This is a genomic window from Pseudocitrobacter sp. RIT415 (assembly GCF_003057695.2).
Lineage (GTDB): Bacteria > Pseudomonadota > Gammaproteobacteria > Enterobacterales > Enterobacteriaceae > Pseudocitrobacter > Pseudocitrobacter faecalis.
Window position 1 is genome coordinate 173,015 of record NZ_QBJC02000001.1, and the last position, 57,671, is coordinate 230,685.

Annotated in this window: 46 protein-coding genes and 1 pseudogene (2 of these 47 running past the window's edge); 15 read left to right on the forward strand and 32 right to left on the reverse strand. The window is 55.4% G+C overall.

Annotated elements, in window-relative coordinates:
- Nucleotides 1–1,836, forward strand: the 3' portion of a protein-coding gene (gene benC / locus DBY68_RS23240; RefSeq protein ID WP_108473630.1) for a benzoate 1,2-dioxygenase electron transfer component BenC. It extends 915 nt beyond the left edge of the window; only the last 1,836 of its 2,751 coding nucleotides appear in the window; its start codon lies off the left edge, out of view; its stop codon occupies nucleotides 1,834–1,836.
- Here the strand turns inward: benC and DBY68_RS00775 are convergent.
- The gene (locus tag DBY68_RS00775; RefSeq protein ID WP_108473629.1) at nucleotides 1,833–2,783 is read right to left on the reverse strand and encodes a helix-turn-helix domain-containing protein; all 951 of its coding nucleotides are present in this window, start codon (nucleotides 2,781–2,783) and stop codon (nucleotides 1,833–1,835) included. The genes benC and DBY68_RS00775 overlap by 4 nt on opposite strands.
- Nucleotides 2,784–2,866: 83 nt before the next feature.
- Entirely contained in the window at nucleotides 2,867–3,466 is a 600-nt protein-coding gene (locus tag DBY68_RS00780) for an NUDIX domain-containing protein (protein WP_108473628.1), read from the reverse strand.
- Nucleotides 3,467–3,549: 83 nt separating this feature from the next.
- On the opposite strand from DBY68_RS00780, the gene DBY68_RS00785 reads away from it, so the two are divergent.
- The 3 genes and pseudogenes from DBY68_RS00785 to DBY68_RS23195 form a co-directional block, all read left to right on the forward strand.
- Nucleotides 3,550–4,299: a DeoR/GlpR family DNA-binding transcription regulator gene (locus tag DBY68_RS00785; RefSeq protein WP_108473627.1), complete on the forward strand. Its 750-nt coding sequence runs from the start codon at nucleotides 3,550–3,552 to the stop codon at nucleotides 4,297–4,299.
- Nucleotides 4,300–4,440: 141 nt separating this feature from the next.
- Nucleotides 4,441–4,926: a serine protease inhibitor ecotin gene (eco, locus tag DBY68_RS00790; protein ID WP_015963697.1), complete on the forward strand. Its 486-nt coding sequence runs from the start codon at nucleotides 4,441–4,443 to the stop codon at nucleotides 4,924–4,926.
- A gap of 18 nt (nucleotides 4,927–4,944) precedes the next feature.
- Nucleotides 4,945–5,040 (forward strand): annotated as a pseudogene (locus tag DBY68_RS23195) (hypothetical protein); the annotation flags it as partial.
- A 47-nt stretch (nucleotides 5,041–5,087) separates the two neighbouring features.
- On the opposite strand, the gene mqo reads toward DBY68_RS23195, so the two are convergent.
- The gene (mqo, locus tag DBY68_RS00795) at nucleotides 5,088–6,740 is read right to left on the reverse strand and encodes a malate dehydrogenase (quinone) (RefSeq protein ID WP_108473626.1); all 1,653 of its coding nucleotides are present in this window, start codon (nucleotides 6,738–6,740) and stop codon (nucleotides 5,088–5,090) included.
- A gap of 274 nt (nucleotides 6,741–7,014) precedes the next feature.
- Between mqo and DBY68_RS00800 the strand changes: the two genes are divergently transcribed.
- Complete coding sequence (locus DBY68_RS00800) at nucleotides 7,015–8,253, forward strand: SulP family inorganic anion transporter (protein ID WP_108473625.1); 1,239 nt, start codon at nucleotides 7,015–7,017, stop codon at nucleotides 8,251–8,253.
- On the opposite strand, the gene mgtE is transcribed toward DBY68_RS00800, so the two are convergent.
- From mgtE to DBY68_RS00830, 6 genes are all read right to left on the reverse strand, one after another.
- A complete protein-coding gene (gene mgtE / locus DBY68_RS00805; RefSeq protein WP_108473624.1) occupies nucleotides 8,216–9,652 on the reverse strand; it encodes a magnesium transporter in 1,437 nt (478 codons plus the stop codon). The genes DBY68_RS00800 and mgtE overlap by 38 nt on opposite strands.
- A 139-nt stretch (nucleotides 9,653–9,791) precedes the next feature.
- Nucleotides 9,792–11,435: a multidrug ABC transporter permease/ATP-binding protein gene (locus DBY68_RS00810; protein WP_108473623.1), complete on the reverse strand. Its 1,644-nt coding sequence runs from the start codon at nucleotides 11,433–11,435 to the stop codon at nucleotides 9,792–9,794.
- A gap of 76 nt (nucleotides 11,436–11,511) precedes the next feature.
- Nucleotides 11,512–12,162 carry a DNA oxidative demethylase AlkB gene (gene alkB, locus DBY68_RS00815; RefSeq protein ID WP_108473622.1) on the reverse strand — a complete coding sequence of 217 codons (651 nt, stop codon included), beginning with the start codon at nucleotides 12,160–12,162 and terminating at the stop codon, nucleotides 11,512–11,514.
- Entirely contained in the window at nucleotides 12,162–13,226 is a 1,065-nt protein-coding gene (ada, locus tag DBY68_RS00820; RefSeq protein WP_108473621.1) for a bifunctional DNA-binding transcriptional regulator/O6-methylguanine-DNA methyltransferase Ada, read from the reverse strand. Before ada ends, alkB begins: the two co-directional genes overlap by 1 nt.
- Nucleotides 13,227–13,298: 72 nt before the next feature.
- Nucleotides 13,299–14,351: an FAD:protein FMN transferase ApbE gene (apbE, locus tag DBY68_RS00825; protein ID WP_108473620.1), complete on the reverse strand. Its 1,053-nt coding sequence runs from the start codon at nucleotides 14,349–14,351 to the stop codon at nucleotides 13,299–13,301.
- Nucleotides 14,352–14,455: 104 nt separating this feature from the next.
- Nucleotides 14,456–15,574 (reverse strand): porin OmpC, encoded by a 1,119-nt coding sequence (locus tag DBY68_RS00830; protein ID WP_108473619.1) that lies wholly within the window; start codon nucleotides 15,572–15,574, stop codon nucleotides 14,456–14,458.
- An 802-nt stretch (nucleotides 15,575–16,376) separates the two neighbouring features.
- Here DBY68_RS00830 and rcsD point away from each other — a divergent pair.
- Nucleotides 16,377–19,052: a phosphotransferase RcsD gene (rcsD, locus tag DBY68_RS00840; RefSeq protein WP_108473618.1), complete on the forward strand. Its 2,676-nt coding sequence runs from the start codon at nucleotides 16,377–16,379 to the stop codon at nucleotides 19,050–19,052.
- A 16-nt stretch (nucleotides 19,053–19,068) separates the two neighbouring features.
- Complete coding sequence (gene rcsB, locus DBY68_RS00845) at nucleotides 19,069–19,719, forward strand: response regulator transcription factor RcsB (RefSeq protein ID WP_015963687.1); 651 nt, start codon at nucleotides 19,069–19,071, stop codon at nucleotides 19,717–19,719.
- 41 nt (nucleotides 19,720–19,760) lie between these two features.
- On the opposite strand, the gene rcsC is transcribed toward rcsB, so the two are convergent.
- Both rcsC and gyrA read right to left on the reverse strand, forming a co-directional pair.
- A complete protein-coding gene (gene rcsC, locus DBY68_RS00850; protein ID WP_108473617.1) occupies nucleotides 19,761–22,610 on the reverse strand; it encodes a two-component system sensor histidine kinase RcsC in 2,850 nt (949 codons plus the stop codon).
- Nucleotides 22,611–22,731: 121 nt separating this feature from the next.
- Nucleotides 22,732–25,368 (reverse strand): DNA topoisomerase (ATP-hydrolyzing) subunit A, encoded by a 2,637-nt coding sequence (gene gyrA / locus DBY68_RS00855; RefSeq protein ID WP_108473616.1) that lies wholly within the window; start codon nucleotides 25,366–25,368, stop codon nucleotides 22,732–22,734.
- A gap of 158 nt (nucleotides 25,369–25,526) precedes the next feature.
- Between gyrA and ubiG the strand changes: the two genes are divergently transcribed.
- The 4 genes from ubiG (at nucleotide 25,527) to yfaE (ending at nucleotide 30,396) form a co-directional block, all read left to right on the forward strand.
- Nucleotides 25,527–26,255, forward strand: a complete 729-nt coding sequence (gene ubiG / locus DBY68_RS00860; RefSeq protein ID WP_108473615.1) for a bifunctional 2-polyprenyl-6-hydroxyphenol methylase/3-demethylubiquinol 3-O-methyltransferase UbiG — start codon at nucleotides 25,527–25,529, stop codon at nucleotides 26,253–26,255.
- A 347-nt stretch (nucleotides 26,256–26,602) separates the two neighbouring features.
- Nucleotides 26,603–28,888, forward strand: coding sequence for a class 1a ribonucleoside-diphosphate reductase subunit alpha (nrdA, locus tag DBY68_RS00865; RefSeq protein ID WP_108473614.1), 2,286 nt, complete (start codon nucleotides 26,603–26,605; stop codon nucleotides 28,886–28,888).
- A gap of 123 nt (nucleotides 28,889–29,011) precedes the next feature.
- A complete protein-coding gene (gene nrdB, locus DBY68_RS00870; protein ID WP_108473613.1) occupies nucleotides 29,012–30,142 on the forward strand; it encodes a class Ia ribonucleoside-diphosphate reductase subunit beta in 1,131 nt (376 codons plus the stop codon).
- On the forward strand, nucleotides 30,142–30,396 hold the full coding sequence (gene yfaE / locus DBY68_RS00875) for a class I ribonucleotide reductase maintenance protein YfaE (RefSeq protein ID WP_108473612.1): 255 nt from the start codon (nucleotides 30,142–30,144) through the stop codon (nucleotides 30,394–30,396). The genes nrdB and yfaE overlap by 1 nt, the downstream gene beginning before the upstream one ends.
- Nucleotides 30,397–30,455: 59 nt before the next feature.
- On the opposite strand, the gene inaA is transcribed toward yfaE, so the two are convergent.
- Nucleotides 30,456–31,106 carry a lipopolysaccharide kinase InaA gene (gene inaA, locus DBY68_RS00880; RefSeq protein WP_108473611.1) on the reverse strand — a complete coding sequence of 217 codons (651 nt, stop codon included), beginning with the start codon at nucleotides 31,104–31,106 and terminating at the stop codon, nucleotides 30,456–30,458.
- A gap of 212 nt (nucleotides 31,107–31,318) precedes the next feature.
- Here inaA and glpA point away from each other — a divergent pair, with 212 nt between their 5' ends.
- Genes glpA through glpC form a run of 3 tightly spaced genes read left to right on the forward strand, consistent with a single transcriptional unit; the run spans nucleotide 31,319 to nucleotide 35,380 of the window.
- A complete protein-coding gene (glpA, locus tag DBY68_RS00885; RefSeq protein ID WP_108473610.1) occupies nucleotides 31,319–32,941 on the forward strand; it encodes an anaerobic glycerol-3-phosphate dehydrogenase subunit A in 1,623 nt (540 codons plus the stop codon).
- Entirely contained in the window at nucleotides 32,931–34,190 is a 1,260-nt protein-coding gene (glpB, locus tag DBY68_RS00890) for a glycerol-3-phosphate dehydrogenase subunit GlpB (protein ID WP_108473609.1), read from the forward strand. Before glpA ends, glpB begins: the two co-directional genes overlap by 11 nt.
- Entirely contained in the window at nucleotides 34,187–35,380 is a 1,194-nt protein-coding gene (glpC, locus tag DBY68_RS00895; RefSeq protein WP_108473608.1) for an anaerobic glycerol-3-phosphate dehydrogenase subunit GlpC, read from the forward strand. Before glpB ends, glpC begins: the two co-directional genes overlap by 4 nt.
- A gap of 477 nt (nucleotides 35,381–35,857) precedes the next feature.
- Here the strand turns inward: glpC and DBY68_RS00900 are convergent, their stop codons facing one another.
- From DBY68_RS00900 to DBY68_RS00945, 10 genes are all read right to left on the reverse strand, one after another.
- Complete coding sequence (locus DBY68_RS00900) at nucleotides 35,858–37,054, reverse strand: nicotinamide mononucleotide deamidase-related protein YfaY (RefSeq protein WP_108473607.1); 1,197 nt, start codon at nucleotides 37,052–37,054, stop codon at nucleotides 35,858–35,860.
- Nucleotides 37,055–37,150: 96 nt separating this feature from the next.
- Entirely contained in the window at nucleotides 37,151–37,693 is a 543-nt protein-coding gene (locus tag DBY68_RS00905; RefSeq protein WP_108473606.1) for a YfaZ family outer membrane protein, read from the reverse strand.
- Nucleotides 37,694–37,903: 210 nt separating this feature from the next.
- Complete coding sequence (gene menE / locus DBY68_RS00910; protein WP_108473605.1) at nucleotides 37,904–39,277, reverse strand: o-succinylbenzoate--CoA ligase; 1,374 nt, start codon at nucleotides 39,275–39,277, stop codon at nucleotides 37,904–37,906.
- A complete protein-coding gene (menC, locus tag DBY68_RS00915) occupies nucleotides 39,274–40,239 on the reverse strand; it encodes an o-succinylbenzoate synthase (RefSeq protein ID WP_108473604.1) in 966 nt (321 codons plus the stop codon). Before menC ends, menE begins: the two co-directional genes overlap by 4 nt.
- On the reverse strand, nucleotides 40,239–41,096 hold the full coding sequence (gene menB / locus DBY68_RS00920; RefSeq protein ID WP_108473603.1) for a 1,4-dihydroxy-2-naphthoyl-CoA synthase: 858 nt from the start codon (nucleotides 41,094–41,096) through the stop codon (nucleotides 40,239–40,241). Before menB ends, menC begins: the two co-directional genes overlap by 1 nt.
- Before the next feature lie 14 nt (nucleotides 41,097–41,110).
- Nucleotides 41,111–41,872 carry a 2-succinyl-6-hydroxy-2,4-cyclohexadiene-1-carboxylate synthase gene (menH, locus tag DBY68_RS00925; protein WP_108473602.1) on the reverse strand — a complete coding sequence of 254 codons (762 nt, stop codon included), beginning with the start codon at nucleotides 41,870–41,872 and terminating at the stop codon, nucleotides 41,111–41,113.
- The gene (menD, locus tag DBY68_RS00930; protein ID WP_108473601.1) at nucleotides 41,869–43,539 is read right to left on the reverse strand and encodes a 2-succinyl-5-enolpyruvyl-6-hydroxy-3-cyclohexene-1-carboxylic-acid synthase; all 1,671 of its coding nucleotides are present in this window, start codon (nucleotides 43,537–43,539) and stop codon (nucleotides 41,869–41,871) included. Before menD ends, menH begins: the two co-directional genes overlap by 4 nt.
- Before the next feature lie 78 nt (nucleotides 43,540–43,617).
- Nucleotides 43,618–44,910 carry an isochorismate synthase MenF gene (gene menF, locus DBY68_RS00935; protein WP_108473600.1) on the reverse strand — a complete coding sequence of 431 codons (1,293 nt, stop codon included), beginning with the start codon at nucleotides 44,908–44,910 and terminating at the stop codon, nucleotides 43,618–43,620.
- A gap of 86 nt (nucleotides 44,911–44,996) precedes the next feature.
- Entirely contained in the window at nucleotides 44,997–45,293 is a 297-nt protein-coding gene (gene elaB, locus DBY68_RS00940) for a stress response protein ElaB (protein ID WP_108473599.1), read from the reverse strand.
- 55 nt (nucleotides 45,294–45,348) lie between these two features.
- A complete protein-coding gene (locus DBY68_RS00945) occupies nucleotides 45,349–45,810 on the reverse strand; it encodes a GNAT family N-acetyltransferase (RefSeq protein WP_108473598.1) in 462 nt (153 codons plus the stop codon).
- Nucleotides 45,811–45,860: 50 nt separating this feature from the next.
- On the opposite strand from DBY68_RS00945, the gene rbn reads away from it, so the two are divergent.
- Nucleotides 45,861–46,778, forward strand: coding sequence for a ribonuclease BN (gene rbn, locus DBY68_RS00950; protein ID WP_108473597.1), 918 nt, complete (start codon nucleotides 45,861–45,863; stop codon nucleotides 46,776–46,778).
- Nucleotides 46,779–47,002: 224 nt separating this feature from the next.
- On the opposite strand, the gene DBY68_RS22700 is transcribed toward rbn, so the two are convergent.
- From DBY68_RS22700 to nuoF, 10 genes are all read right to left on the reverse strand, one after another.
- Nucleotides 47,003–47,206 (reverse strand): hypothetical protein, encoded by a 204-nt coding sequence (locus DBY68_RS22700; protein WP_146745425.1) that lies wholly within the window; start codon nucleotides 47,204–47,206, stop codon nucleotides 47,003–47,005.
- Nucleotides 47,207–47,258: 52 nt separating this feature from the next.
- Nucleotides 47,259–48,716 carry an NADH-quinone oxidoreductase subunit NuoN gene (gene nuoN, locus DBY68_RS00955; protein WP_108473596.1) on the reverse strand — a complete coding sequence of 486 codons (1,458 nt, stop codon included), beginning with the start codon at nucleotides 48,714–48,716 and terminating at the stop codon, nucleotides 47,259–47,261.
- A 6-nt stretch (nucleotides 48,717–48,722) separates the two neighbouring features.
- A complete protein-coding gene (nuoM, locus tag DBY68_RS00960) occupies nucleotides 48,723–50,252 on the reverse strand; it encodes an NADH-quinone oxidoreductase subunit M (RefSeq protein WP_108473595.1) in 1,530 nt (509 codons plus the stop codon).
- Between the two features lie 130 nt (nucleotides 50,253–50,382).
- Nucleotides 50,383–52,224: an NADH-quinone oxidoreductase subunit L gene (gene nuoL / locus DBY68_RS00965; protein WP_108473594.1), complete on the reverse strand. Its 1,842-nt coding sequence runs from the start codon at nucleotides 52,222–52,224 to the stop codon at nucleotides 50,383–50,385.
- Nucleotides 52,221–52,523: an NADH-quinone oxidoreductase subunit NuoK gene (gene nuoK / locus DBY68_RS00970; RefSeq protein WP_003861496.1), complete on the reverse strand. Its 303-nt coding sequence runs from the start codon at nucleotides 52,521–52,523 to the stop codon at nucleotides 52,221–52,223. The genes nuoL and nuoK overlap by 4 nt, the downstream gene beginning before the upstream one ends.
- On the reverse strand, nucleotides 52,520–53,074 hold the full coding sequence (nuoJ, locus tag DBY68_RS00975) for an NADH-quinone oxidoreductase subunit J (RefSeq protein WP_015963659.1): 555 nt from the start codon (nucleotides 53,072–53,074) through the stop codon (nucleotides 52,520–52,522). Before nuoJ ends, nuoK begins: the two co-directional genes overlap by 4 nt.
- A gap of 11 nt (nucleotides 53,075–53,085) precedes the next feature.
- A complete protein-coding gene (gene nuoI, locus DBY68_RS00980; RefSeq protein WP_000172742.1) occupies nucleotides 53,086–53,628 on the reverse strand; it encodes an NADH-quinone oxidoreductase subunit NuoI in 543 nt (180 codons plus the stop codon).
- A gap of 14 nt (nucleotides 53,629–53,642) precedes the next feature.
- Entirely contained in the window at nucleotides 53,643–54,620 is a 978-nt protein-coding gene (gene nuoH / locus DBY68_RS00985; protein ID WP_015963658.1) for an NADH-quinone oxidoreductase subunit NuoH, read from the reverse strand.
- Complete coding sequence (nuoG, locus tag DBY68_RS00990) at nucleotides 54,617–57,343, reverse strand: NADH-quinone oxidoreductase subunit NuoG (RefSeq protein WP_146745426.1); 2,727 nt, start codon at nucleotides 57,341–57,343, stop codon at nucleotides 54,617–54,619. Before nuoG ends, nuoH begins: the two co-directional genes overlap by 4 nt.
- A 163-nt stretch (nucleotides 57,344–57,506) precedes the next feature.
- On the reverse strand, nucleotides 57,507–57,671 hold the 3' end of the coding sequence (nuoF, locus tag DBY68_RS00995; RefSeq protein ID WP_015963656.1) for an NADH-quinone oxidoreductase subunit NuoF. The gene runs 1,173 nt beyond the window's last position; the window shows 165 of its 1,338 coding nt (coding positions 1,174–1,338); its start codon lies beyond the right edge, outside the window; its stop codon occupies nucleotides 57,507–57,509.

A 57,671-nucleotide genomic window follows, 5' to 3' on the forward strand; every position in this document is an offset into this window, starting at 1 on the left:
CCGCCGCCCATGGTGGAAGCCGTGCGGGACTGGCTGGCCGCAGAAGGCGTTATGCCGCGTAACTTCTATTATGAGAAGTTTGCCGGAGCCGGGCTGGTGGTGCAGACGGGGGAAGAACACATTGCCCCGCAAGACGTCGATGACACGTTTGATCTGCGTCTGGCGCTGGAGCTGGGCGCCGTACAACTCACCATGGGGCGCCTGTCAGGCGCACAGTTACTTGAGTTCCGCAGGCTGGCTGACGCTACCGCACCGTTTGTTATCGGTAAGCGTTTTAGCGATGTCACGCGCTACGCGCAGGCAAATCATGCGTTTCATCTGTTCCTGATTGAAGCCTCAAGAAATGCACCGCTGATCGCCCTCTATAAGCAACTCGCGGTGCAGGACTATATTGGCCGGGCGCTACGGGATGACATAGAGATCGTGGGTGATATCGTTCAGCAGCATCGGGATCTGGTTAACGCATTTGAGTATGGCGACATGAACGCCGCGCGAGAAATTATTGCCCAACACGCCCTTCATTCCAAAGCGACCATGAGCCGCGCACTGGGCAAAAAATCCGCACCTGCAGCTGTGGCGGCAGCGCCAGAACCGGAGCCCACACGCTGCCCGTTCTCGGCAATGGTTGAACAGCCCCCCTACTCTCATGAGCTGAGCTGGCCGCAGGAACTGCAGCCCTTCAAAGTGGTGGACGACGGTTCGCAGGGCGATCCGTACGAACATTATCGCTGGATGCGCGAGCATGCTCCGGTATTGCGCTGCCAGTCGGCCACCTCGGATGTCTGGTTCCTGTCGCGCTACGATGATGTCTGGCAGGCCATTCGCAACCCAAAACTCTTCTCATCAGAAGTGCTCAGCCCGCCGCCGCTCACTTTTCTGACGCTGTACGATGCGCCCGATCACACGCGTCTGCGCAAAATTGCTCAGCCCTCCTTTATGCCGTTGGCCATTGAGCCGTTTGCCGCCGAGATCGCGCGCCGCGCGGAGGTGTTAATTGATGCAATGATTGCCAAAGGCGGCGGCGATGTGGTGGAAGAGTTCGCCATTCCGCTCAGCATCGCCACCATCTCAGCAATGATCGATGTGCCAAATGAAGACGAAGAAAAGATGAAGTTCTGGTCGGACGAAACCTTCAGCTACTTCGGGCGCCTGGCGCGTAACGCCCCAGGCACCGGCACCGATGAACAAAGCGCCATGGCCTTCTTTGCCTATCTGAAAGACGCCATGGAGCGACTTTACCTCACAAATAGCCAGTCGATTGGGGGACATATCGCCCGCATGTGGAAGGAGGGTCTGCTCAGTGAAAAAGAAGCCAAAGAGCTGTGCGCCTTCGTCTTTATCGCCGGACACGACACCACCACCATTCTGGTCGCCAATGCGTTTCGCATGTTCGCAGAACACCCGCATCTGGTGCAGCGTATTCGCGATAATGAAGCGGATGCGGATAAATTTGTCGAAGAGGTAGCGCGCTATCGCGGTACCGTCCAGCGCGTCAGCCGCATGACCACTGAAGCCACCACCGTGGCAGGCGTTAAGTTACCCAAAGGTGCGGTGGTGCGATTGTTGCTCTCATCCGCCAATCGCGATAGCCGTAAATTCGCGGATGGCGAGACGTTTAATATCGACCGCGATACCACCGGTCATTTGGGTTTTGGCAACGGGATGCATAAATGTCTCGGTCAGCCGCTGGCGAAGCTTGAAACGCTGATCGCCACCCGATTAGTGGCACGTAAGGTCTCCGATATTGCGCTCGATCCCGCGCGGCCTATCGAGTATGTTCGCGGCAACAACCTGACTAACTCCGGGCCGGCACATTTATTTGTGAAACTGCGTTAATCGGCCAAACCGGCTTTCTTTAAGGAAGCCGGTTTTCTCTGTGATAACCGCCCCTGCTCGCGCAGACGATACTCCGTTGGCCGCAGGCCAGTTTGCTTGCGAAAGAAGCGACCAAAATAGGCTTCATCGCGAAATCCTAATTCCGCTGAGATTTGCTTCACGCTAAAAGAGGAGTAGACCAGCAGACGCTGCGCTTCATGTACGGCACGCCGGTCGATAGCTTCAATCGCTGAAATACCAAAGGCTTCGCGACAGATTCGCGTCAGTTGCCCGGTCGAAATCCCCATTGCCGCCGCATAGTGAGCAACGGATTGTCGCTGCCGACAGCGTTCATCGAGTAAAGCACGAAAACGTTCAATTCTGGCAACCAGCGCCGCCCTTGCCGGGTTGCCCGCCAGCTCCGCTTTTTCACTCAAACGCGCGATCTGCACAAATAGCGCGACAGTGAGCGCCAGCCCGGCGGTGTATTGCCATCGCTCGCTGTTCTCCGCTTCCCGGCCAATCGCGTCAAAAAGTGTTTCAAGACGCACCCCTCGCCGGTGGGCGACGTCAACCGTCAACACCGCGGGCGTGCGCACAAAGTCCAGTAAATCCGGCGCGGCGGTCAGCGCGACCGATTCGATTGCCGATTGCGCCGTGGTAATGACATGACCATCGATATCTTCGCAAAAACGAAAACCGTGTACCGCGCGAGCGGGAATAACGACCAGAGACGGCGCGTTAAAGGCCCACACCTCGCCGTCAATGGTGGCTTCGCCGCTGCCGCGCGTAACATACAGGGTCTGAATCAGAACATCATGGAAATGGGGCTCAATAGCAAAACCAAAGCGGCTGGCGCGCGAGGGTATGCGCTCATAGTGCACCATATCCAGCGACGACTGCCCGGCATCTGCGCCATAGAGCGCGTAGTTAGGCAGCCCACGACGACGCGGCCAGTCAATTAACATCGGTCACCCGGAAATCTGAATGAAAGACTTTTTTATAGGCAGGAATTCCGTATCCCGCCTGCCAGAGTGTCTAAAACCTCGATTCAGCCCCGGATTTCGTGAAACACGCCCTTCAGTGCCAGATGCTGCAACAGCATGATGGTTTTCCCGTCGACGATTTCACCGCGCGTAATCGCCGCCAGCGCCTGTTCAAAAGGCCACTCCAGCACCTCAATGTCTTCGCCCTCTTCCGCCAGCCCACCACCGTCACCGGTACGGTCGCGCTCGCTATATTCCGCGATGAAAAAGTAGAGTTTCTCCGTGACCGAGCCAGGGCTCATGTAGGCTTCAAACACCTTTTCCAGGTGGCTCACTTTAAAGCCGGTTTCTTCTTCTGCCTCCGCCAGAATGCGCGCTTCTGGCGACGCTTTATCCAGCAGACCGGCTGCCGCCTCGATCAGCAAACCTGAATGGCCGTTCACTGAAACCGGGAAGCGAAACTGTCGGGTCATCACCACGCTTTTTTTCTCGCGGTTATAGAGCAGGATGGTCGCGCCATTGCCCCGGTCATAGACCTCACGGCTTTGTGTCTGCCAGCTGCCGTCGCGGCGCTGTACATCGAAGGTATATTTTTTTAATACGTACCAGTTATCAGACAGAAGCTGTTCCTGAACGTTGCGAAGGTGTGGTGTGTTATTGTGCATTTTTATTCCTCAGGTGAATGACAAAAACGATAATGTCATGCACAATCGTGCAACATCAAGAAAAAACGTGAAGAGAAATATTCATGCTCGCCAGCCAACGTAAAAAAGTGATCCTCGAACTGCTTGCACAACATAAGCAGGTTTTATCTCGCGAACTAAGCCAAAAGTTCATGATTTCAGAGGACTCTATCCGGCGGGATTTACGTGAACTGGCGGCTGAAGGTCTGCTGCAACGCGTTCACGGTGGCGCACTGCCCGCGTCAGCCGCAACAGCCCCAATCGAAACACGCAAAAACGTGCAAAACCGTTCAAAACAGAAAGTGGCGGAAAAAGCGGTAAAACTGATACAACCAGGTCAGGTGGTGATGATTGATGGCGGAACCACGGCACACGAACTGGTGGCGCGCATACCGCAGGATATCGCGTTTACTGTGGTCACCCACAGCCCGGGCATTGCCGTCAGCCTGGTCGATCACCCTCAGGTTGAAGTGATCGTCATTGGCGGGAGATTGTTTAAACACTCGGTTGTGACAGTGGGATCGGCAATGATCGATGCCATCAGCCATATCAATGCCGATCTGTTTTTTATGGGCGTGACAGGTATTCACGCCAGGGCCGGTTTTACCACGGGTGATTACGAAGAAGCCTGTGTGAAACGCGCACTGTCGCAATGCGCGGCAGAAACCGTGGTCATGGCCTCGGCTGAAAAGATGAGCGCCGCTTCTGCTTTTGCCATCGGCCCGCTTTCCCTTGCCAGCACAATCATCATTGATGGTGAACCCGATGCCGCTTTACGCGAAGCGTGCGCAAAACAGCAGATTGCGCTGCTTTGATAAAGGTAGTGATAAACGCCGTTTTCAGATTAATACGCAAAACAGTTCACTACTCTTAATGCAAAAATCAGTAAATGGCACTTAACATTCACGACAATGATGATAATCTTGCCAATGAACTACTGATAAAAAGGATTCACAGTGAAAAACACATTTACGCTCGCTGCTTTACTACTGACCGCTGTTTCGCTTTCTGCCACGGCGGCGGAGCAACCGCTGGAAAAAGTTGCGCCTTATCCGCAAGCGGAAAAAGGCATGAAGCGCCAGGTGATTCAGTTACCTGCGCAGCAGGATGAATCAGCGCTGAAAGTTGAGCTGATGATTGGTAAAACGCTGGAAGTTGACTGTAACCGTCACCGTCTGGGTGGCAAGCTGGAAAGCAAAACGCTGGAAGGTTGGGGATACGACTACTACGTCTTTGACAAAGTGGGCGAGCCGGTCTCCACCATGATGGCCTGCCCGGATAAAACGAAGACCAAACAGTTCGTTGCGGCGTATCTCGGTGACGACGGCATGCTGCGTTACAACAGCAAACTGCCGATCGTGGTCTACACCCCGGATAACGTGGAAGTTAAATACCGCGTCTGGAAAGCCGAAGAAGAAGTGCATAACGCGGTAGAGCGTTAATAACGTGCCCTTGTTGATGCCGGATGCGGCGTGAACGCCTTATCCGGCCTACAAAATCATACAAATTCAATATATTGCAGTTTGTATGTAGGCCTGATAAGCCTAGCGCATCAGGTATTGACTCTCTGCAAGAAGCCCCGACATTCGGGGCTTTTTATCATTTACAGCGCAATATCCGCCATCTCATTCACCACCACCGGCTGCGATTTGGTCTGCGGTTGCGGGGTAGGATCGGCATCACGAACCGGCACATAGCTCAGTTCCAGCACTTCGCTGGTGTGCGCCAGAGTCTCTTCGATGGCCTGCGGATGTTCGTTCAGGCGCGAGCCATACGTTGGCACCACCGCCTTGATTTTTGCCTGCCAGGCTGCGGTCTGCATTTTCTCGTGGAACACTTTTTCCAGTAGTTGCAGCATGATTGGCGCAGCGGTCGAAGCGCCCGGTGACGCGCCGAGCAGTGCCGCGACAGTACCGTCATCGTCGCTTACCACTTCTGTGCCCAGACGCAGAACGCCACCTTTCTGTGCATCGCGTTTGATAATCTGCACGCGCTGCCCGGCCTGCCACAAGCGCCAGTCACCTTTCTGCGCCATCGGGTAGTATTCACGTAACGCGGCGTGACGATCTTTATCTTTCTGAAGAACCTGGCTGACCAGATATTTCACCAGATCGAAATTGTCCATCCCGACGTTGATCATCGGCATGATGTTCGACTTGTTGATCGATGCCAGCAGATCCCAGAGCGAACCGTTTTTCAGGAAACGCGTTGAGAAGGTCGCAAATGGCCCGAACAGAATGACGCGTTTGCCGTCAATCACGCGGGTATCAATATGCGGCACCGACATCGGCGGCGCGCCAACATCGGCCTGGCCATACACTTTCGCCAGATGATGGTTCACCACGTCCGGGTTTTCGCACACCAGGAACTGACCGCCAACCGGGAAGCCGGCATACTCTTTCGCCTGGGGGATTTTCGTTTGTTGCAGCAGTTTCAACGCCGCGCCGCCCGCGCCGATAAAGATGAATTTGGCTTTAATTGTGCGTTTCGCGTGGCTGTTATTGGCGTCAGAAACGGTGACAGTCCAGCTCTTGTCTGCATTCTGGCGGAAACGACGCACTACCGTATTAAGCTGCAGATTGAAGTTTTTATGCATCTGCAGCGACGAAATTAGCTGGCGGGTGATTTCACCGTAGTTCACGTCTGTACCGGCTTCAGTGCGCGTCGCGGCAATTTTCTGCTGCGGATCGCGCCCTTCCATCACCAGCGGTGCCCACGCTTTAATCTGTTCATGGTCTTCGGAATAGCGCATCCCGCGGAACAGCGGGTTCTGCTGCAGCGCACGGTAGCGCGCACGCAGGAAATTGACGTTAGCATCGCCCCAGACAAAGCTCATGTGCGGGACGGTGTTGATAAAGGATTTCGGCTGCGTAAGAACGCCGCGTTTCACCTGATGCGCCCAGAACTGGCGAGAGACCTGGAACGCTTCGTTGATGTCGATAGCTTTTTCAATGCTGACGGAACCATCCGCTTTTTGCGGCGTATAATTCAGCTCCATCAGTGCGGAGTGGCCAGTGCCTGCGTTGTTCCAGCCGTTGGAACTCTCTTCCGCAACGCTTTCCATCTGCTCAACCATGGTGATCGACCAGTTCGGTTCCAGCTCTTGCAGCCAGGTACCCAGCGTAGCGCTCATAATACCACCACCGATCAACAAAACATCCGTCTCGTGTATAACGCGGGAGTTGGTTTTGGCCACAACAGAAGCAGTATCGGAACCCGCTTTCTGTGCATTGGGTACAGCTGTCTTTTTCTTCATTGTAGGGAGGCCTTACTTGAGATGCGATTTGTTACACGCAGGTAAAAACAATTCGTGGCTATACGGTATCACCAGCAACATAAAATTTAAATATTGTTTAAATTTTAAGTTGTGTTTTGAGACCTGTTATCAAAATGTTTAATAAATGTATACACGAATTAAATTTTTGTATTGGCATTCTGTGACATAGAGCGGTAAACTGCTCCGTTTTGTGATAAATAGCACGAAAGTACGGCTTATAGAAAACCGGCTATCGATAACCAGTGAAGATCCCATGTCAGACACCTCTTTTGCTTCCCAGGATGGCCGCATCCTTTCTGTTATGCGCTCGCCCAAACTACTGCTGCGTGAAACACTGGCTGGCGTGATTACCGCACTGGCGCTGATCCCCGAAGTCATCTCCTTTTCCGTCATTGCCGGTGTCGATCCTAAAGTCAGTTTGATCGCCTCGGTCGTGCTTTGTCTGGCGATGTCATTTCTGGGCGGGCGTCCGGCGATGGTCACCGCCGCGGCCGGTTCCGTGGCGTTGGTCATCGGGCCGATGGTGCATCAACACGGCGTCGGTTACATCCTCCCCGCCGTGGTGATGGCTGGCGTGATTCAAATTCTGTTTGGTCTGTGCGGTATGGCGCGATTGATGCGTTTTATTCCGCAGCCGGTAATGACCGGTTTTGTTAACGCGCTAGGAGTGCTGATCTTCTTTGCCCAGGTGCCGCACTTCTGGAGCCGTAATCCGCTGATTATTGCGCTTTTCGTCGCGACCCTGCTGATTGTGCTGTGGGCACCGCGGGTGATTAAAAGCGTGCCATCACCGCTGATTGCCATTGTGCTGTTAACGTTATTTACCGTCACCAGCGGTCAGCTACTGCCCACCGTTGGCGATGAAGGTTCGATGAGCGGCGGCCTGCCGGGTCTGACGCAATTACTGGTGCCGCTGAATCTCGACACCCTGAACATTATCTGGCCTTGTGCGCTAAGCATCGCATTCGTCGGGTTGATGGAGTCGTTACTCACGGCAAAGCTTGTCGATGATTTGACCGCAACGCCGTCAAACAAAGCGCGGGAAAGCGCCGGGCTTGGCATCGCTAACATCCTGGCAGGGTTTTACGGCGGCATTGCCGGCTGTGCGATGATTGGTCAGACGATTGTCAACATCGAGATGGGGAAAGGCCGCAGTCGCCTATCCACCATCATGGCGGGGTTGGTGCTACTGCTATTGGTGACAGCATTAAGCAACGTAATGGCTGATATTCCGATGTCGGTGCTGGCCGGAATTATGGTGATTGTGGCGTTCAAAACCTTTAGCTGGCATAGCATTCAGCCCGCTACGCTGAAACGCGCGCCGTGGCCGGAAACCGTGGTGATGGTGGTCACGGTCGCGGCAACCGTCAGCACCGGTAATCTGGCGATTGGCGTTCTGGCGGGCGTGGTTTGCATGGTGCTCATCCCTGCCCGCCTGAAAGCGAAACTGGCTGCTAAAGCAGAAAAATCGTCGCCAGCCCAAGGAAAATAAAGAAGCCGCCGGTGTCGGTGATGGCGGTGATCATCACGCTGGAGCCCACCGCCGGATCGCGGCCAAACTTCACCATGATCATCGGGATCAGTACGCCCATCAGCGCCGCCACCAGCAGGTTCAATACCATCGCCAGCGTCATCACCGCACCCAGGTGCGGGTCGCTGTAAAGCAGCCAGGTGACGCAGCCCATGATCCCGCCCCACACCAGGCCGTTAATCAACGCCACGCCCATTTCACGCAGGATCAGAAACGAAAAGTTACCCGGCTGGATCTGCTGTAGCGCCAGCGCGCGCACGATCATCGTAATCGTCTGGTTCCCGGTGTTACCACCAATTCCCGCGACAATCGGCATCAGCGATGCCAGCGCCACCAGCTGCGAAATGGTGTGCTCAAAGCCATCAATAACGCGCGACGCGATAAATGCAGTGCAGAGGTTGATCGCCAGCCACGCCCAACGGGTTTTCACCGCTTTGGTCACTGGCGCAAACACATCTTCTTCGGCACTCAGGCCGCCCATGCGACGCAGATCGCTGTCCGTCTCTTCGTACACCACGTCGACGATCTCATCGATGGTCAAACGCCCCATCAGCTTGCCCTGCTGGTCGATAACGGCGGCGCTGACCAGGTTGTCACGTTCGAAGGTACGCGCCACCTTTTCCGACTCTTCTTCCGGGTGGAAAGCCACCGGCTCGGACTCCATCACCGCCTCAACGGTGCTTTGCGCCGGGCTGAGCAAAATGGTGGTCAATTCCAGTTCGCCCACCAGCGTCATATCCCGCCGGGTGACGAACAGTTTATCGGTGTTTTCCGGCATTTTTCCCAACCGGCGCAGGTAGCGCTGCACGGTCGCCAGCGTCACTTCCGGGCGTACGGTAATGACTTCGAACTCCATGATCGAGCCGACGCGATCGTGGGCATAGTTCATCACCTGACGCACGCGAGCGCGCTCGGACGGCGGGAGCGTTGCCAGCAGGCGGCCGGTTAAATCGCGCGGCAGATGCTGAACCAGGTAAATCTGTTCATCGATGTCCAGCGTTTGCAGTGCATCGAGCAACGCCCGGTCGCTCATATCGTCAATGAGGTCGTCCCAGACGTTCTCCGATGCTTCAAGCAACACTTTGCCGCGTTTGTCATCTTCCACCACGTTCCACAACGCGTGACGTTCATCGGAGGGCAATGCCTCCAGCACGTCCGCCAGGTCCGGGCCAGGAAGATGCGCCACCAGCGCACTGACTTCCGCGAGATCGTCAATGAGCGTACTTTCATCGTACTGCTCAGCGAGGGTGAGTTTGCCCAGCAGGACAGAGGTAATCGCTTTATCGGTGGTTAAGAGCCAGATAAGACGCGCGCGCTCTTCATCGCGCAGCTTCGCGCTGTTTTTCATTATTGCGGACATTGCCGGTCATCCTTTCGGTCATCTGAATGCCCGGCAGGTCAGCCGGGAGCATTAAGCATAGCGTGGAGTAATGTAAATAATAATAAACAGCATTTTAATACCTACAAAAAAAGCGGCGAATGCCGCTTTTTTCATCAGGTTACGCCGTTCGGGCGACCGCATCGCGTGAGGCGGCGTCGCGCTCCTCGCCAGTGAGTTCGCTTAACTGGCCATTGTGCATCTCCAGCAGGCGATCGGCATGAATAAAGTAATGGTCGTCGTGGCTGATAGCAAAAATAGTTTTGCCCATCTGCTGCATCAGCGGGAGTAATATTTGATAGAACTCACGGCGGAAGTGTGGATCCTGATCGGCGGCCCACTCATCCAGCATAATGATGTCTCGCTCTTCCGCTAAGGCCAGCAGCAACGCCACGCGCTTCTTCTGCCCTTTCGAGAGTTTAAGGTCAAGGATTTTGCCGTTTTCCAGTTTAACCTTATGCCCCATTTTCAGCTGTTCCAGCCACTTATCCACCAGCGCCGGGTCGGCCTGTTTTCCTTCCGGCCCCAGCAACTGGTCAAACAGCCACACGTCCGTGAAGACCGCCGAAAATAGCTTGCGGTAATCTTCCGGTTTGTCCGCTGCCAGCGGTTTACCGTCCAGCAAAATTTGTCCTTTAACCGGTTGATAGAGCCCGGTAAGCAGCATCGCCAGTGTCGATTTACCGCTGCCGTTGCCGCCAATCAGGAACACCAGTTCGCCGCGATGGAGCGTCAGGTTAATCGGGCCGACGGCGAACGTGTTGTCTTCATAATGAAACTCCACATCGCGCAGTTCGAGCGTTTGCCAGTTCGGATACGCTTTCGGCACCGGAAACTCCGGCTGGTAAGGCGCAAGCGAGAAGGTGTTGAGCTTTTTGAACGCCACCTGCGCACTGAGCAACGTCGGCAGTGCGCCTACGGCAGAGAGCAGCGGCGTACGCAGGAACAGCAGCGTCAGCGAGTACGTCGCCGCCACGGCGGTATCCGCCCAGCCCAGACTGTTTGCCATCCAGAAGACCAGCCCGATGGCGCCCAGCATCATAATGTTCGACCAGTTCACCGCGCTCAGGTGGAAGGTGTCGGCGCGCACAATGTGGTGACGGTAGTTTTTCGCATCCGGAATATAGAGCTGATTAAAGACATACTCGGCGCGCTCCCGGTTGAGCGTGAGCTCTTTGCGCCCTTCGAGCACGGTTTGATAATCCTGATACAGCGCATCTTCCGTCTCACGCAGAATCGCCATATGTTTATAGACCCGCGCCACCAGTACAAAACCGCCCCAGATGGTCAGCGCCATCCACAGCACCGTGACCAGCAGCATTTTCGTCGACAGAAACGCCAGGTAAGCGGCGGAACCAAAGGTCAGGATAATCCCCTGCACCAGTTCCGGCAGACGTACGAAAGCGATGGTGATCGCGCGCACATCGCTGGTCAGGCCCGCCAGCAGCGCCGCGCTGCCGAGCTTTTCGATGCGTTCAACCTGCGTGTCCAGAATACGTTTAATGAACTCGCTGCGCAGACGGTAAACAAAGTGATGTCCAAGGGTCGTCAGCGCCAGTTGCGAACCGAGCGTGACCGCCATCAGCAGTAGCAGTAGCCCGAGAAACTCTGGCAGCACTGTCAGCGACATATCGACCGTCGTGATTAAACGCAGGTTAATAAAGGCAATCAGCCCAATCCCCAACGCTGCGCTCAACAAACTCAGCGCCATGACGGCAATAAATGGCCAGCGGTACTGGCGCCACACAAGCAGGAGAAGTTCCATAAAACAGCAATCCGGAAAAGAAAAACAGCGAGCAGTGTAAACTGCCTTACGAGTACATCAAGAATAATTCTTATTTTTATTCTTTATTACCCGCATGACGAAAAGAGAGGTTATAGCGCAGTGGGCCAACCTGCGGATGGTGACCCGGTTTGAGCGGCTGAATACCGTGATAAAAGAGACGCGATTCGCCGCCCCACACCACCACATCGCCGTGCTCCAGCAGCACGCGCTGGAGGGGATCGTTACGCTTCAGGCCGCCAAACTGAAACACGGCGGGCAAGCCCAGTGAAACCGACACAATCGGCGCACTCAGCGTAGCTTCGTCTTTATCCTGATGCAGCGACAGTTTCGCCCCTGGAAGATAGCGGTTAATCAGGCAGGCGTCCGGCGAAAAATCAGCATAGCCCGCAAGCGAAGCTGCCTCCCGCGCCAGATTGAGGAAAACATCCGGCATGGAGGGCCAGGCGTTGCCCGTCAGCGGATCGCGCGGCGTGTAGCAGTAGCCGTGCAGATCGGTGCTCCAGCCCAGCGGGCCGCAGTTGGTCATCGCTACCGACATGGTATAGCCGCCGGGCGTCACCATCTGGCGAAACGGCGACAGCGCGGCAACCTGGTCAATCGCCGCCAGCAGTTCGCTGGACTGGCTTAACGCCTGGCGGCGAAGAATGATCGCGCCAGCCGCCAGTGGTTCCTGCCAGGGCGCTTCATCAGCAAAGAGATCGAGCATTATTTCCCTCCGGCATTTTTCTCATCGGCCAGCAGCGCGGCTTTTCGCTCCACGCCCCAGCGGTATCCCGACAGACTACCATCTTCACGTACCACGCGATGACAGGGAATCACAATCGCCAGTTTGTTCGCCGCGCACGCGCCAGCCACCGCGCGAACGGCTTTCGGTTTGCCGATGGCGGTGGCAATTTGTTGATAGCTGCGTGTTTCGCCTGGCGGAATCGCGCGTAGCGCCTGCCAGACCTGCTGTTGAAAGGCGGTGCCGCGAATATCCAGCGGTAAATTCAGCGGCAACTGTTGATCGTCCAGGCGCATCACCACTTCATAAATTTGCTGGTGAAAAGCCGGGCTGCCCTGCTGTGATTGTGCAGAAGGGAAAAGCCGCCGCAGTTCGGTTATGAGTTCCACATCGTTATCGCCTAATAACACGGCGCAGATACCGCGCGCGCTTAGCGCCACCAGACAACGTCCGAAACGGCAATCTTCCAGCGCATAATGAATAATGGCGTCTTCACCGCCGCGCCGAAACTGTTTTGCCGTCATACCCAGAAGCTGGTCGGCATGGCGATAGTAGCTGCTGCTGTCCGGGAAACCAGCGTTGAGGACAGCATGAGTCACCGCTTCGCCTTCCGTCAGCGCTTCACGCAGGCGCCGGGCACGCCACGCCTGCTGCCACGCTTTCGGCGTAACGCCGGTGACTGATTTAAACAGACGATGAAAATGGTAGGGGCTGACAGCCACCGCCTCGGCCAGGGTGTCCAGCGTCACGGGCGCATCCTGTTCGAGCATCCGGCAGGCTATCGCCACTTTGTTCACTTTTTGCAGTTGCGGATCGAGCGTATCCGGCTGGCAACGTTTGCAGGGGCGAAAACCCGCTTTTAGCGCCGCTTCGGCATCAGGATAAAAATGTACATTCTGGCGCAACGCATGGCGCGCTTTGCAGGAGGGGCGACAAAAAATACCGGTGGTACGAACCGCAAACACAAACTGCCCGTCGGCTCCGGCATCGCGCGCAAGCACCGCCTGCCAGCGGCGCTCATCAGTATGAAAAGTGTGAGATGTCATATCAGGCTCCTCCAGTAAGTGTATGACGACTTTGCCCTGGAGGAGACAGCAAAAAACCAGCAATCTTGCTTTTTAATTTTCACCGCTCACCAGAAACGCTTTGAACTGCGGCGACATCCAAGTGGTGAAGTTATCACCCTCTTTCATGATCATGTACACCGCCAGCCCCTGCTCGCGCACCACTTCTTTGGCTCTTTCCGGGCCAAGAACCATCAGGCCGGTATCCCAGGCATCGGCTTCCAGCGCCGTCGGCGCAATCACCGTCACCGAAACCAGCTTATGGGTAATCGGCCGGCCCGTTTGCGGGTCGATGACGTGCGAAATGCGCTGGCCGTCCAGCTCATAATAATTTCGGTAGCTGCCGGATGTGCTGATCCCATGACCGTTGATATCGACAATCGCCTGGACGGCGTTCTCTTTGTCCGTCGGTTTTTGAATCGCCACGCGCCATGGGCGGCCTTCCGCATTCATGCCGCGGCTGGAGAGCGCACCACCAACAGACACCAGATAGCGTGAGATCCCCTCCTGCCCCATCAGGCGCGCAAGATGATCCGCCGCATAGCCTTCGCCAACGGTCGACAGATCGACATAGAGTTCCGGGAGATCCTTTTGCAGATACTGGCGACCTGCGGTGTTAATGACCGTCAGATGCTGCAAGCCAGTTTTGGCTTTTGCCGTATCGATTTGTTCCTGCGTCGGCGTGCTGACAGGCTGTTTATCCGGGCCGAAGCCCCACAGATTGACCAACGGGCCGACGGTCACATCCATCGCACCCTGGGTTTTTTGCCCAATGCGCAGAGATTCGGTGACGATATCCGCCATGGCTTCGGTAACTGGCCACGGCGCGGTACTGGATGAGAGATTAAAGCGCATCAGCGCGGAATCGTTTTTCCACGTTGAGAGTAGCTGGTCGTCGCCATCAAGCTGCGTCTGAATTTTTTCGCGTAGTTCATCGGCACGTTTTTTGTCGATATCCACCACGCTCACGCGCCAGAAGGTACCCATTGTTTTACCTTCGAGCACCGTTGCGGTTTGGGTTGGCGATGTGGAGGTGCTGGCATTATCGCAGCCAGCCAGAAGTAACGCGGCGCTTACCAGGGCCGCACGTAAAATATTCATTTCCATCCGTTATTATTTCTCCTGCAATGCGCGCAAGAGTACACCAATTCATCTAAACAGGGCATAAAAAAAGGAGCCTTTCGGCTCCTTTTCTGTCGGTTTGCAGTCGATTAGAACTGGTAAACCAGACCCAGTGCTACGATGTCATCGGTAGAGATGCCAGCAGCGCGGGTGAAGGTGTTGTCATCCAGCAGGTTGATTTTGTAATCAACATAGGTAGACATGTTTTTGTTGAAGTAGTAGGTCGCACCAACATCAACATATTTAACCAGATCCTGATCGCCGTAGTCACGACCACCTACAGTACCCAGGTCTTTACCTTTGGACTGCAGATAAGCAACGGACGGACGCAGACCGAAGTCGAACTGGTACTGTGCAACAACTTCGAAGTTCTGCGCTTTGTTAGCGTAACCGCCGAAGGTAGCGTCACCGAAGCGAGTTGCGTTGTAAGTCTGGGTGTACTGCGCAGCCAGGTAGATGTTGTTCGCATCATATTTCAGGCCACCGGTATAAGTGGTTGCTTTGTCGCCTTCGCCAAATGCCAGATTGTTGTTCTGAGCATCAGTACGTTTAGAGCTGGCAATCGCACCACCCACGCTGAAGCCTTCGCCGATGTCATAAGACAGGGAGCCGCCGAAGCCGTCACCGTTCTGTTTCAGTTCTTTACGACCGTTGTTGGTCTGGCCTTCGCCAGACTGGCTACCGTTTTTACCCTGATACTGCAGAGCAAAGTTCAGGCCATCAACCAGACCGAAGAAGTCAGAGTTGCGGTAGGTTGCAACGCCGTTAGCACGCTGCTGCAGGAAGTTGTCAGAACCGTAGGTGTCGCCGCCGAATTCCGGCAGAACGTCGGTCCAGGAAGTGATGTCGTAAACAACGCCGTAGTTACGACCGTAGTCGAAGGAGCCTGCATCACCGAAACGCAGACCAGCGAATGCCAGACGAGTCCACGCCTGATTGCCGGAATCTTCAGTGTTGTTCGCCTGAACGTTGTATTCCCACTGGCCGTAACCGGTCAGCTGGTCCTGGATCTGAGTTTCACCTTTAACGCCGATACGCATGTAGGTCTGGTCGCCGTCAGCGCTGTTGTCATCGGAGAAATAGTGCAGACCAGCGATTTTACCGTACAGATCTAATTTGTTGCCGTCTTTGTTATAAATTTCAGCCGCATTTGCTGCGCCCGCTACCAGCAGAGCTGGTACCAGGAGGGACAGTACTTTAACTTTCATGTTAATAACCCTCTGTTATATGCCTTTTTATATGCCACTGCTTACTGGTCAACCCTCATTAACCAGTCGGCAAACCCATTGTGCTGCAAAATGCAGAATAATCCAACACCAAAATGATACTAAAACCTTAAAGGTGTTTCATTTATCCATATAGATGTTTCAAAATGTAAATTTTGCGGAACTTTTTTTCGCACAAATCGGTAAGAAAAATAGCACGGATAAACAAAGAGCCAGAAAATAACTGCTAACAATCAATAACTTAAAATTGGTTACAGGTATAGCACTGAATGGTAAAACAAAAGTTTCACCCGCAACTAAAATAGATATCGCTATCATCATTAACTTTATTTATTACCGTCATTCAGTTCTGAATGTCTGTTTACCCCTATTTCCACCGGATGCATCGCATCCGGTTTTTTTTACCTTTCTTTACGTAACTTTAATCCTCGCATACTTACGCTTGTGAACAATAACGTTCATTAATTAATCACACATGGCATTGATAACAAATTGCTAACATAATTTTCATAAAATATTCCGTTTTAATGCCAGCCGTTTTTACCTGACTAAAACGCCTCTTTTCCTCTTCTATATTAGCCGCGCGTATTTGCCCATTTCAGAGGCTGAAAAACGCGGAAGTATGGCAATTGGCACAGTTCCCTTTATACTGCCTGCTGTACTCTCACCTGTTACACAGAATTTGACGTGGGTTCGCCGCGCAAAACAGGTTAAGACGTTTCACGCTCACCTAAGTCTGAGCATATTCTCATTCAGATGCCGTTATGATGGGTTACACACGCCAATGAGTCAGTCTGACAAGAAAACGTCCGGTAAATTTTCCCTGCTGCCGGGCAGCATCACCCGCTTCTTCCTGTTAATGATCATCGTGTTGCTGGTAACGATGGGCGTGATGATTCAGAGCGCGGTTAACGCGTGGCTGAAGGACAAAAGCTATCAGATAGTCGACATGACCCACGCTGTACATAAGCGCATTGATACCTGGCGTTATGCGACCTGGCAGATTTACGACAACATTGCCGCCGCCCCCTCAACTGCCACGTCCAGCGAAGGGTTACAGGAAACGCGTCTGAAGCAGGACGTCTACTATCTGGAAAAACCACGACGCAAAACCGAGGCGCTAATTTTCGGTTCCCACGACAGCTCGACGCTGGAAATTACCCAGCGCATGTCCACTTATCTCGATACGCTGTGGGGCGCAGAGACTATCCCGTGGTCGATGTATTACCTGAACGGCCAGGACAACAGTCTGATCCTGATTTCTACGCTGCCGCTCAAAGATCTCTCTTCCGGTTTTAAGGAGTCGACGGTCGGAAACATCGTCGATTCGCGCCGTGCCGAAATGCTCCAGCAGGCGAACACGCTGGACGAACGTGAAACCTTCTCTTCCCTGCGCCGCCTGGCGTGGCAAAACGGTCATTACTTCACCCTACGCACCACCTTTAACCAGCCGGGACATCTTGCGACGGTGGTGGCGTTTGATCTGCCGATTAACGATCTGGTGCCGCCGGCGATGTCGCTCGACAGTTTCCGACTGGAGCAGGATCCTTCGCAGAACGCCCTGCGCAGCCAGGATAAAGAACCCAGTGATAGCGTCGCGATAAACTTTAACAGTTCGCGTATTGAGATCTCTTCGTCGCTGAATTCAACCGGCATGCGTCTGGTGTGGCAGGTACCGTTTGGCACGCTGCTTCTGGATACCTTCCAGAACATCATGCTGCCGTTACTGCTCAATATCGGCCTGCTGGCGCTGGCGCTGTTCGGTTACTCCACGTTCCGTCATCAGACGGGCCGCAAAAGCGCAGCCTCCGCACCGGTATCCGGCGCGAATAACGAGCTACGTCTACTGCGCGCGATCAATGAAGAGATTGTGTCGCTGCTGCCGCTGGGGCTGCTGGTGCACGATCAAGAATCGAACCGTACGTTAATCAGTAATAAAATCGCCGATCACCTGTTGCCGCACCTTAACCTGCAAAATATCACCAGCATGGCGGATCAGCATCAGGGCGTAATTCAGGCCACCATTAATAATGAGCTGTACGAAATCCGCCAGTTCCGCAGCCAGGTCTCACCTCGGATGCAGATCTTCATTATTCGCGATCAAGACCGCGAAGTGCTGGTGAATAAAAAGCTCAAACAGGCGCAGCGTCTGTATGAGAAAAACCAGCAGGGCCGCGCGGCCTTTATGCAAAATATCAGCGACACCTTAAAGCAGCCGATCAAAACACTGGCCGCCGAAGCCGCGGCGATAGATACCAGCGAAAGCCAGAAGCTGGCGAACAACGCCGATCTGCTGGTGCGTCTGGTGGATGAAATTCAGCTCGCCAATATGCTGGAAAATGACAGCTGGAAGGGCGCGTCCACACTCTTCTCGCTACAGGATTTAATTGATGAAGTGGTGCCTGAAGTCCTGCCCGCCATCAAACGTAAAGGCCTGCAACTGCTGATCAACAATCAGCTACCGGCCAAAGAGCAGCGTCATGGCGATCGCGATGCCTTGCGCCGCATTCTGTTGCTGCTGATTCAGTACGCGGTGACCACCACGCAAATCGGCAAAATCACGCTGGAAGTGAACGCCGATGAGTCTGCGGGTGAACGGCTGACCTTCCGCATTCTGGATACCGGTAACGGCGTCTCCCATGGGGAAATCGACAATTTGCATTTCCCGTACCTGAATGACACGCAGTCTGACCGTTACGGAAAAGCGAACGCCCTCACCTTCTGGCTGTGCGATCAGTTAGCGCGCAAGCTGGGTGGACATCTGAATATTAAAGCGCGCGAATCACTGGGCACCCGTTACTCACTGCACGTAAAAATGGCCCCACGCGAAGAGGAGAGCGAACAGGAAGAGCGCCTGCTGGATGACGTGGTTGCCATGGTGGATATCACCTCTAACGAGATTCGTACTATCGTGACGCGTCAGCTGGAAAGCTGGGGGGCGACCTGCATCACGCCGGACGAAAGAGCGACGAGTCAAGAATTTGATATCTTTTTAACAGATAATCCGTCTAATCTTACTGCTTCGGGCTTGCTTTTAAGCGATGATGAAGCTGGGATACGCAAAATTGGCCCTGGCCAATTGCGGGTTAACTTTAATATCAGTAATGCTATGCAGGACGCGGTCCTTCAGCTTATTGAAGAGCAACTGGCACAGGAAGAGGTCACGGAATCACCTCTTGGCGGCGATGAAAACGCCGAACTTCAGGCCAGCGGCTATTATGCGCTGTTTGTTGATACGGTACCGGAAGATGTTAGCAGGCTGTATACTGAATGCGACGCGCGTGATTTCGCCGCGTTGGCACAGACAGCCCACCGCCTGAAGGGGGTGTTTGCTATGCTTAACCTGGTTCCTGGCAAGCAGTTGTGTGAAACGCTTGAGCATTTAATTCGCGAGAAAGATGCTCCGGCCATAGAAAAATATGTCAGCGACATTGACGCCTACGTCAAGAGCTTGCTGTAGCAAGGTAGCCTTTATTATGAACAATATGAACGTAATTATTGCCGATGATCATCCGATAGTTCTGTTTGGTATTCGTAAATCACTGGAACAAATCGAATGGGTCAACGTTGTCGGCGAATTTGAAGACTCCACCGCGCTGATTAACAATTTACCGAAACTGGATGCACATGTCCTGATCACCGACCTTTCCATGCCGGGCGATAAATATGGCGATGGGATCACGCTTATTAAATACATTAAGCGTCATTTCCCGGGCATTTCCATTATCGTTCTGACCATGAATAACAACCCGGCGATTCTGAGCGCCGTGCTGGATCTGGATATCGAAGGTATTGTCCTGAAACAGGGTGCGCCAACCGACCTGCCGAAAGCGCTGGCCGCGTTGCAGAAAGGGAAGAAATTCACCCCGGAAAGCGTCTCTCGCCTGCTGGAGAAAATCAGCGCTGGCGGCTATGGCGACAAACGTTTGTCACCAAAAGAGAGCGAAGTATTGCGCCTGTTCGCGGAAGGCTTCCTGGTAACCGAGATTGCCAAGAAACTGAACCGCAGTATCAAGACCATCAGTAGCCAGAAGAAATCAGCGATGATGAAACTGGGTGTGGAAAACGATATTGCTCTGCTGAACTATCTCTCCTCTGTCACGCTATCCCCGACAGATAAAGAGTAATGCTCTATGAATCCCCCGGCCAGCCGGGGGATTTTTTTATCTTACGACTCCCGCGTTTTTCTCACCCGCGCCGCATAGACCGCCAGCGTTTGCTTCAGCACATCCAGCGTCACCGGTTTTGACAGGCAGCTATCCATCCCTGACTCCAGGCAGCGCTGCTTCTCTTCCGCCAGGGCGTTGGCAGTCACGCCGACAACCGGCAGCGTCAGGCCAAGCTGACGAATACGCTGTGTTAAACGATAGCCGTCCATATTTGGCATGTTGACGTCGCTCAGCACGATATCAATATGATTTTTGCTCAGCACATTGAGCGCATCAACACCGTCATTCGCCGTCATGCACTGATAGCCAAGCGTACCCAACTGATCTGCCAGAAGACGACGGTTGATAGGATGATCGTCCACCACAAGGATCATCATATCGTCATTGCTGTCGGCGGTCACATCGTGCGCCGATGAAGACTCTGCGTGATCCGTGTTGCCGACTTTGATGCGGTAAATGCGCCCCAGCAGGGCCATTAACTCGTGCGGCGAAACAATACTGTGTACCCATTCGCCCGGCGCTCGTTCGAGAGGGATCCCGATATGGCGACGGCAGAAGATCACCGCCGCCTTGCCCGTCCACGGTTTTTCCAGGTCATCGTCGGTTATCAGCAGATCATCCTGCGCCGGTTCTTCACCTTCGTAGCGTTGAACGTCCACGCCGTGCCAGGTCAGCAGCGTTTCAATAAACTGATACAGAGACTCGTTGCGAATCGCCAGCCAGCAGCGTTTTTGCGCCAGCGCATCAATCACCAGCGGCGTGGCAGCCTGCGCGCCATAGAGCGGAATACGCACCGTAAACTGGCTACCCATGCCCGGTTCTGTGTCGACGGCAATATCACCGTCCATCATATTGATGAGCTTCTCACAAATCGCCAGACCCAGCCCAGTGCCCTGGAAGTTGCGCTGCACGCCGGTTCCGACCTGGAAGAACGGGTCAAACAGGCGCACCACCTCTTTCGCCGGAATGCCTACGCCGGTATCACGGATGCTGATACTCAGGTAATCACCTACGCGTTTGAGATGCAAAATGATGCAGCCAATATCGGTAAACTTGATGGCATTACTCAGAATGTTGGAGATAACCTGCTGCAAACGCATCGGGTCGCCAAGCATCTGCGGCGGCACGTTTGGCTCGATAAAGCAGTACATTCCAACCCGTTTACGCACGACCAGCGGCAGATAGTTGGCGGTAATGTGATTCATCACCTCTTTTGGTGAGAATTCGCGCGGCTCGATTTTCAGCTGCTCTGATTCAATTTTCGAGAAATCAAGAATGTCGCTGATGATTTTCAGTAGCAGGCTCGAGGAGTTGTTCATTGCCGTCACCAGACGCCCGACGCCTTTTGGTAACTCTTTGGTTTGCAACAAATCAAGGTTACCAATGATGCCGTACAGCGGCGTGCGCAGTTCATGGCTGACGGTGGCGAGGAACATCGATTTCGATTGGCTGGCCTGTTCTGCCGCCTGCGCCATCTCCTGCAACGACTCTTCCATTTTGACGCGCGAACTGACGTCAACCAGCACGCAAATCGCCACGTTTTCATTGCGATAACGCGAATGCACGAAGCTGATTTGCAGGTTAGTGTTGTTACTGGTCAACACATCGACAAAGTTAACCTGTTGACCACAGATAATCTGCGTTAAGCGCTGCCGATCTTCATGCGTCAGCATATTCAGATAGTTATGCGCGAGTTCATTACTCAGGATATTAGTACCGTCCTGGGTACGCAGAATACAGATCCCTACCGGGGCGGAGGCGACGATTTTACGATTGAACTGCTCATGCTCTTCCAGACGTTGAGCGTCAGACTCGGCAGGAATAAATATCCGTCGCTCGTACATTCTCGCCATTGTGAACAGCGCGACCCCGGTCAGGATATTAAGCAGCACGGCGTTGAGGATCAGCATGCGGATGCGCTCAAGCACTAAATCAACCGGTACCGAATACACAATGCTGAGCGACGATGGCGGCAGATTCTTTTTCAACACCAGTTCACGGAAGCCGCTGCTGTAGCCAAACCACGCGCGTTCCTGCATCCAGCGCTGGTCGATACGCAGTTTGCTATCCGGGCCCGTGAGCGAAATCAGTGAATCGCCGTTTTCATCAAGAATCGTCACGCCAATTGGCAAGCTACCCGGCGTGAAGAAGTTTTCCATGCGAATAGTTTGCTCAACGCCCAGCAGCGCCTGCAAACGGTTTGCCAGATACACCGGCGTTAAGGCATAGAAATAGCCAACGCCCGGGCGCGGGCCCTGGCTTATCCAGAACAGGTTGCTACCGCTCTCATCCTGCGGCGCACTACGGTACTTCACGATGCGATCGTGCAGGGTTTTCAGCGCCTGGTTACGTTCAATGGGCATATCCCGCAGGCCAAAATTCGCCATGCACAGGTTTTCACTGCCAATTAAAAAGACGCGGTTGAGATCGTAGGCGGCGGAGAAATTGTCGCGCCAGTAGCGCAGAAACCAGGAAAGCGACTCCAGCGAGCCGCGCCACGCATCGTCCAGCGCGGAACAATCAGAATCGGTGAACAGTGGTTCGAAGTCAGGGACTTCGGTATTCTCTTTTATCGCCGTGGGCGGCAGTACGCCATTCGTCGCCGTGAGACGATTTTCAGCAATGTACTTCAGCTCTTTGATGACATCCGACGTACGCTGAATATAGCGCTGCGCCTGATCGGAACTCAGATTAAATTCCTGCCGTATTTCTGACTCTTTCTGATGCAAGGCATTCACGATATAGAAAACCGATGCGAGGGCAATCAGCAACCAGAGTAGCAGCGCCAGCGCCCGGAACAGGTAGCGTGAGACTTTAAGCGTCGTACGAAAGGAGACAAGATATTTCAAGGGGGCGAAACTCCGCCATCAAAGGCTAACAGGATGTGGTTAAGGTAACGGGAAAACCCATTTGTCGCAACGCAGAAAAAAGGCCGGTTTATAACCGGCCTTTATTGGTACGTCTCACGATTTACTCGTCAGCGTCATCCGCTACGTCGTCATCGGTGTCCGTTTCCGGTGCGATTTCATCGTCACCTTCTGCGGCGCTGCCGTCAATGGCGTCGAGTTCTTCGTCATCAACCGGTTCAGCCACACGTTGCAGACCCACTACGTTTTCATCTTCCGCAGTACGGATGAGGATCACGCCCTGGGTGTTACGACCGACGATGCTCACTTCGGAAACACGGGTACGCACCAGCGTACCGGCATCGGTGATCATCATTATCTGATCGCAATCATCAACCTGCACCGCGCCCACAACGGAACCGTTACGCTCGGTCACTTTGATCGAGATAACGCCCTGCGTCGCGCGTGACTTGGTCGGATACTCTTCCGCCGCAGTACGTTTACCATAGCCATTCTGGGTAACGGTCAGGATTGCGCCTTCGCCACGAGGAATGATCAGGGAAACGACTTTGTCTTCACCTGCCAGTTTAATGCCGCGTACACCGGTCGCTGTACGCCCCATGGCGCGGACGGCGTCTTCTTTGAAGCGCACCACTTTACCGGCAGCAGAGAACAGCATGACTTCATCGGAACCGGACGTCAGGTCAACGCCAATCAGTTCATCGCCTTCGTTCAGGTTCACGGCGATAATACCGGCAGAACGCGGACGGCTGAACTCGGTCAGCGCCGTTTTCTTCACGGTACCGCTGGCGGTCGCCATAAAGACGTTCACGCCCTCTTCGTACTCGCGTACCGGCAGAATCGCAGTGATACGTTCGTCGGCTTCCAGCGGCAGCAGGTTGACGATCGGACGACCACGTGCGCCACGGCTGGCTTCCGGCAACTGATAAACTTTCATCCAGTACAGACGACCACGGCTGGAGAAGCAGAGGATCGTGTCATGGGTGTTCGCCACCAGCAGGCGGTCGATAAAGTCTTCTTCTTTAATGCGTGCTGCTGATTTGCCTTTCCCGCCACGACGCTGCGCTTCGTAATCGGTAAGCGGCTGATATTTGACGTAACCCTGGTGAGACAGAGTCACGACAACATCTTCCTGGCTAATCAGATCTTCGATGTTGATGTCTGCGGTGTTAGCCGTGATTTCTGTACGACGATTATCGCCAAACTGCTCACGCACCAGCTCCAGCTCTTCGCGGATCACTTCCATCAGACGATCGGCGCTGCCCAGAATGTGCAGCAGTTCAGCGATCTGCTCCAGCAGCTCTTTGTATTCGTCGAGCAGTTTTTCATGCTCCAGGCCGGTCAGTTTCTGCAGACGCAGATCCAGAATCGCCTGTGCCTGCTGTTCGGTCAGGTAGTATTTACCATCACGAACGCCGAATTCCGGCTCCAGCCACTCAGGACGCGCGGCGTCATCACCGGCGCGTTCCAGCATGGCGGCAACGTTACCCAGATCCCACGGCTGTGCGACCAGGCCTGCTTTCGCTTCCGCAGGGGTCGGCGCACGACGGATCAGTTCAATGATCGGGTCGATGTTCGCCAGCGCAACGGCCAGTGCTTCAAGGATGTGCGCACGATCGCGCGCTTTACGCAGTTCGAAAATGGTACGACGTGTCACCACTTCGCGACGGTGACGCACGAACGCGGAAAGAATATCTTTCAGGTTCATGATCTTCGGCTGGCCATGGTGCAGTGCCACCATGTTGATGCCGAAGGAAACCTGCAACTGAGTCTGGGAGTAGAGGTTGTTGAGAACCACTTCACCCACCGCGTCACGTTTCACTTCAATCACGATACGCATACCGTCTTTATCAGACTCGTCACGCAGCGCGCTGATGCCTTCCACGCGTTTATCTTTCACCAGTTCGGCGATTTTCTCGATCAGGCGCGCTTTGTTCACCTGATACGGAATTTCATGCACGATAATGGTTTCGCGGCCAGTTTTCGCGTCAGTTTCCACTTCCGCGCGAGCACGAATGTAGATTTTGCCACGACCGGTACGGTAGGCTTCTTCAATACCGCGACGACCATTGATGATGGCGGCCGTCGGGAAGTCCGGGCCCGGAATGTGTTCCATCAGCCCTTCGATGGTGATGTCTTCATCATCGATATAGGCCAGACAGCCATTGATCACTTCCGTGAGGTTGTGTGGCGGAATGTTCGTCGCCATACCTACCGCGATACCGGAAGAACCGTTGACCAGCAGGTTGGGAATTTTCGTTGGCATGACGTCCGGAATTTTTTCCGTGCCGTCATAGTTATCCACGAAGTCTACCGTCTCTTTTTCGAGATCGGCCATCAGCTCATGGGCAATTTTCGCCAGACGGATTTCCGTATAACGCATTGCCGCCGCGGAGTCGCCGTCGATAGAACCGAAGTTACCCTGGCCGTCAACCAGCATGTAACGCAGTGAAAACGGCTGCGCCATACGGACGATGGTGTCATACACCGCGGAATCACCATGGGGATGGTATTTACCGATTACGTCACCAACGACACGGGCAGATTTTTTATAGGCTTTGTTCCAGTCATTGCCCAATACGTTCATGGCGTAAAGTACGCGACGGTGTACCGGCTTCAGGCCATCTCGGACATCCGGCAGCGCACGGCCAACAATGACCGACATCGCGTAATCCAGATAGGAGCTCTTCAGCTCTTCCTCAATGTTGACCGGTGTAATTTCTCTCGCAAGGTCGCTCATCTAACCGCTATCCCTCTACTGTATCCCGGATTCAAAGGTCGCAAATTATAACACAACCGCGTAAAGACAGGTAAACCTATAGCGTTCTGCCGGAGCTTTATTCGCGTCGTTGTGCTGATATACTCGCGGTAATAATGAAATAAGGACCAGGAGTGCCCATGAATGCCGAAAAAAACACGTTAGCGCCCAACGTTGACCACGACGAGATTGCCAAATTTGAAGCCGTGGCTTCGCGCTGGTGGGATTTGGAAGGCGAGTTTAAACCGTTGCACCGGATCAACCCCCTGCGTCTGGGCTATATCGCCGAACGCGCTGACGGCCTTTTTGGCAAGAAAGTGTTGGATGTCGGCTGCGGCGGCGGCATTCTGGCCGAGAGCATGGCGCGTGAAGGCGCACAAGTCACCGGCCTGGATATGGGCTTCGAACCATTACAGGTGGCACGTTTGCACTCGCTGGAATCCGGGATTCACGTCGATTACGTGCAGGAAACGGTCGAAGAACATGCCGCGAAACATGCGCAGCAATATGATGTGGTCACCTGCATGGAAATGCTGGAGCACGTGCCAGACCCGCAATCGGTCGTAAAAGCCTGCGCACAGTTGGTGAAGCCGGGCGGTCACGTCTTCTTTTCCACCCTGAACCGCAACGGCAAATCCTGGCTGATGGCGGTCATCGGTGCAGAGTACATTCTGAAAATGGTGCCAAAAGGCACGCATGATATTAAGAAGTTTATCAAGCCTGCCGAACTGCTGCGCTGGGTCGATGAAACCAACCTGCGCGAGCAGCATATGATCGGCCTGCACTACAACCCGCTGACCAACACCTTTAAGCTGGCTCCGGGCGTTGATGTTAACTATATGTTGCATACAACGGACAAAAATAGCTGACATCAGAAGATATTCTTATATAGATTTGCGCTGCATCAAGCAGCGCTATCCTCCCTGTCGATGAAGAAATCGGCACTCGATCAAATTTTCATTTTTTTTTGCAAATCGTTGACATCCCTTACAGCCCTTACTGCGTGCGGACTTAGCCTTTTTTACGCTTTCTAAACCTCAATTTAACCTCAAAATCAACTCTTGTATGAGAAAGAAAGCAGACTAGAATACTCACCATATAGCGTTTCACTTATCAAAGAACCCCCATATATAGTATTTATCCACAGACTTAGCCACAAGCAACGTTTGTGGATAAGTGGGGGGATATTTCCTTTTCACGGACAGGTAAAAAGCACATGAATCAGAGTCTGCTGGTGACTAAGCGTGATGGCCGCACTGAGCGCATCAATCTCGATAAAATCCATCGAGTGCTCGACTGGGCGGCTGAAGGTCTGGAAAACGTCTCTATCTCTCAGGTTGAACTGCGTTCTCATATTCAGTTCTATGATGGGATTAAAACTTCCGATATCCATGAAACCATCATTAAAGCTGCAGCCGATCTGATCTCCCGCGACGCCCCGGATTACCAGTACCTGGCCGCACGCCTGGCGATTTTCCACCTGCGTAAAAAAGCCTACGGCCAGTTTGAGCCGCCGAAGCTGTTCGACCACGTACTGAAAATGGTTGAACTGGGTAAATACGACAATCATCTGCTGGAAGACTATACGGAAGAAGAGTTCAAGCAGATGGACTCTTTCATTGTCCACGACCGTGATATGACCTTCTCTTACGCTGCTGTAAAACAGCTTGAAGGCAAATACCTGGTACAGAACCGCGTAACAGGCGAAATCTACGAGAGCGCCCAGTTCCTCTATATTCTGGTTGCCGCGTGCCTGTTCTCAAACTACCCGCGCGACACGCGTCTGAGCTACGTTAAACGCTTCTATGATGCGGTTTCTACGTTCAAGATTTCTCTGCCGACGCCGATTATGTCCGGCGTGCGTACCCCGACTCGCCAGTTCAGCTCCTGCGTGCTGATCGAGTGCGGTGACAGCCTGGACTCCATCAACGCCACCTCCAGCGCGATCGTGAAATACGTTTCCCAGCGTGCCGGTATCGGCATTAACGCCGGTCGCATCCGTGCGTTGGGTAGCCCGATCCGTGGCGGTGAAGCGTTCCACACCGGCTGTATCCCGTTCTACAAGCACTTCCAGACGGCAGTGAAATCCTGCTCTCAGGGCGGCGTGCGCGGCGGTGCGGCAACGCTGTTCTACCCGATGTGGCATCTGGAAGTGGAAAGCCTGCTGGTACTGAAAAACAACCGCGGCGTCGAAGGCAACCGCGTGCGTCACATGGACTACGGCGTGCAGATCAACAAACTGATGTACACCCGTCTGCTGAAAGGCGGCGACATCACGCTGTTCAGCCCGTCTGACGTTCCTGGCCTGTACGACGCGTTCTTCGCCGATCAGGACGAATTCGAGCGCCTGTACGTGCAGTATGAAAACGACGACAGCATCCGTAAACAGCGCGTGAAAGCGGTTGAACTGTTCTCGCTGATGATGCAGGAACGCGCCTCCACTGGCCGTATCTACATCCAGAACGTCGACCACTGCAACACCCACAGCCCGTTTGATCCGGCGATTGCGCCAGTACGCCAGTCTAACCTGTGCCTGGAAATAGCCCTGCCGACCAAACCGCTGAACGACGTTAACGACGAAAACGGCGAAATCGCCCTCTGTACGCTTTCTGCGTTTAACCTGGGTGCTATCAAAGATCTGAGCGAGCTGGAAGAACTGGCCGTGCTGGCGGTGCGTGCGCTGGATGCGCTGCTTGATTATCAGGATTACCCAATTCTGGCCGCTAAACGTGGCGCCATGGGTCGTCGTACTCTGGGTATTGGCGTCATCAACTTTGCATACTGGCTGGCGAAAAACGGTAAACGTTATTCCGATGGCAGCGCCAACAACCTGACGCACGAAACGTTCGAAGCGATTCAGTACTATCTGCTGAAAGCCTCTAACGAACTGGCGATCGAACAAGGCGCATGCCCGTGGTTCAACGAAACCACCTACGCCAAAGGTATTCTGCCGATCGATACCTACAAGAAAGATCTGGATGCGATCACCAGCGAACCGCTGCACCTTGACTGGGAAGCCCTGCGCGAGTCTATTAAGACCCACGGTCTGCGTAACTCCACGCTCTCTGCCCTGATGCCATCCGAGACATCATCGCAGATTTCCAACGCCACCAACGGTATTGAACCGCCGCGCGGCTACGTCAGCATCAAAGCGTCGAAAGACGGTATCCTGCGTCAGGTTGTGCCGGACTACGAACACCTGCACGACGCGTATGAACTGCTGTGGGATATGCCGAACAACGACGGCTACCTGCAACTGGTGGGTATCATGCAGAAATTTATCGATCAGTCGATTTCTGCCAACACCAACTATGATCCGTCACGCTTCCCGTCAGGGAAAGTGCCGATGCAGCAGTTGCTGAAAGACTTGCTCACCGCCTATAAATTTGGCGTGAAAACCCTGTACTATCAGAACACCCGCGACGGGGCTGAAGATGCACAGGATGACCTGGTGCCGTCTATTCAGGACGATGGCTGCGAAAGCGGCGCGTGTAAGATCTGATCATTATTTCCCCCTCACCCCGGCCCTCTCCCGGAGGGAGAGGGTGAAAAGCGCACCGAGCCATTCCCTCTCCCTCCGGGAGGGGGTTAGGGTGAGGGGGCATTAAAACCACAGGACACATTCATGGCATATACCACCTTTTCACAGACGAAAAATGACCAGCTCAAAGAGCCGATGTTCTTCGGCCAGCCGGTCAACGTGGCCCGCTACGATCAGCAAAAATACGACATCTTCGAAAAGCTGATTGAAAAGCAGCTCTCCTTCTTCTGGCGGCCGGAAGAGGTTGACGTCTCCCGCGACCGCATTGATTACCAGGCGCTGCCAGAGCACGAAAAACATATTTTCATCAGCAACCTGAAGTATCAAACGCTGCTCGACTCCATTCAGGGCCGTAGCCCGAACGTCGCGCTGCTGCCGCTGATCTCTATTCCGGAACTGGAAACATGGGTGGAAACCTGGGCGTTTTCAGAAACTATCCACTCCCGCTCTTACACCCATATTATCCGTAACATCGTCAACGATCCGGCGATTGTGTTTGATGATATTGTGACCAACGAGCAGATTCAGAAACGCGCGGAAGGCATCTCCAGCTACTACGACGAACTGATTGAGATGACCAGCTACTGGCATCTGCTGGGTGAAGGCACGCATTCGGTGAACGGCAAAACCGTTACCGTCAACCTGCGCGAACTGAAGAAAAAGCTCTACCTGTGTCTGATGAGCGTTAACGCGCTGGAAGCAATTCGTTTCTATGTCAGCTTCGCCTGCTCCTTCGCGTTTGCGGAACGTGAGCTGATGGAAGGCAATGCCAAAATCATTCGCCTGATCGCTCGTGACGAAGCGCTGCACCTGACCGGCACGCAGCATATGCTGAACCTGCTGCGCAGCGGCGTCGATGACCCGGAAATGGCAGAAATCGCGGAAGAGTGTAAACAGGAGTGTTATGACCTGTTCGTGCAGGCGGCCCTTCAGGAAAAAGAGTGGGCAGATTACCTGTTCCGCGACGGTTCGATGATCGGCCTGAACAAAGATATTCTTTGCCAGTACGTGGAATACATCACCAACATCCGCATGCAGGCGGTAGGTCTCGATCTGCCCTTCCAGACACGTTCTAACCCAATCCCGTGGATCAACACCTGGCTGGTGTCCGATAACGTGCAGGTGGCACCGCAGGAAGTGGAAGTGAGCTCTTACCTGGTCGGTCAGATTGACTCTGAAGTTAACACCGACGACCTGAGTGATTTCCAGCTCTGATGAGCCGCGTTATCCTTCGCATCTCTGGCACACAGCTAGTGTGCCAGGATGAACACCCTTCTCTGCTGGCGGCGCTGGAATCTCACAATGTTGCGGTTGAATATCAGTGCCGCGAAGGCTACTGCGGATCATGCCGCACGCGGCTGGTCACGGGTCAGGTCGACTGGCTGACGGAGCCGCTGGCATTCATTCAGCCAGGCGAGATTTTGCCCTGCTGCTGCCGGGCGAAGGGTGATATTGAAATAGAAATGTAGAAAGGCGTGAGACCTTAATCAGGCCGGATAAGGCGCACGCCGCATCCGGCAGTTTTTCCTCACAATGCGTAATAGTACGCTTTCACCTTTTCCCAATCTGCTTTCGGAATCGGGTCGAGGTATTTTTCCAGCTGCGAGAAGTCATGATGAATCGCTTTTTCGCGACTCAGACGACGACGGCTTTTCTCAAGATCGAGGAAACCAGCTTCTACCGTACCTTCCGTTTTGACATAGATATGACGCACATAGCAACAACCGTGCTGACGATTCACGCTGTGCATCTTTTTGAAAGCCACGGCAACGGCCTTCAGCATGGCTTCACGGACGTCGTCCGGGAAAGGGGTAACCGCATGCTGATGATACCAGTCGCCAATGCTGATAAAACCTTTCATGTCTTCGGTGACCAACAACGCGCGCCATTCGCCATCAATCTTCATCGCTTTGCCATAAACGATCTTCGGCACGATAACGCCCGCTTTTTCGAGATCTTTAATCACGGCAATTTCACGCACAATGGTCGGGCGACCAAACGGATAGCGAACCGAGCGGAACAGGTGCTGGGTCATACGCTTCACGTACAGTTTTTTACCATCACGCTCAATACACTGGACGCCACTCATTCCGTTTCGGCGGTAGTTCGGCTCTTCAACCCAGTCACCTTCTGTCGCCCACCACTGATTAAATTCATCCAGTCCATTTGACACAGCCATTACTTGCCTCGCCCGCTATCGCTTAAACATTACCAAAAGTGAATCATATAATACCTTTATCAAAGCGCTTAGCATTTATCTGTTCATCTCATTTTTAGGCCCGCAATGCGCGAAAACGAAAGCAATAAGTTCGAATGTGCGCAACATCAAACAAATTCTCCACAAATTATGGCCTACTGAAGACAAGGATATTGTTATGTAGGGGCAGGAAAATGCAGCAATCAGGGGAGTACGATGCGATTATCATCGGCGGTGGCGCCACCGGCGCGGGAATTGCCCGCGACTGCGCACTGCGTGGCCTCAAGGTCGTCCTGGTCGAACGCCACGACATTGCCACTGGCGCGACCGGACGCAACCACGGTCTGCTTCACAGCGGCGCACGCTACGCCGTCACCGATAGCGAATCGGCACGTGAATGCATCAGCGAAAACCGTATTCTGAAACATATCGCCCGCCACTGCATTGAGCCCACCGGCGGGCTGTTTATCACCCTGCCGGAAGATAGCCTCGACTTTCAATCGACCTTTTTACAGGCCTGCGCAAGCGCGGGTATCGACGCGCAGGCGATCGATCCTCAGGAAGCGTTACGTATCGAGCCGGGCGTTAACCCGGCGTTGATTGGTGCGGTAAAGGTACCTGACGGCACCGTTGATCCCTTTCGCCTGACGTCGGCAAATATGCTCGATGCGCGTGAACATGGCGCTGACATTCTCACCGGTCATGAAGTCATTGGGCTGATTCGCGACGGCGCGAACGTGCGTGGCGTACGGTTATGCGCTCGCCAAACAAAGGAAACGCGTGAGCTTCGTGCGCAAGTCGTGGTGAACGCCGCCGGTATCTGGGGGCAACGCATCGCCGAGTACGCCGACCTGAGCATTCGCATGTTCCCGGCCAAAGGATCCCTTCTCATTCTCGATCATCGCATCAACCAGCACGTGATTAACCGCTGCCGCAAACCAGCTGATGCCGATATTCTGGTGCCGGGTGATACCATTTCGTTGATTGGCACCACCTCCATGCACATTGATTACAATGAAATTGACGATAACCGCGTCACCGCCCAGGAAGTGGATACGCTCATCCGCGAAGGTGAAAAACTGGCGCCGCGCATGGGCCGCACGCGCATTCTGCGCGCTTACTCAGGCGTGCGCCCGTTAGTGGCCTGCGATGACGATCCAACCGGGCGCAACGTCAGCCGCGGCATTGTGTTATTCGATCACGCGCAGCGCGACGGTTTAGAGGGATTCATTACCATCACCGGTGGCAAACTGATGACCTATCGCCTGATGGCCGAATGGGCCACCGACGCGGTGTGTCGCAAAGTCGGAAACACGACATCGTGTACCACCGCCGCAACACCTTTACCCGGTTCACGTGAAAGCCAGGAGAAAACACTCCAGCGCATCATCTCTCTGCCCGCGCCACTGCGGGGTTCCGTGATTTATCGTCACGGCGACCGCACGCCAGGCTGGATCGGCGACAACCGCCTGCATCGTAGCCTGGTATGTGAATGTGAAGCCGTTACGGCAGGCGAAGTGCAGTATGCCGTAGAAAACCTGAATGTTCGCAATCTGCTCGATCTGCGTCGTCGCACCCGCGTCGGTATGGGCACGTGTCAGGGCGAATTGTGCGCCTGCCGCGCGGCGGGTCTGCTGCCACGTTTTCACGCCACCAATGCCAGCCAGTCGCTGAAACAACTGTCCGATTTCCTTAATGAGCGCTGGAAAGGCGTGCAGCCAATCGCCTGGGGCGATGCGCTGCGCGAAAGCGAACTGACACGCTGGGTTTATCAGGGGCTATGCGGGCTGCAAAAGGAGCATCAGGATGAAATTTGATACGGTTATCATTGGCGGCGGCCTGGCCGGGCTCGTGTGCGGATTACAGCTTCAGTCACAAGGCTTGCGCTGCGCCATTGTCAGCCGCGGGCAAAGCGCGCTGAACTTCGCATCAGGCTCGCTGGATCTCCTGAGCAAGTTGCCCGATGGGCAGCCTGTTGAGGATGTGCTTCTCGGCCTGAAAGCATTAGTGCGGCAAGCCCCTGAGCATCCTTACAACAAAGTGGGCTGCGAGAACGTTTTCTCGTACGCCCGTCAGGCACAAGCGCTGTTCAGCGCTTGTGGTATCGATTTTCAGGGCGACGCCGGGCAGCCGCATCAACGTGTGACTCCACTGGGCTTGTTGCGCAGCGCCTGGCTCAGCCCACGTGAGACGCCGCGCTTCCCGCCCGTTGCCAGCAAAGTCCGTATTGTGGGAATAACCGGCTTTCTCGATTTTCAGGCTCCGCTTGCCGCTGCATCATTACGCAAACAGGGCCTCGACGTTGATTCGGTTGAAATCGACCTGCCGCAACTGGATGTACTGCGCGAAAACGCCAGCGAATTCCGCGCGGCAAACATCGCACGCCTGCTCGACCAGCCGGAACAATGGCAACCGTTGTACGATTCGCTCGCTCCGCTGGCAGAAGGTTACGATGCCCTGTGGCTTCCGGCCTGTTTTGGCGCCAGCGATAGCCAACTGTATGACTGGCTTTCCGCAAAGCTCAGCTGCGCGCTCCATCTACTGCCAACGCTCCCACCATCCGTACCCGGCATGCGGTTACAGGCGCAGCTTCAGCGGCAGTTTATCCGCGCGGGCGGCGTGTGGATGCCGGGCGATGAGGTACAAAAAGTGACGCTGGAACATCAACGCGCCACCGCTGTCTGGACGCGTAACCACGCAGATATTCCCCTGCGTGCACGTTATGTCGTGCTGGCGAGCGGCAGTTTCTTTAGCAACGGATTAATCGCCAACCGTGAAACGATTCGCGAGCCGGTGCTTAATCTCGATGTGATGCAGGCGGCAACCCGCGCATTATGGTCTCGACCGGATGTTTTTGATCCTCAGCCCTGGCAGCAGTTCGGGGTTGCGACCGATGCAATGCTGCGCCCGGCCATTGGTGGACAGCAACTGGAAAATGTGTTTGTGATTGGTTCGGTGCTGGGCGGCTGCGATGCCATCGCTCAGGGCTGTGGCGGTGGCGTTTGTGCGGTGACGGCACTTCATGCCGCGCAGCAAATCGCCCTGCTGGTGGGAGGTGAAGCATGAGTAACGGCCTGTTCGAGAATTGCATCAAATGTACCGCCTGCACCACGGCCTGCCCAATCAGCCGGGTGAATCCGCGTTATCCGGGGCCGAAACAGGCAGGGCCGGACGGCGAACGGCTGCGCCTGAAAGATGGCGCGCTGTATGACGAGGCGCTGAAATATTGCATCAACTGCAAACGCTGCGAAGTGGCCTGCCCGTCCGATGTCAAAATTGGCGATATCATCCAGCGCGCCCGCGCGCGCTATGACGTCACCACGCCGTCATTGCGTAACCGCATACTCAGCCATACGGATCTGATGGGGCAGATGTCGACGCCGTTTGCGCCTCTGGTGAATGCGGCAACGGGGCTGAAGCCCGTGCGTCATCTGCTGGATGTAGCGCTTAAAATTGATCATCGCCGCACGCTGCCAAAATACTCCTTCGGCACCTTCCGCCGCTGGTATCGCAGCGTGGCAAAACAGCAGGCGCAGTTTGCCGAGCAGGTGGCATTTTTCCATGGCTGCTACGTCAACTACAACCATCCGCAATTGGGCAAAGATTTGATTAAGGTGCTGAATGCGCTGGGAACAGGCGTCCAGTTGTTGAGCAAAGAGAAGTGCTGCGGCGTGCCGTTGATTGCTAACGGTTTCACCGATAAGGCGCGCAGGCAGGCGCAAAGCAACGTCGCGTCACTGCGCGAGGCCATTGAAGATAAATCGCTGCCGGTTATCGCGACCTCTTCCACCTGTACCTTTACCCTGCGCGATGAATATCCGCATCTGCTGAATGTCGATAACGGCGGCCTGCGCGAGCATATCGACCTTGCCACGCGCTGGCTGTGGCGAAAACTGGACGAAGGCAAAACGCTGCCGCTAAAACCGTTGCCGCTGAAGGTGGTGTATCACACACCGTGTCATATGGAGAAAATGGGTTGGACGCTGTACACACTGGAACTGCTGCGGCAAATTCCCGGGCTGGAGCTTACGGTGCTCGATTCCCAGTGCTGCGGTATTGCCGGTACCTATGGCTTTAAATCGGAGAATTACCCCACGTCCCAGGCCGTCGGCGCGCCGCTGTTCCGACAGATAGAGGAAAGCGGCGCAGATATCGTGGTGACCGATTGCGAAACCTGTAAGTGGCAAATCGAGATGTCCACCAGCAAGCGCTGCGAACACCCGATTACGCTGCTGGCGCAGGCGCTGTCGGCATAAACCGAGGACAAAGCCTGATGCGCTTTGCTTATCAGGCCTACCGGGTCAGGTGAAATGTGTAGGCCGGATAAGGCGCAGCCGCATCCGGCAATGCCACCGGCACAAAGCCTGATGCGCTTCGCTTATCAGGCCTACCCGGTCAGGGGAAATCTGTAGGCCGGATAAGGCGCAGCCGCATCCGGCAATACCACCGGCACAAAGCCTGATGCGCTTCGCTTATCAGGCCTACCCGGTCAGGGGGAATTTGTAGGCTGGATAAGGCGCAGCCGCATCCGGCAATGCCACCGGCACAAAGCCTGATGCGCTTCGCTTATCAGGCCTACCGGGTCAGATGAAATTTGTAGGCCGGATAAGGCGCAGCCGCATCCGGCAATGCCACCGGCACAAAGCCTGATGCGCTTCGCTTATCAGGCCTACCAGGTCAGGGAAAATTTGTAGGCCGGATAAGGCGCAGCCGCATCCGGCAATGCCACACCACTACACCTTCAGCGTTTCCACCACTTCAATCCAGCCGTGCTCGCTCGCAACATCCATACCGTTAAGCCAGCGGCGCAGCATGTTCATTGCCATCATGGCGCAGACCTGCTGACGCACAACCAGACTGTGACGCGTGGTATTGAACTTCACGCGCAGCGCCCAGGTGCCTTCCGCGGTGGAGAGCGCGAAGTTCAGATGCTCATTTTCGAGCCCGGTTACCGCTAGCGCTACGCCAGCAAAATGGTTTTCGCGGCGTTCTTGTGCCCAACGTGCCGTTTGTGCCAGCGTTTCTTCCTGCGACGGAATCACCTCACTGGCCAGTAGCGGCGCGCCCGCGCGTTGCAGTTCCAGCGCCAGCAGCCCACCGGTAAACTGCTCGCTAAGCGTCAGGCTCAGTTGCTTATCCAGCAAGGCGCGAGCAAGCTGTTTCGGCAGGCCTTCCGTGCCTTCAAAAATCAGACTCTCGCCCGCCACTTTTTTCACTTCCGGCCACAGAGCTTCCATTGCCTGACGTTCACTCGCCGGGCCAGTCAGCTTGAGCTCGATAATCGGCATCGATGAACGATAGCCCATCGATACGCCCGCAGGCAGCGTCAGATGATCAAGGCTTTGCGCAAGGTCGCTTTCCGAACGTCCGAAGGTAGTGAGACGCAGGCACAGCGGCGGCTCAGGAATGTCAAAGCGAGCACGCAGACGTGGCAAAATTTCCTGCTGAACCATCACTTTAAATTCAGACGGCACGCCAGGGGTGAAGAAAATAAGGCAGCGGTTAAGCTTGATGGCAAAACCGCAGGCCGTACCCACCGGGTTATCGATAAACTCGGCGCTGGCAGGAATTTCCGCCTGTTTGCGATTGGCTGGTGCCATCACGCGGCCACGCTCTTTGAAAAATTTCTCCATCTGCGCCAGCCACGGTTCATGCAGTACCAGCGATTCACCTTTCGCCGTTGCGGCAGCAAGCGCGCTTAAATCATCGCTGGTCGGCCCTAAACCGCCATTTACAATCAGGACATCAGCCTGCGTGCTGCGCTCGCGCAAAATCGCCACCAGGTCATCGAGTTTGTCGCCTACGGTGTTACGCCGGGAAAGCGGTAAACCTTGTTCAAATAAGAAATCAGCAAGCCAGGCCGCATTGGTATCAACAATTTGCCCGTATAAGACTTCATCGCCCGTAGACAGCATCTCTACGTTTATCATCGCTTTCTCCAGTAAAAGAGGACGATTTACTATAGCGCAAGGCGAGGAATAAAAACGAGAAAACTGGCGCGGCAGCGTGCCACGCCGGGGGGAGAATCAGAAATTGGCGCTGACGCCGACGTAGGGGCCATCGGCAACGGCGCTGTCGCGATTGCCATCTTTGCCCGCGAGATTGATATAGCGATAACCCGCTTCCACGCTCAATGGACGCATAATCATAAAGCGGCCACCCGCGTTAGCTTCTTCGTAATCTTTGACGCCGCTGGAAAGTGAATCCGGCGAGTAGTAATACTCACCGAACAAACGGAAGCGCTCACCCAGTTCCCACTGTAATCCACCGCCAACTGCCGCCGCGTAACCATCGTCACCGTAGTTCGGGCTCAGATAAACACCTTTGCCGCCCGCTGTTGCCATAAACGGCCCTAATGGAATGTTCAACCCCAACGCCGCGCCCACAATATCGCCGCGATCGTCGTTATGCGCCCAGTTACCGCTCAGCGCAAGACCTGTAGATTCGGTGCCAAAGCCGACGCCGATATTGGTATATTCTTCGCCAGCCTGGCCGCTGATGCTAATTGCATTTGCCGCAACCGGGAGCAACAACATCCCCATCAGACCAAATAGAATGCTCTTTTTCATTTTATTCCTTTCCCGCAAGCACTGTGTGAATAGCCAAAAAAAAACGGGCGAATTGTACTGCTCAATTTTGCCAACCGCATGAACTAAAAGGGCGATCATACTTTTAAATGTAACTAATTACGTCACAAAAGTATTTTGAGAAATACGCAGAAAGACAGGGATAGAAGAATCGGGAAACAGAGGCTTATCCCGATTCATTACAGAGGAGAGCTAGCGGGGAGATGGACCTAAAATCTGTGAGACCCACGTCCGCAGTTGATGACGCGAGACTTTGATCCCGCTATTTTTCATCGTTTCCGGCAACCGTAGCCAGTGACACGGTTGCTGGAAGCCGGCCAGTTTACCTTTCACCCAGCCAGCGAGGAGAGTGAGGTCGACATCGCCTTCACAGTCCACTACCGCGACCGGTCGCTGCCCGAACTCGGGGTCGTCCAGCGGAACGATAAACACCTGTGAAACCGCAGGGTGCGCCACAATCACCCGTTCCACTTCTTCAGGCTGTATACCTTCCCCACCGCTAAAGAAGAGGTTATCCATACGCCCAACGATATAGAGCTTACCGTCGCGAATTTCGCCGCGATCGCGCGTGGCAAACCAGCCCTCGGCATTGACCAGCGGCACAAGCACACCATCCCGCCAGTAGCCCGAGGCCATGCTTTGCGCGCGTAGCCAGATTTCACCGTTCACCAGTTTGAGCTCACGCCCGGCAAGCGGCGTCCCCACATCATCGCCACCGTTGGCTTCCCGCGCACATACCGTCGAGGCAAATTCGGTCAACCCGTAGCCGCAGAAGGTACGGATACCCATCGTGCTTGCCTGCTCAGTAAGCTCTGCGGGAATGGCTGCACCGCCTAACAGCACGGCTTTCAGCGACAGAGGCTGTTTTTCATTCAGCAAACGCCAGAGCTGAGTCGGCACGAGCGAGGCGAGGGTACACCCTTGCAGCGCTTCGGCGAGTGGACGCTCGCTCACCGCCATCTGCGCGCCGGCGTAAAGCCAGCGCCAGAAAATCCCCTGCCCGGAGACGTGGAATAGCGGCAACGACAAGAGCCAACATTCATCCTGTGCAAACGGAATTAAACTTAACACGCCCTGCGCGCTGGCAAGATGCGCCGCGCAGGTGTGCGCCGCCGCTTTCGGCAGTCCCGTGGAGCCCGATGTGAGCGTCATCGAAGCCAGACGTTCAGGTCGCCAGCCAACATCGTGATAATCCGTTGATTCTTGCAGCGTGAGGCGCGGCAGTGAATCGGCAATCTCACTGGTTTCCAGAGTGAGCACGTGACGCAGCGTTAACGCTGGCAGTAAGGTATTAATCAGCGTCGTGGGCAGACGAGGGTTGAGCGGCAAAATGCGCGCCCCGCACTGTAACAATGCCAGCCAGGCCAGCACCGTTTCATCCCGGTTGCGGGCGCAGAGGGCGACCCCGTCGCCATCACGTACACCCTGCGCCTGAAAACCGGCCGCCAGCGCGTCGATGCGCTCACATAACGCAGCCCAGTTAAGCATCTCGTTGTCGAGACGCAGTGCAGGCATATCACCCTGTTGCGCTCGCCAGTCACGCCAGGGCCAGGTTGAAAAATTCACAACAGCGGCTCCAGCGACAGCATATCCAGGCACGGCAGCGGATTATCCGGCCAGCGGCGAAGTAACTGTGCCTGCATCAGGTTCAGCGTGTCGAGACCCGGAATCGTATCCGGCGTCAGCCAGGCCGCAATCCGCGCTAGCTGCGTCAACCCAAGGCTCGACTCAATGGAAGAGCTGATGACCGCCGTCAAACCCAGCGCGTGCGCCGCCGCCACTTGCGCCTGCACTTTTTGCAGGCTACCGGTGAGGGTTGGTTTAATCACCACCGCACGCACGCCGGGCTCCGCTTCAAAGCGGAAATCGTCATCGCGCAGGCTTTCATCCCACGCGATAGCAATGCCCGTTTCCGCGGCAAACGCGCGTGAATCATCACGTGTTTTACACGGTTCTTCGAGAAACGCGATGCGATCGCGGAATGCCGGGTTGACGTATTTGGCAAACTGCTGCGCTTTCAGCGGCGTCCAGGCGCGATTGGCATCCAGACGCAGATGTAAATCGGGGATCGCTTCAAGCAGCAGATTGACCACCATGCCGTCGCGCACGGCCTCGTACAGCCCGACTTTCACCTTCGCCACTTTTTCGCCGGGCATATCGGCCAGCGCCAGCACCAGTTCATCCGGGTCGCCGGTGCACAGTGGGGCGGCACGATAATCCGCCATTATCGGCAGCGTATCGTCGAGTTCCGCCAGCGCGCAGCTAATGCCAAACGCCGCCGAGGGCAGTTCCGGCAACGGGGTATCAGCACCCTGTCGCCAGTTTTGCACCCAGCCCAGTAAAGCGGATTGCGCGTCGTCCAGCGTTTCACGGCTAAAGCCCGGAAGTGGGGAGACTTCCCCCCAGCCTTCGCGCTCACCGTCACGCAGCCAGACAAACAATCCGTCGCGGGTTTTCAGCCGCCGTTCGCGCAGTACCACACCCGCGTCCATCGGTACCTGCCAGCGGTAAACCTGCGCGTGCCTCATTACGGATTCCGTTTGAATTTGCTGAAATCAGGCTGACGTTTCTGGTTGAACGCGTTGCGCCCTTCCTGACCTTCTTCGGTCATGTAGAACAGCATCGTGGCGTTACCCGCCAGTTCCTGCAGGCCCGCCTGACCATCACAGTCGGCGTTCAGCGCGGCTTTCAGGCAACGCAGCGCCATCGGGCTGTTTTGCAGCATTTCGCGACACCAGCGAATGGTCTCTTTTTCGAGGTCAGCCAGCGGTACCACGGTGTTCACCAGGCCCATATCCAGCGCTTCCTGAGCATTGTACTGACGGCACAGGAACCAAATTTCACGCGCTTTTTTCTGCCCGACGATACGCGCCATGTAGGATGCGCCCCAGCCGCCGTCGAAGGAGCCCACTTTCGGGCCCGTCTGACCAAAGATAGCGTTTTCTGCCGCAATGGTCAGGTCACACATCATGTGCAGTACGTGACCGCCGCCGATGGAGTAGCCAGCCACCATCGCCACCACCGGTTTCGGGCAGGTGCGGATCTGGCGCTGGAAATCGAGCACGTTCAGGTGGTGCGTACCCGCATCATCCTGGTATCCGCCGTAGTCGCCGCGCACTTTCTGATCGCCACCGGAACAGAAGGCCTTGTCACCTTCGCCAGTCAGGACGATCACGCCAATATTGTCGTCATAGCGCGCATCCGCGAGCGCCTGGATCATCTCTTTGACCGTCAACGGGCGGAACGCATTACGTACCTGAGGACGGTTAATGGTGATTTTGGCGATGCCGTCAGCGGATTTCTGGTAACGAATGTCAGTGTAGCCTTCAGAACAGTCCTGCCATTCAATCGGGGCGTAAAGCATAGCTTCATCAGGATAGATCATAGTGTGTCCTATAGTCAGAGATGCACAATCTGCGCCAGACACGCCACCACGCCCTCGGGGTTTTCCCGGTGCGCGTTGTGTCCGGCATTACGAATTACATGGCAAGGCGCGGCAAGTTCATCGGCAATGGCCCTGAATTTGCTATCGCGTTCGCCGCAGAGATACCAGAATGGGAAGGCACGATCGCGCAGGGCACCGCGCAGATCGTCCTGCACGCTTAACGACGTTGCTAAGAGCATAGCCGCCAGCGCGCTGCCGTCATTATTTTGGCGTAGCGCCACCAGCGCGTCGCGCTGTGCAGGCGTCAGGCTGGCAAAGACCGGCTGCCGATACCAGGCGTCAAACACCTGGTTCAGGGGTTCATGGGCAAAACGCTGCGCCCAGCGATTGTCCGATTGCCAGCGCTGCGCGCGTTGTTCGGCACTTTGCAGCCCGGGATGGCCGCCCTCAACCACCACGCCCAGCAACCCTTGCGGCTGATGCTGGCAGGCAAAGGTCATCGCAATACGACCGCCCAGCGAGTAGCCAATCAGCCAGTAGCTGAGGATGTTGTAACTAAGTAACGTAGTCTGTAACGCCGCGCAAACATCGGCGAAGTGGGTTACCCGGCAATCGGCAGAACTGCCGTGACCGGGGAGATCGATATAAAGCCGCGAGGCGCGCGGGAACGCCTCGCCTACCGTTTGCCACTCATGGCAGTCGCCGGAGAAACCGTGCAGAAATACCAGCCACGGTTGCCCCGCATCACCTTCGCGCGCAACGGCATTTAACATCATAGATGGCTGACCTGCGCCAGCAGTTGTTGCAGCGTTTGCGCGCCATCGGTGTCATTCACCACCAGCTCAATCACCGTGGTGGCGGGTGTACGCCAGGCTTTATCAAGCGCGGTTTCAAGCGCGGCCCAGTCCTGCGGCTGATGATAATTCAGGCCAAACATTTTCGCCGCATGTTCGAAATGTACATTCTGCGGCATGGCGTAGAAGCGTTCGCGTTCTTCCACCGGGGTGGGTAGCAGTGAGAAAATCTGCCCACCGTTGTTATTCACCACGATGAGTACGAAAGGTGCGGAAACCTGACGCAGCAACGCCAGTGCATTGAGGTCATACAACGCGGAGAGATCGCCCACAATCGCCAGCGTTGATTTAGCGCTGGCACGCTGCACGCCCGCCGCCGTGGAGATCAAACCGTCGATACCGCTGGCCCCGCGATTGCTGTAGACCGGATACCCGGCAGGGAGCTGGCTTAGCGCGTCAATCAGACGTACCACCAGGCTGTTGCCGACAAAGAGCTGCCCCTGCTGCGGTAAATAATGGCGAATGCGGTGCGCCAGCTGCGCTTCACCGAAGGTTTCGCTGATGGCGCACACGCTCTCCCACGCCTGCTCAGCAAGACGCGGGATCGCCGTACACCACGGCGTGCGTTTTTCTGCCGGATGCAGTTCCAGCCAATGGTCGATGTCGCATACCAGTCGGCGACCACGATGATGTGCCGGATCGAGCCGCCCGGTGAGATTATCCACCAGCCAGTACTCCTCCGGCTCACAGGCCTGCTGCCACTGCAACAGGCGTTTGCCCGTCAAGCTGCTGCCAATCTGCACCACGATTTGCGCCTGAGCCAGTTCCGTCACTGCCGCGGCATTACCCAACCACAAATCCGCGCAGGGCAAGGGTTGGCCCGTTTGCGAAAGGACATCGCCAATCAGCGGCCAGCCGAGCGTTTTCGCCCATTCGGCAACCTTTTTGCCCTCTTCCGCGCTCATGCGTCCGGCAACCACAACGCCGCGCTTTTGCCGCCAGAAAAACCAGTCACGCTGCTTATTGCTTTCAAGATGCAGCGACTCGCGCAGCCAGGGTTTGTCTTCCTGCCACCAGTTACCCAGCGCCTGCTGCCAGTCGAGGCCCGTGTCGTCCATCTCACCGTACAGTGGTTCCGCGAACGGGCAGTTAATGTGTACGCCGCCCGCATGCAACGAACCCAGCGCATGATCAATCGAAGAGACCAGCCAGCGAGCCGGAATATCCTGGCTCGGACGCGGCAGAGAAAGCGTTTCAGAGGGATGTGAAGCAAACATGCCCGGCTGACGAATCGCCTGATTCGCCCCACAGTCAATCAGCTCCGGCGGCCTGTCGGCGGTCAGAAGTATGATTTTTTCCCCGGTGAGCCCGGCTTCAATCAGCGCCGGATAGAGGTTCGCCACCGCAGTTCCTGAGGTAACAATCACCGCGACCGGTTGGCGACTGACCTTCGCCAACCCTAACGCCAGATGCCCCAGCCCACGCTCATCAAAATGCGTGTGATGAATAAATGTACGGTTTTCAGCTGCCGCCAGGGTGAGCGGTGTGGAACGTGACCCCGGAGCGATGCAGATATGGCGCACGCCGTGACGGGTTAAAGCTTCAAGGATCACCGCCGCCCAGCGTCGGTTGAAAGCGCTTACTGACATATGTTTGTCCGGTATCAATATTGCGACTCAGTATAAATAATACGAAACAATGAGATTTTGATATGAGTCGTTAATGTTCTACTCAGAGAACAATAAAGAACGCAGGCCCGCTGCTTTATTTTCTATTTCCTGCCATTCGGAATCGGCCTGCGACCCGGCAACAATTCCCGCGCCCGCATACAGACGCACCGTGTTGCCGCTCACTTTCGCCGACCGCAGCGTCACGCAAAACTCGCTTTGGCAGCGGCTGATATAGCCCGCCGAACCTGCGTACCATTCCCGCGAGAATGGCTCAAAGCAATCAATAAAATCAAAAGCCTGAGTACGTGGTAAGCCAGAGACGGCGGCAGTAGGTTGCAGTTGCATTAAACAGCGGTCATCGCTGGCTTCTTTCAGCGTAGCCTGGATAACACGGCGTATATGCTGAACTTTTCTCAGGCGAACGATTTCGGCGGGCAGAATGTCGAGCGCATCGACATGTTTCTGCAGGCGCGCACAGATATCGTCCACCACCAGCATGTTCTCGCGCTGGTTTTTGTCGTCATTCATTAACCAGTCGGCCAGGTGCTGCGCCTGCGTCGGGTCCGGATGACTGGCGACGGTTCCCGCCAGTGCTTCAGTTTCCAGTTCGAGACCACGCCTGCGCCAGAGACGTTCCGGCGATGAGCCGAAAAAGGCCTGCCCTGCGTCAAACGCCATAAAGAAGTGATAACAGTGGAGATTAACGCGGCGGCTGGCGGCCATTAACGCCCCGGCATCGGGTGGCGTCGTAAACGTCAGGTCGGTAGCACGCGCCAGCACCACTTTCTCAAATTCGCCATTGGCGATAGCAAGCGTGGCTTGTTCAATCAGACCGCGCCATCCGGCTTCGCCTGGTCGGTGTAACTCGCTTTCCAGCGTTAGCGCAGAGGTGTGACAGACGCTTTGCGACGACAGTTGCGTAATAAACGCTTTTGCCGCTACGGCGTCAGCGTGCAACGAGGTCTCGCTCGCCAGGTTCACTCTTAACGACGCGCGTCCGCCCTCACGACGCCACTCCAGGCGCGGTAAAAAAAGCGCTATCTGTCGGTAGTCAAAACTATTCAGGCCGCAAATGCGGGCATCATCCGCATCATAGCGAGCTAAAAAATCTTCGGCCTGAGCCAGGGAGGAAAACGAAACGGTCGCGCCCAGGGCGGCAAGTTCATCATCGCCGCTGCGCTGCTGCCACCAGAATTGCGGCCACACAGTCTGGGCATTTAACCAGCAAAGCGGGTCGAACGCGTCATTCAGGGGGAAAGGAACTTCGATAATTCGCGTGCCGGGTGAAGCGGGAAAATCGTCCGACAGAGAGTCAGCCAGACTCTTTAGCGCAGCAGAAACGGATAGCACGCGAACCTCCCTATTCTAAAAACCGTACATTATACGGGGTACTGCCTGTAAAAAGCAGTACCCATGATTAGGGAGTGTGATTTTGCTCAGCGACGGGTCAATAAAAGACCTAACACCAGCCCGACCGCTGCACCTACACCAATACCCTGCCACGGTTTTTCGTGCACATAATCGTCGGCGCGATAGACCGCTTTTTTCGCCCGGTAATAGTAAGTGTCGGAAGCATGGCTCACGCGGGATTTAACCTCATGCAGCGCATTTTCCGCGCGCGCTTTCAGCTCGACATATTTCTGGTCAGCGGGATCGCCGGAAGAACGTAGCACCTCTTCCAGGGTATCGCTCAGCAGAGTCAGGTCGTCGTCAATATGTGTTTCATTAACCATAATATATCTCCATGTTTGCTAAACCAGTGGGATAACTATAGTCAACGCTTGCCGGTTACGCCTGGCCAACCTCGCGCGCCATCCCGACATGCGGGATGCCATCTTCATCATAGATCTCCGTCACCGGAATAAAACCAAAGTGCCGATAGAAATTCTGCAAATGCGCCTGCGCGCCCAGATAGAGCGCGTGTTCCGGCCAGTGCTGCGCGCAGCTTGCCAGCGCGTATTCCATCAGTTGATAACCCAATTTCTCCCCACGATCGCCAGGGCTGACAATCACCCGACCAATGGTAACAGGAGAAAAATCATCCTCATTTTTCAGAAGTCTCGCATACGCCACCAGCCTGTCGCCCTGCCAGCCGAGGATATGACGGTTTTCGCCAAGCAGATCCTCGCCGTCAATATCCTGATAGACACAGGCCTGCTCAACCACAAAAACTTCACAGCGTAATTGCAGCAGCGCGTACAACTGCGGGACGGTTAAATCAGAATGGTGCAAATCTTGCCACTGAATCATGATAGGCTCCTTCATCGTTATTGTTTTTTTACCGCCAGGGGAGCGGCGTTATGCAACTGACTTTTTTGGGAACATCCGCTGGCGTACCGACCCGGACGCGCAACGTCACCGCCATTCTGCTGCATCATCAGCATCCAACGCAACCGGCAGTCTGGCTGTTTGACTGCGGCGAGGGCACGCAGCATCAACTGCTGGAAACCACCCTGCATCCGGGAAAAATCGACCGCATCTTCATCACCCATTTGCATGGTGATCATCTGTTTGGCCTGCCGGGGCTGCTGTGCAGTCGTTCAATGGCGGGCAATATGAACCCGGTAACGCTATACGGGCCAAAAGGTTTACGCGAGTTTGTTGAAACCGCGCTGCGGCTGAGCGGCTCGTGGACCGATTACCCGATGGAGATAATCGAAGTAACGGCCGGTTTTGTGATGGATGATGGACTGCGCAAAGTGACGGCCTATCCGCTAAACCACCCGGTAGAGTGCTATGGCTATCGCATCGAAGAACATGAAAAGCCCGGTGCGCTGGATGCAAAAGCGCTGGCTGCCGCAGGCGTGAAGCCTGGGCCACTGTTCCAGCAACTTAAAGCCGGGCAATGCGTGACGCTGGAGGATGGCCGCGTGATTGATGGCCGCGACTATCTTTCTCCCGCAACGCCAGGTAAAACACTGGCGATTTTTGGCGACACCGCCCCCTGCGTGGGCGCGTCCGCGTTAGCACAGGGTGTCGATATGATGGTGCATGAAACCACGCTGGAAACGGCGATGGAAGAGAAAGCTAACAGCCGCGGGCACTCGTCAACGCGTCAGGCCGCCGAACTGGCGCGCGATGCGGGCGTGGGGCGTTTAGTTATTACGCACGTCAGTTCGCGCTATGACGCCGAAGGATGCAGGCGGATGCTGGCAGAGTGCCGGGATATTTTCCCGGCAAGTGAAATGGCGGAGGATTTTACCGTCATTACGCTGTGATTGTGACGGGGGCAAAATAGCCCCCTTCGTTTTTTACGGATAACGAAACTCGGAAAACCATTTGAATCGATAACGTTGATTACGTAGCTTTCGCGCTTCGTAATGACATCCCAGGCGTTCCCAACAATCGGTAAGGTAATCCGGACACTGGCTGCGGCGAAATGCGTACATTTAATCTCCCGTAGACTTTGCCAATATCCGTTGCATCTGACGCAGTTCCATCGTTACCAGGGCATTCGAAAAAATATCACGCGCCTCTCGCCACGGAACGAATTTAAGACGCATTGCCAAATCCGCGATCCAGGAAATGATATCGTCAGCCCCGATACATTTTTCGCAAAACGGCAAATTTCTGATAAGGATTCATCATAAATTTCGGCTTCACTTTCTGCAAAATCCAGGCGCGCCAGCGCAGCCTTGAGTTCCATGTATAAAAAAACCGCCGATAAATCGGCGGTTTTTTCACATCAACGCGTAACCTTACATCAGCGGCATTGCCATCTGAACCAGGTCGATTAACGGCTGCGGCCAGACGCCCAGCACCAGCACCAGCAGTGCGGAAATCAGCACCACGATACCGCCCGCGCTGTATTGCCAGTTCGACGGCGCATCGCGGTTCAGCTGTTCCGGCGCATGCAGGTACAGGCTTACCGCCACACGCAGGTAGTAGTAGAGACCGATTGCCGAACCAACCACCACGGCGCCAACCAGCCACCACAGATGCGTTTGCACACCGACGGCCAGAACGTAGAACTTGCCGATAAAGCCCAGCGTCATCGGGATCCCCGCCAGCGACAGCATCATCACCGTCATTACCGCAGAGAGGATCGGACGATGCCAGAACAGACCGCGATAAGAGAACAGTGATTCTGCGTCCGGGCCGCGATACGGGCTGGACATCAGGCTCACCACGCCAAACGCGCCGAGGCTGCTGAACAGGTAACCGGCCAGATACACGCCTACCGCTTCCATCGACATTTCGCCGCTTTGCAGCGCAATCAGCGCCACCAGCAGGTAGCCGAGGTGAGAGATAGAGGAGTAACCGAGCAGACGTTTGATGTTGGTCTGGCTCAGGGCCATCAGGTTACCGAAGATGATGGAAGCAAAGGCAATCAGACCCAGCACCACGCGTACCGCTTCGCTATCCCCCACTGGCGCATAGAGGAACAGACGCATCACCACGCCGAAGATAGCGATTTTGCTCGCCGTCGCCAGGAAGGTGGAAACCGGCGCTGGTGCGCCCTGGTATACGTCTGGCGTCCACAGGTGGAACGGCACCAGAGAGAGTTTAAAGCCAAGGCCGACAATCATCATGCCCAGACCCGCCAGCAGCAGCGGTTCATGCAGCATGTTGTCCGCCAGGCTCTTACCAAGCGCGACGAACGACAGGTTACCGGAGTTAGCGTAAACCAGCGCCATACCGAACAGCAGGAAAGATGATGCCGCCGCAGACAGAATGGTGTACTTGATACTCGCTTCCAGCGAACGTTTCTGCCGGAAAGCGTAGCCAATCAAACCAAACAGCGGCAGCGAGATAAGCTCAATACCCAGGAACAGCGCCGCCAGATGGTTGGCGTTCGCCAGCAGAATGCCACCCAGTGCGGCAATCAGCACCAGCAGGTAGAACTCTTCTTTGTTATCCGGGTAGCCTTCCAGCCACGGGTAGGCAAACGTACAGGTCGCGAGGCTCGCCAGCAGCACCAGCCCGGTATAGAGCATGGCATAGCCGTCGACGCGCATCAGAGGCGTCACGTCCATTGCGCCTGCCTGGCCAACAAACCAGAGCGAAACCAGCGCCGCGTTAAGCCCGATAACCGCAAGCGTAGCGTTGAGGAAGTGATTGCGTCGCCACGCAATGGAGAGCATCACAACCACCACCGTCAAGCCGACGATCAGCAGCGGTAACAGCGCGATCAGTTGTTGTGGAGTTATTGTCATGGCGAATTACGGCCTTGTAGTTGAAACAGAATTAACAAACCACTGCTGAATGTTGCCCATCGCAGAGTGTGACGTGTCCAGAATCGGCTGAGGATAGAAGCCCAGCAGAACCAGCAGCACGACCAGCAGAAGAATGATGAACAGTTCACGCAGCGACATCCCTGGCAGCTCTTTGGCCGCGATTTCACTCTTCGCTTTACCGAAGTAAGCGCGGTGCAGCATCGCCAGCGAGTAAACGGAAGCGAAAACCAGACCGAAAGTCGAGATGACGGTGATCAGCGGCACAACGTGGAAGCTGCCGAACAGGATCATGAACTCACCGACGAAGTTACCGGTACCCGGCATCCCAAGCGTTGCGACTGCAAAGAACAGGGAGCAGGCTGGCAGCCATTTAATTTTGCTCCACAGGCCGCCCATCATGCGCATATCACGGGTATGCAGACGCTCGTAGAGCTGGCCGCAGAGGATGAAGAGACCCGCCGCAGACAAACCGTGAGCAATCATCTGAATCACCGCGCCCTGATACGCCAGTTGGCTACCGGTGTAGATAGCAATCAGCACGAAGCCCATGTGCGAAACAGAGGTGTAGGCAATCAGACGCTTGATATCGTACTGGGTGAAGGCCATCCACGCACCGTAGAAGATACCGATTACGCCGAGCCACATGGCAATAGGCGCGAATTCAGCAGAGGCATTCGGGAACAGTGGCAGAGAGAAACGCAAAAGACCGTAGGCCGCGGTTTTCAGCAAAATCCCCGCGAGGTCAACAGAACCGGCGGTCGGTGCCTGGGAGTGCGCGTCTGGTAACCAGCCGTGCAGTGGAACCACCGGCATTTTCACCGCGAAGGCGATAAAGAAGCCCAGCATCAGCAGGTATTCTACGCCGTGAGACATCGGGGTTTTCAGCAGGTCTTCGTAGTTGAAGGTCCAGACGCCCGTCGCATTGTGATGGACGAACACCAGCGCCAGAATTGCAATCAACATCACCAGACCACTCGCCTGGGTATAGATGAAGAACTTGGTGGCCGCCGTGATACGCGTTTTACCGTCGGACGCCTTATGGCCCCAAAGTGCTATCAGGAAGTACATCGGCACCAACATCATTTCCCAGAAGAAGAAGAACAGGAACATGTCGATGGCGAGGAACACGCCGATCACGCCGCCCAGGATCCACATCAGGTTGAGATGGAAAAAGCCCTGATATTTCTGGATTTCATTCCACGAGCAGAGTACCGCCAGCACGCCCAGCAGGCCGGTAAGCACCACCATCAGCAGCGACAGTCCGTCGATAGCCAGATGGATAGTGATACCGAAGCGTGGGATCCACGGCAGGATAAACTCAGACTGCCACTGCGGCAGGCCGGTGGATTGCGTCAGTGAGTAACCGCCTTGCAGCCACAGTTGCAGGCCAAGTGCGAGCGTCAATCCCATGGTAATCAGCGCAATCCAGCGCGGCATCTTCACGCCAAAGCGTTCAGTCTGCCAGCACAAGAAGCCGCCGATAAAGGGAATCAGTATTAGCCAGGGTAATAACATGGCGATCTTTATTCCTTGTTAAAGTCCTATCAAGGACCGATTTTCAACGAATTCGACAAATTTCACGGTTGAGTGCGGTTTGTGGTCTCGGGTGGCGCTAACGCCACCGGACAAACCGCATTCGTCAAACTCAACGCAATACCATCAGCAGCGCCAATACAACCACTGCGCCAATGCTCATGGAAGCCACATACCAACGCAGATAACCGTTCTCGCTCAGCACCAGCCCTTTGCCCGCCACGCGAGAAAGAATGGCCGGAATGTTCATCAGGGCGTTCATCGGGTCGCGTTTCAGCAGCCACGCAATACCGAGGAACGGTTTAACGAACACTTTGTCGTAGAGCCAGTCGAAGCCCCAGGCGTTATACCACCAGGTTCCCAGCAGACGGCCAGGGCCGCTGTTGGCAATCGACGTCACCAGAGTACGTTTGCCCAACCACAGCCATGCGGCAATCAGGATGCCCGCAATCGCGACCACACCGGAGGTAATTTCCAGCGTCAGTACGCGGCCATGCTCAAGCTCGGTGGTATCCGGCAGCACACCCTGCAGCGGCGGAACAATCAGCGCGCCAACAAAGGTGGAGAGGATCATCAGCACAATCAGCGGCAGGTGGTGGGTGATCCCCTTCCCTGCGTGAGCGTGAATTTGTTCTTTTCCGTGGAACACGATGAAAATCATACGGAAGGTGTAAAGCGAGGTCATGAACGCGCCGACCAGGCCCGCTACCATCAGGTTGATATGACCGTTCGCCATCGCACCCGCCAGAATCTCATCCTTACTGAAGAAGCCAGCGGTAATCAGCGGCAGCGCGGAGAGCGCAGCACCACCAATCAGGAAGCAGGCGTACACCAGCGGAATGGATTTACGCAGACCGCCCATCTTAAAGATGTTCTGTTCGTGGTGGCAGGCCAGAATAACCGAGCCGGACGCCAGGAACAGCAGCGCTTTAAAGAAGGCGTGCGTCATCAGGTGGAAAATCGCCGCATCCCAAGCCTGAACGCCCAGCGCCAGGAACATGTAGCCAATCTGACTCATGGTGGAATAGGCGAGTACGCGTTTGATGTCGGTTTGCACCAGCGCGGCAAAGCCTGCCAGCACCAGCGTAACCGCACCCACGATACCGACCAGATGCAGAATTTCCGGAGTCATCAGGAACAGACCGTGCGTACGCGCAATCAGGTAGACACCGGCGGTGACCATCGTTGCGGCGTGGATCAGCGCGGAGACAGGCGTCGGGCCCGCCATTGCATCAGCAAGCCATGTCTGCAACGGCAGCTGTGCCGATTTACCGACCGCACCACCCAGCAGCATCAACGTCGCCCAGGTGAGCATGTTGTTGCCCGCCTCGAAGTGCGCCGGTGCCAGTTCCACCATTTCACGGAAGTTCAGGGTGCCCAGTTCGTTGTAGAGAATGAACAGTGCGAAGGCGAGGAAGACGTCACCCACGCGGGTCACGACAAACGCTTTCATCGCCGCCGCGCCATTCTTCGGATCGGTGTAGTAGAAACCGATCAGCAGATAGGAACAGAGGCCCACGCCTTCCCAGCCGAGGTACATCAACAGCAGGTTATCGGCCAGCACCAGAACCACCATGCTGGCGATAAACAGGTTGGTGTAGGCGAAGAAGCGGGAGTACCCCTCTTCCCCGCGCATATACCAGGAGGCGAACATGTGGATCAGGAAGCCCACGCCGGTCACCACTGAGAGCATGGTCAGCGACAGGCCGTCCAGCACGAGGTTGAAACCGATGTTGAAATCGCCTACGGACATCCAGGTCCACAGCGGAACGCTGAGCACCTGTTTGCCGTTATTAAAGAAATCGACGCCGACAATCGCGGTCACCAGCGCCGCCAGGCCAATTGACCCCACGCCCACGGTGGCGGAGAGATTTTCCGACCAACGTCCACGGGAGAAGGCCAGCAGAACAAAGCCAATCAATGGCAAAATAATGGTTAAGGCAAGCATATTCATCCGCGCAACTCACTTACTGAATCGATGTTCAGGTTCTGGCGGCGACGATGGAGCTGCAGCAGCAGCGCCAGGCCAATACTCGCTTCCGCAGCCGCAAGGCTGATGGCGAGGATATACATCACCTGACCATCGGTCTGGCCCCAGTAGCTTCCGGCGACCACAAAGGCCAGCGCGGAGGCGTTAATCATGATTTCCAACCCAATCAGCATAAACAGCAGGTTGCGGCGGATAACCAGACCGGTCAGCCCGAGAACGAAGAGGATCGCGGCGAGGATCAGTCCATGTGTTAAGGGGATCATGCGTGCTCCTCCGGTTTTCTTTTCGCGCTGTCGTTCGGACGGTTGCTGATAAGCTCACCCGGACGGTCTTCACGGCCAATGTGGAAGGCCACTACCAGGCCCGCCAGCAGCAGCATGGACGCCAGTTCAACCGCCAGAACATACGGGCCAAACAGGGCGATACCCACTTCTTTCGCGCTGATGGGATTGCCGTCGATACCCTGGTCGTTGAGGCCCAGAATGGCGTACACCATCACCGCCAGCAGAACAGCGGAGAGAATCGCCGGGCCAATCCAGATTTGCGGCTTCAGCCACTCGCGTTCCTGGGCAATTTCTGCCCCACCGAGGTTCAGCATCATCACCACAAACACGAAAAGCACCATGATGGCTCCGGCGTAAACGATGATCTCCAGCGCCCCGGCGAAGTACGCGCCCAGCGAGAAGAAGACGCCTGCGATAGCCAGCAGCGAAATGATCAGGTACAGCAAGGCGTGTACCGGATTCGTGTGCGTTATAACCCGCAACGTCGCGAGGATGGCGATAAGGCCACAGATATAAAAAGCGAATTCCATTGCCCCTCTCCTTAAGGTAACAGGCTCTTGACGTCGATAGGCTTGGCTTCGTTCTCTGCTTCGCCTTTATCTTTGCCGTCGATTGCCATACCCGCCATCCGGTAGAAGTTATATTCCGGGTATTTACCCGGGCCGGAAATCAGCAGATCCTCTTTTTCGTACACCAGATCCTGACGTTTGTACTCGCCCAGTTCAAAGTCCGGGGTCAACTGAATCGCCGTGGTCGGGCACGCTTCTTCGCACAGGCCGCAGAAAATACAGCGTGAGAAGTTGATGCGGAAAAACTCCGGATACCAGCGGCCATCTTTGGTTTCTGCTTTCTGCAGTGAGATACAGCCCACCGGGCACGCTACCGCACACAGGTTACAGGCCACGCAACGCTCTTCGCCGTCCGGGTCGCGCGTCAGCACGATACGGCCACGATAACGCGGCGGCAGATAAACCGGCTCTTCCGGGTACATTTGCGTTTCGCGTTTGGCGAACGCATGCAGGCCGATCATCCAGATACTGCGTACCTGGGTGCCGAAACCTACCAATAATTCTTTTAAGGTCATGGTCTATTCGCCCCTTATGGCTGCTGCCAGAGAATGACAGCCGCCGTTACCAGCAAGTTGATTAGCGTCAGCGGCAGACAAATTTTCCAGCCGAAGGACATTACCTGGTCATAACGCGGACGCGGTAATGAGGCGCGAATCAAAATGAACATCATCATGAAGAACGCGGTTTTGATCGCGAACCAGATGAACGGCGGTAAGAACGGGCCTTGCCAGCCACCGAAGAACAGGGTCACCATCATGGCCGAAATGGTCACGATACCGATGTATTCCCCCACGAAGAACAGACCGAATTTCATACCGGAATATTCAATGTGGTAACCATCCGCCAGTTCCTGCTCGGCTTCAGGTTGGTCAAACGGGTGACGGTGGCACACTGCCACGCCCGCGATAGCGAAGGTCACAAAACCAAAGAACTGCGGGATAACGTTCCAGATGTCGGCCTGGTTGTTGACGATGTCGGTCATATTGAATGAACCGGCCTGCGCCACCACGCCCATCAGGGAGAGTCCGAGGAACACTTCATAGCTCAGCGTCTGGGCGGAGGCACGCATCGCGCCCAGCAGGGAGTATTTGTTGTTGCTCGACCAGCCTGCGAACAGCACGGCGTAAACCGCCAGCCCTGCCATCATCAGGAAGAACAGAATGCCGATGTTCAGGTCAGCCACTACCCATGTCGGGCTCACTGGCACAATGGCAAACGCCAGAAGCAGCGAAGTAAAAGCGATCATCGGTGCCAGGGTAAAGATGACGCGATCCGAGAATTTCGGGATCCAGTCCTCTTTAAAGAACATCTTGATCATGTCCGCCACCAGCTGGAGCGAGCCACCCCAGCCTACGCGGTTCGGCCCATAACGGTTCTGGAACAGACCGAGCAGACGACGTTCACCGAAGCTCATAAACGCACCGCAGGTGACAACCACCAGCAGGATGACCACCGCCTTGAGAATAGTGAGCAGGATCTCAATCAGATCCGGTGTTAACCAACTCATTGCTGTGCCTCCTGCAGATTTTCAAGACGTCCACCGGCCAGCACCGGTGCGATGCCAGGCATACCCATCGGTAATCCCACCTGCCCTGCCGTCAGACCTTCAGAAATCACCAGCGGCAGCGTGACGGTTTGGCCGTCATAGCTGAACGCGATTTTCGCGCCTGCGTTAACGCCAAGTTTCGCGGCGTCCGCCGGGTTCAGCGCAATATACGGTTGCGGCATACGCGACTGGAAGACCGGAGAACGCTGTGACATCTCGTCGCTACCAAACAGATGATAGTACGGCGCGATACGCCATTTGCCCTCTTCCGCCTGGAAGCTTGCCGGAACGGTGGTGAAGTAATCGAGACCGTTTTCAGACGCTTCAATCAGACGCACACCCGGATCGCCATGACGCAGGTGACCGCCCACTTCGGCCTGGAACTTGTTCCATGCCTGCGGGGAGTTCCAGCCCGGTGCCCATGCAAACGGAATTTGCGAGCGCGGCGCGCCTGGTTGGTTGTTCCCTTCCATAGAGAAGGCGAACATGGTGTCTTTATCCTGCGGCTGACGCGGTTCGTGCACGCTGATATTGGCACGCATCGCGGTACGACCGCTGTAACGGTGCGGTTCACGCGCCAGTTTCTGGCCGCGAATACGGAAGGTCGCATCCGGCGCAGCATCTTTGATGCCTGCCAGTTGTGGCAGTTTTTCGACAACCGCGTCGATGACGTGGTCAAGCTGCGTCCAGTCCACTTCACGGCTCTGTACTGTGCTGTGCAGAGAGTGCAGCCAGCGCCAGCTTTCCAGCATCACGGTGTTGCTGTCGTAATACGCCGGGTCATAAACCTGGAAGAAGCGCTGTGCGCGGCCTTCGTTGTTGATGACCGTACCATCGCTTTCGGCAAAACTTGCCGCAGGCAGCACCAGGTGCGCTTTTTCCATAATCGCCGTGCGTTGATGATCAATCACCATCACCAGCGGCGCTTTGGAGAGTGCGGCATCCACACGGGTCGCGGAAGCGTGACGATGCAGATCGTTTTCCAGCACGATAACCGCATCTGCCGCGCCGCTTTCCAGCTCGTTCAGTGCGTCATCAAGGGAACCGCCGCCAATCATCCCGAGGCCCATGCTGTTCACGGCGCGGGCAACCATGGTGATGCCCACGTCAGCGCCACGGGTTTTCAGTGCTTTTGCTACGTTTGCTGCCGCCTGAATGACATCCGCGCTTCCGGCGTTGGTGCCGGAAATAATCAGCGGTTTCTTCGCGCCAGCCAGTGCCTGAACCACAACATCAATTTTGTTCTGCAGGTCGCGATCGATACCCTCTACCGCCGGGGCGCTGTTATCCAGTGCGTGGGCGATAGCGAAACCGAAGCGCGCCTGATCTTCAACCGGAGCGCGATACGTCCATGCCGCAATGTCATCCAGACGGGTGTTATCGACGTTGGTGACAAACAGCGGGTGCTTCGCACGCTGACCAATGTTGAGGATTGCCGCAATCTGCCAGTCGGCCACTTTCTGCGCCGCCGCCATTTCGCGTGCTTTACCTTTCACCGCCTGACGAACAGCGAGCGCTACGCGTGCGCCGGTCTGGGTGATATCTTCGCCCAGAATCAGCACCGCATCGTAAGACTCGATTTCACGCAGCGCCGGCGTGTGAACGCCGCCTTCACGCAGCACGGTCAGTGCCAGTTGCAGACGTTCCTGCTCCGCTTTCGCGATGCCGGTATAGAAGTTCTCTGCACCCACCAGTTCACGCAGCGCGAAGTTGCTTTCCACGCTGGCACGCGGGGAGCCGATACCAATCACTTTCTTCGACTGACGCAGAATATCCGCCGCGCCCTGCATCGCCTGCTCGGCGTTGAGGGTAATGACGTCGTTGCCGCGCAGTTGTTCTGGCTGGCGTGGACGATCTTTCAGGTTCACGTAGCCATAACCGAAACGACCACGGTCACAGAGGAAGTAGTGGTTTACGGTACCGTTATAACGGTTTTCAATGCGACGCAGTTCACCGTAGCGCTCGCCCGGGCTGGTGTTACAACCGATGGAGCACTGCTGGCAGATGCTTGGCGCAAACTGCATGTCCCATTTACGGTTGTAACGCTCGGAGTGCGTTTTGTCGGTGAAGACGCCGGTCGGGCAAATTTCGACCAGGTTGCCGGAGAACTCGCTTTCCAGCGTGCCGTCTTCCGGGCGACCAAAGTAGACGTTGTCATGTGCGCCATAAACGCCCAGATCGGTACCGTCTGCATAATCTTTGTAGTAACGCACGCAGCGGTAACAGGCGATACAGCGGTTCATTTCGTGAGAGATGAACGGCCCCAGATCCTGATTGCGGTGGGTACGTTTGGTGAAACGGTAGCGACGGAAGCTGTGGCCGGTCATCACGGTCATATCCTGAAGGTGGCAGTTACCGCCCTCTTCACAGACCGGACAGTCGTGCGGGTGGTTGGTCATCAACCACTCGACCACGCTCTCACGGAACTGCTTCGCTTCGTCGTCATCAATAGAAATAAAGGTGCCATCGGTGGCCGGTGTCATACAGGACATCACCAGGCGGCCACGCGTGTCTTCCGCGTTTTGATATTGCTTCACCGCACACTGGCGGCAAGCGCCGACGCTGCCCAGCGCCGGATGCCAGCAAAAGTACGGAATATCAAGGCCGAGGGAGAGACACGCCTGTAGCAGGTTGTCCGCCCCGTTGACCTCATATTCTTTGCCGTCTACATGAATTGTAGCCATTAGCATGCTTCCAGTTTTCTCAGTCAGAGACTGAGCGTTAATCGAAACCTTACCCCTCACCCTAACCCTCTCCCTTAGGGAGAGGCGACAGAATGTGCGCGTTTTAAACCCGGCACTGGTTTTCTCCCTCTCCCTTAGGGAGAGGGCGGGGTGAGGGTGAAAATTACCAGCGCGTCTTAAGCAGGTTCGGCTGAATCCCATGAATCGCATGGGTGTTGCTGAACTGCTGCTTGATGCCCGCTTCAAATTCTTCGCGGAAGTATTTAATCGCGCTCTGCAGCGGTTCTACCGCGCCAGGTGCGTGCGCACAGAATGTTTTACCCGGGCC

What these genes read in the sequence shown, in the direction of transcription:
- DBY68_RS00775 (WP_108473629.1), bottom strand. Translation starts at nt 2,783, where the DNA reads ATGTTAATTGACTGGCCGCGTCGTCGTGGGCTGCCTAACTACGCGCTC.
- DBY68_RS00780 (WP_108473628.1), bottom strand. Translation starts at nt 3,466, where the DNA reads ATGCACAATAACACACCACACCTTCGCAACGTTCAGGAACAGCTTCTG.
- DBY68_RS00785 (WP_108473627.1), top strand. Translation starts at nt 3,550, where the DNA reads ATGCTCGCCAGCCAACGTAAAAAAGTGATCCTCGAACTGCTTGCACAA.
- mqo (WP_108473626.1), bottom strand. Translation starts at nt 6,740, where the DNA reads ATGAAGAAAAAGACAGCTGTACCCAATGCACAGAAAGCGGGTTCCGAT.
- DBY68_RS00800 (WP_108473625.1), top strand. Translation starts at nt 7,015, where the DNA reads ATGTCAGACACCTCTTTTGCTTCCCAGGATGGCCGCATCCTTTCTGTT.
- mgtE (WP_108473624.1), bottom strand. Translation starts at nt 9,652, where the DNA reads ATGTCCGCAATAATGAAAAACAGCGCGAAGCTGCGCGATGAAGAGCGC.
- DBY68_RS00810 (WP_108473623.1), bottom strand. Translation starts at nt 11,435, where the DNA reads ATGGAACTTCTCCTGCTTGTGTGGCGCCAGTACCGCTGGCCATTTATT.
- alkB (WP_108473622.1), bottom strand. Translation starts at nt 12,162, where the DNA reads ATGCTCGATCTCTTTGCTGATGAAGCGCCCTGGCAGGAACCACTGGCG.
- ada (WP_108473621.1), bottom strand. Translation starts at nt 13,226, where the DNA reads ATGACATCTCACACTTTTCATACTGATGAGCGCCGCTGGCAGGCGGTG.
- apbE (WP_108473620.1), bottom strand. Translation starts at nt 14,351, where the DNA reads ATGGAAATGAATATTTTACGTGCGGCCCTGGTAAGCGCCGCGTTACTT.
- DBY68_RS00830 (WP_108473619.1), bottom strand. Translation starts at nt 15,574, where the DNA reads ATGAAAGTTAAAGTACTGTCCCTCCTGGTACCAGCTCTGCTGGTAGCG.
- rcsD (WP_108473618.1), top strand. Translation starts at nt 16,377, where the DNA reads ATGAGTCAGTCTGACAAGAAAACGTCCGGTAAATTTTCCCTGCTGCCG.
- rcsB (WP_015963687.1), top strand. Translation starts at nt 19,069, where the DNA reads ATGAACAATATGAACGTAATTATTGCCGATGATCATCCGATAGTTCTG.
- gyrA (WP_108473616.1), bottom strand. Translation starts at nt 25,368, where the DNA reads ATGAGCGACCTTGCGAGAGAAATTACACCGGTCAACATTGAGGAAGAG.
- ubiG (WP_108473615.1), top strand. Translation starts at nt 25,527, where the DNA reads ATGAATGCCGAAAAAAACACGTTAGCGCCCAACGTTGACCACGACGAG.
- nrdA (WP_108473614.1), top strand. Translation starts at nt 26,603, where the DNA reads ATGAATCAGAGTCTGCTGGTGACTAAGCGTGATGGCCGCACTGAGCGC.
- nrdB (WP_108473613.1), top strand. Translation starts at nt 29,012, where the DNA reads ATGGCATATACCACCTTTTCACAGACGAAAAATGACCAGCTCAAAGAG.
- yfaE (WP_108473612.1), top strand. Translation starts at nt 30,142, where the DNA reads ATGAGCCGCGTTATCCTTCGCATCTCTGGCACACAGCTAGTGTGCCAG.
- inaA (WP_108473611.1), bottom strand. Translation starts at nt 31,106, where the DNA reads ATGGCTGTGTCAAATGGACTGGATGAATTTAATCAGTGGTGGGCGACA.
- glpA (WP_108473610.1), top strand. Translation starts at nt 31,319, where the DNA reads ATGCAGCAATCAGGGGAGTACGATGCGATTATCATCGGCGGTGGCGCC.
- glpB (WP_108473609.1), top strand. Translation starts at nt 32,931, where the DNA reads ATGAAATTTGATACGGTTATCATTGGCGGCGGCCTGGCCGGGCTCGTG.
- glpC (WP_108473608.1), top strand. Translation starts at nt 34,187, where the DNA reads ATGAGTAACGGCCTGTTCGAGAATTGCATCAAATGTACCGCCTGCACC.
- DBY68_RS00900 (WP_108473607.1), bottom strand. Translation starts at nt 37,054, where the DNA reads ATGATAAACGTAGAGATGCTGTCTACGGGCGATGAAGTCTTATACGGG.
- DBY68_RS00905 (WP_108473606.1), bottom strand. Translation starts at nt 37,693, where the DNA reads ATGAAAAAGAGCATTCTATTTGGTCTGATGGGGATGTTGTTGCTCCCG.
- menC (WP_108473604.1), bottom strand. Translation starts at nt 40,239, where the DNA reads ATGAGGCACGCGCAGGTTTACCGCTGGCAGGTACCGATGGACGCGGGT.
- menB (WP_108473603.1), bottom strand. Translation starts at nt 41,096, where the DNA reads ATGATCTATCCTGATGAAGCTATGCTTTACGCCCCGATTGAATGGCAG.
- menH (WP_108473602.1), bottom strand. Translation starts at nt 41,872, where the DNA reads ATGATGTTAAATGCCGTTGCGCGCGAAGGTGATGCGGGGCAACCGTGG.
- menD (WP_108473601.1), bottom strand. Translation starts at nt 43,539, where the DNA reads ATGTCAGTAAGCGCTTTCAACCGACGCTGGGCGGCGGTGATCCTTGAA.
- elaB (WP_108473599.1), bottom strand. Translation starts at nt 45,293, where the DNA reads ATGGTTAATGAAACACATATTGACGACGACCTGACTCTGCTGAGCGAT.
- DBY68_RS00945 (WP_108473598.1), bottom strand. Translation starts at nt 45,810, where the DNA reads ATGATTCAGTGGCAAGATTTGCACCATTCTGATTTAACCGTCCCGCAG.
- rbn (WP_108473597.1), top strand. Translation starts at nt 45,861, where the DNA reads ATGCAACTGACTTTTTTGGGAACATCCGCTGGCGTACCGACCCGGACG.
- DBY68_RS22700 (WP_146745425.1), bottom strand. Translation starts at nt 47,206, where the DNA reads ATGGAACTCAAGGCTGCGCTGGCGCGCCTGGATTTTGCAGAAAGTGAA.
- nuoN (WP_108473596.1), bottom strand. Translation starts at nt 48,716, where the DNA reads ATGACAATAACTCCACAACAACTGATCGCGCTGTTACCGCTGCTGATC.
- nuoM (WP_108473595.1), bottom strand. Translation starts at nt 50,252, where the DNA reads ATGTTATTACCCTGGCTAATACTGATTCCCTTTATCGGCGGCTTCTTG.
- nuoL (WP_108473594.1), bottom strand. Translation starts at nt 52,224, where the DNA reads ATGAATATGCTTGCCTTAACCATTATTTTGCCATTGATTGGCTTTGTT.
- nuoK (WP_003861496.1), bottom strand. Translation starts at nt 52,523, where the DNA reads ATGATCCCCTTAACACATGGACTGATCCTCGCCGCGATCCTCTTCGTT.
- nuoJ (WP_015963659.1), bottom strand. Translation starts at nt 53,074, where the DNA reads ATGGAATTCGCTTTTTATATCTGTGGCCTTATCGCCATCCTCGCGACG.
- nuoI (WP_000172742.1), bottom strand. Translation starts at nt 53,628, where the DNA reads ATGACCTTAAAAGAATTATTGGTAGGTTTCGGCACCCAGGTACGCAGT.
- nuoH (WP_015963658.1), bottom strand. Translation starts at nt 54,620, where the DNA reads ATGAGTTGGTTAACACCGGATCTGATTGAGATCCTGCTCACTATTCTC.
- nuoG (WP_146745426.1), bottom strand. Translation starts at nt 57,343, where the DNA reads ATGGCTACAATTCATGTAGACGGCAAAGAATATGAGGTCAACGGGGCG.